We start from the raw sequence: 57,671 nt of genomic DNA on the forward strand, positions 1-57,671 counted from the left end.
ACTACACAATGGCGGCACCGCAAGGCGCGGTCGCGCCGGTCATTCTCGACATCCTGTGTCCCGCAGATCGGCTGCCCGCCTTGAACAATGGACACCTGGAGCCGGCTATCACCATCAATCTCGGTCCCGGCGATATCCACGGCCGCTGGGGCGAGGAGCACACCGAGGCGACCTGGCAGGTGATCAGATCCAATGCCGGAGCGGACAATTGGATCGTCGGCGACTCCTACGTCGAACCGTCGTACTGCCCGCACACCTACTCACTGGCCGGCGCCGCCCCGGCCCGCATCGTGTCGTATACCGGTCAGTCCTCGCTCGCCGGGTTGATGGAAGACGTCAACGACTGGTCGGACCCCGCCGCGCACGCGATGTTCGGCTGGCTCGAAGAAGGCCCGGCCCCGCAACAGGTCGCCACCCTGCTGCTGGATCGACGCGGGCACACCCTCGAGTCGGCCGCGGCCCTCCTCGGCGCAGGCGAAGCGGATCTCCTCGCGGCGCTCGACGAGGGCGGTATCGAGCTGCTGCGTGCGCTGGGGACGACGCTCGGCTTCGACTACCGGCTACTGATCCGGCCCGCGACCAGGCACGACGCTGTGGGTAAAACCTTCAAAGACATCGAAGAATGCCGCAGGGAGACAAGGGCTTTCAAGGGCTACCAGGTCACCTCGACCGCCTCTGCCCCACACCTGCCTGATCTCACCGGACTCTTCATGCTCGTGTCCGGGCACGGTGCAAATCTGAGCGAACCGGCCGAGTCCCACTATCTGGTGACCGCCGGCTCACCCACCCTGCATTGGACCGATGCCGATGGGCGCGAGGAACACGCGGACCTGAGCGCCGACGCCTCTGCCTGGGTCGCGCCGTTCGTCACGCACCACTGGTCCGGTGACGGCGCGGTGCTCAAGCTCGGTTCCGGACGACATCTCGGCTACCTCGATTTGTACGAACTGACCAATACCTACGCCGCGGTGTCCACCTTGCGGCGTGGCCGCCGCGACAACCGCGGCTGGGGTTACGACTCTTGAGCAGCACGGGAGAGAAGTTTGCGCGTCGTCTATACCGATCCCGCCTGGGCGCTGAACGACCTGGGACAGCCGGATCTCGCCAGGGCCGATATCGAACGCGCGGCCTTCGGCAGTGAGATCGACCTGCGACTCGGACTGTTCGACAGTCGATACCTGTTGCAGGGAACGGCTTTTCACGACCATGTGCGTGGTGCCGACGCCCTGGTGATCTATCGCTGCCAGGTGACCCCGGAGCTGCTGGAAGCGGTCGGGCCGACCTGCCGGGTGATCGCTCGCAGCGGTGTTGGTATCGATAACCTGAACGCCGCACTGCTCGCCGGCACCGGCATCGTTTCGTTCAACGTGCCCGACTACTGCGTCGACGAGGTCAGCACCCACACCCTCGCCCTGCTGCTCGCGCTGGAACGCAAGGTCTGTACGCAGGATCGCCTCGTCAAGAACAGCCAGTGGAGCATCCACGCGGGCGGGGTGCCGCGCCGGGTGTCGACGTGTACCGCGGGCATCATCGGATTCGGCCGCATCGGCCGGGCGACCGCGCGAAAACTACAGGCGTTCTACCAGAAAGTCATCGCCTACGACCCGTACGTCTCGGCCGACCTGATGGCAGGTTACGGCGTCACCGCCGCCACCGACCTAGCCGAATTGTTCAGCAGCGCAGACGCTGTGGTGATCCACGCGGCGCTGACCGGCGAGACCGACCGGCTCATCGATGCCCCCGCACTGGCCGCGGTCCGGCCGGGCGCGCTGCTCGTCAACACCGCCCGAGGCCGGCTGGTCGACCCGGCCGCCGTGCTCGACACCCTCGAGGCCGGTCGGCTCGGCGGCTTCGCCTCGGACGTGTTCACCCCCGAGGATCCCAACGACGATCCGACCGCGCGCAAGCTGCTGACCCGCGACGACGTGGTCGTGTCCGCGCACCGCGCGTTTCTCTCGATGGAGTCCGAGCGCAGTTGCCGGCGCCGGATCGCCGAGGGAGTCGCCACCGTTCTGGCCGGCGGGCCGCCGCCCGCCGAAGGCAGAGTGACCTGATCCGAGAGGCAGTACCCGTGATAGAGAACCTCCCCCTCCACCCAGCATCATCGGCCGGGGGTGCCGCCGGAGTGCGGTTGCGCAGGCTGCTCGCCGACCCTGCGCCGTCCTTCCTGATGGGAGCGCACGACGGCCTCAGCGCCCGCATCGCCGCCGAGGCCGGATTCGCCGGGATATGGGCTTCCGGGCTATGTATGTCGACCGTCCTCGGCGCTCGGGACAGCGACGAGGTGTCCTGGGGCGAACTGCTGGCCCTCGCCGCCAGGGTGGTCGAGTCCGGTGCCGTCCCCGTGCTCGTCGACGCAGACACCGGCTACGGCAATTTCAATACCGCCCGCCGGGTCGCGGCCCGGGCCGAGCAGATCGGGGCGGCGGGAATCTGCATGGAGGACAAGGTTTTTCCGAAGATGAACTCCTACTTCGGTGACAGCCATCCGCTGGCGCCGATCGGCGACATGTGCACCAAGATCGCGGCCTGCCGGGACAAGGTCGACCCCCAGTTCGTGCTGGTGGCCCGCACCGAGGCGTTGATCGCCGGTGCCGGATTGGCCGAGGCGCTCCGGCGGGCCGAGGCGTATCGCGAGGCCGGGGCCGACGCCATCTTCATTCACTCGCGGCAGCGAACCATCGATGAGATCGCCGAGTTCACCACGGAATGGGGGAATCGGCTGCCGCTGGTGATCGCGCCGACCACCTATCACGAGACACCGCAGGAGAGGTACGCCGAACTCGGTATCGCGGCGGTGATTTGGGCGAATCAGGCGATGCGCGCCACGGTGGTCGCGATGCGGCAGGTGTGCCGGTCGTTGCGGCTCGACGGTGCGGCGGCCGTGGAGCCGACCATCGCCGCGCTGGGGGAACTGTTCGCACTCATGGGTTATCAGGACCTGGAAACCGATGAGGAGCACTACACCGAACTGGCCAAGAAATGGGTGGATTCGTGATCGACGCCGACGATCTGCTCGGTGGGCTCATCGCCCGCGGCGTGGTCGATATCGCCGGTGTGCCGTGCTCTTATCTGACCCCGGTCATCAACAGGGTGGCGTCCGGTGTGGCCGCGGGGTATCTGCCCGTGACGCAGGAGGGTGAGGCGGTCGCGATCGCTGCGGGGTGTTGGCTGGCGGGTGCGACAGCGTGTGTGATGGCGCAGAACTCGGGGCTCGGCAATATGGTCAACCCGTTGACGTCGCTCACCCATCCCAGCCGTATTCCGGTTCCGTTGCTCATCAGTTGGCGCGGGGAACCGGGGTGTCCGGACGAGCCGCAACACGAGCTGATGGGGGCGATAACGCCCGGGTTGTTGGAGCTCATGCGGGTTGGGCATGCGGTGCTGCCGTCCGATGCCGCCGAGCTCGATGCTTGCCTGGATACCGGTTGGGCTGAAATGAACCGCGCGCAACAGCCTTTCGCGTTTGTACTGCGAAACGGTGTGCTGGCTGACCAGCAGCTCGCGGAGCCGCCGCTGGCTGCGTCGGTGGTACCGACGGTCGTCGGCTCCCCCAAAGCTCGCGATGCCCCTACCCGCATGGCGGCGTTGGAGTCCCTGATCGGATCTGTCGCCGATACGGCGGCCATCGTGTCCACCACCGGTAAAACCAGCCGTGAGCTCTACACGCTCGCGGACCGGCCACAGCACTTCTACCTGGTGGGCGCGATGGGGTCGGCCAGCGCGGTCGGGCTCGGCGTAGCGCGGCATACCCGCCGACCGGTGGTGGTGATCGACGGCGACGGTGCGGCACTCATGCGGCTGGGCACGCTGGCAACGGTCGGTGCGCACGCCGGTCCGAACCTTGTTCATGTATTGCTGGACAACGGGGTTCACGATTCGACGGGCGGGCAGCAGAGTCTGGCGGCACAGGTCGATTTTCCCGCTGTGGCGCGGGCCTGCGGCTATGCGCGCGTGTACGACTGCGCGGACCTGGCCGAATTCACCGACGCCATCAAGGTTGCCCAGGTCGAGCCGGGACCGACGTTCATCTACTTGATGATTCGGCCCGGGTCGATCGCGGATCTCGGCAGGCCCTCGGTCGGTCCGGCTGAAGTAGCAAGGCGGTTCAGGGCTTTCGTGACAGCATCCGGTGAGATCCCCGAAAGGCACGATCATGTTTCGTAACGGCGCACTGCAACCCGCTACCGACCAGAGCACCGTGCGTAACCCCTGGACCGGGGAGGACGTCGGCCTGGTCGCGCGCGACAGCGTTGCCCAGATGGACGAGGCGGTGCGGGAACTCCGGGCCGCTTGGCGACCGTTGCGACCGGATCGGCGGGCGGCGGTCCTGAGTGCCGCAGCACAGCTTGTCCGCGAAAGGTCCGGAGCCCTGGCCGAACTCATCTCCCAGGAATCCGGCGTGTGCATTGCCGAGACACGCAAGGAAACCGAGCGTGCCGCAACGAATCTCGTCGTCGCGGCGACCGAGGCCGAGCGGTTGCGCGGCGAAAGTATCCCGGTGCCCGGCCATGATCGATTGGCGCTCACCATCTTCGAGCCTGTCGGGGTGGTCGCGGCGATCACGCCGTTCAATCGGCCGCTCAATCAAGTGGTCGTGAAGGTGGCGCCCGCGGTGGCCGCCGGGTGTGCGGTCGTGCTGAAACCCTCGGAGCAGACACCACTTACCGCGCTGGCCTTCGCTGAGATCCTTCTGGAAGCCGGGTTGCCGCCCGAGCATCTGGTCGTCACCACCGGCGAGCCGGGCATGATCGGTCCGGCGTTGGCCGGTCATCCGGACATCGACATGGTGACCTTCACCGGCTCGGTGCGGACCGGGCGGGAGGTCGCCAGAGTTGCCGCGGGCAAGAAGCTCCTGCTGGAGTTGGGCGGCAATGATCCCTTGATCGTCCTGCCCGATGCCGATCTCGGGCTGGCCTCGGAATTGGCGGGCCAAGGTGCGTTCGCCACTGCCGGGCAATCCTGCCGCGGGATCAAGCGGGTGATCGCTGTGGGTGCGATCGCCGACGAGCTGGTTGCCGGGCTGGTCGAGGCGGCCCGCCGTAAGCGGGCTGGGGATCCTCTCGATCCGACGACCGATGTCGGGCCGCTCATCAGTGCCGAAGCCGCGATCCTCGTGGAACGCCGCATCTCGGACGCGGTTGCCGCGAACGCGAAGCTGCTGTACGGAGGCGATCGGCGTGAATCGCTCATCACGCCTGCTGTCCTCGATCATGTCCCCGCCGACGCCGAGTTGGTGGTCGAGGAGACATTCGGCCCGGTGGCGCCGGTGATCCGGGTGGCCGACACGGCGGAAGCGATCAAGGTGGCCAACGGGACCCGCTACGGGTTGCAGGCGGGGGTGGTCACCTCCGACGTGGCCGAGTTCTCCGAGATCGCCGCCGCACTGCGGGTCGGTGCCGTAAACCTCAATGCCGGACCGCATTTCGACTCGCCACACATTCCCTTCGGCGGCGTGAAGTCCAGCGGGCTCGGGCGTGAAGGGCTGTCCTATTCGATTCGGGAGATGAGCACCGTCAAGACGGTCACGCTGCCCTACCCGCTGTAACCCCTCGCCGCGCACGGCGACCGTTTGTGATGAACAAGTTAGGACGAAACCGATGACCGCGGAGCCCGAAGCCACTGTTCCAGTCGACTATCGATCACTGTTTCGACTCGACGGGAAACGTGCCCTCGTCGTCGGCGCGGGTAGCGGTATCGGTCGTGAATCCGCGCTCGCTCTCGCGGCCCTCGGCGCGGAGGTGGTGTGTGCGGATCTCGATCTCGCACGGGCGGAGGAAACCGCGACCTCGGCCGGTCATCCTGCCACGGCTCTTCAGTTGGATGCGAGGGATGCGGCTGCCGTCGAGGCAGCAGCCGGTGAGCTGGCCGAGCTGGACGTGTTCGTCTTCACCACGGGGCGGAATGTCCGTAAGCGACTATTCGACTATGCGACAGAGGAATTCGACGCCGTCCTCGACCTGAACCTGCGCGCCGCCTTCCACATGATTCGGGCGTTCGGGAAGGGCATGGTCGCCCGAGGGGGTGGCTCGATCGTGGGTATGTCATCGATCCGGGCACTCACCGTGGAACCGGGGCAGGCCGTTTACGCGGCGTCGAAGGCGGCGCTGGTGCAGCTGATCCGTGGGGCCGCTGCGGAATTCGGTCCGGCCGGAGTGCGGGTGAACGCGGTCGCGCCCGGGGTGGTGCGGACGCCGCTGACCGATCCGATCTTCGCGGTGCCGGAGTGGCAGCAGGCGTATGCGTCCAAGAGCGCGCTGGGCCGGTGGGCGCAGCCCAGTGAAATCGCTGGCGCGGTAGCGTTTTTGGCGTCCGACGCGGCCAGCTTCGTCACCGGCTCGATGCTGTGTGTCGATGGTGGCTGGACCGCCGTGGACGGTCGCTACGAGCCGCCGCGTTGAGTCAGCCCCAGCGCGTCCTCGACGAAGGTGCCCATGTCGGGTGCCTCGAACAGGAGATTCATCGGGACCGCGACGCCGAATTCCGCACGGAGCGCGGACATCAGCTCGCCGGCCAGGAGTGAGTCGCCGCCGAGTTCGTAGAAGTTCGCGGTCGGTTCGGTGTAGCCGGTGCCGCACACTCGGTCGACGACGGACCAGATTCGTTCCACGTCAGTCCTTTCGGCGCAGCTTGCCCGATGCTGTCCTGCGCACATCGTCCACGATCTCGATCGCTCGCGGTGTTTGGGCTCTGGTCAGTTCGTCGTGGCAGTTACGCAACAGCTCGGCCGAGATCTGAGTTGGGTCGCCGCCGTGCAGGCTGACCTCGGCATGGACGACCTCGCCGAGATCAGGATCGGGCATGGCGCGGACGCGGACGTCGCGTACTTCTTTGTGGCGTTCCAGGACCCGCTCGATGTCGCGCGGGAAGACCTTGATGCCACCGACGTTGATGGCGTCGTCCTTGCGGCCCACCAGCGTCACGTAGCCGTTGTCGTCCATCCACGCGAGATCGCCGACGCTGAAATGTCCATCTACTTCGGCTAGTTTCGGCCCGGTGCCGAGGTATCTGGGCTGTTCGGCGTTCTCGTCGGTCATGAACAGTTCGCCGGTTGTCCCGGCGGGGACTTCCCGATGGAACTCGTCCAAGATGCGGACCGAGCAGTGGATCGGACGCCCGACGGACCCGGGATGTTCGAGCCACTCGTCGCCGCGGATGCTGAGGACGCCGATCCGTTCGACGCTGCCGTACTCCTCGTACACCTTGGTCGGGTCGATCAGCTCCAGCCACCGGTGTTTCACCGTCTCCGGGCATCTCGCCGCGGTGTGCACGACCAGGCGCAGCGAGGAGAACCAGCGGCTGTCCAGACCGCTCGCTTGGATGAGCGTGGCCATCTGGGCGGGCACGGTCCTTACGATCTCCACCCCTTCGGATTCGAGCAGCTCCAGGAACAGCTTCGGGGAAGCATTGCCCGGGATGATGATGCGGTGCCCCAGCGCGAGGCCGTGGTACAGAGCGCCGAAACCCGCGTGGTAGAGCGGGAGTCCGATGATCTGGGTTTGGCCGTATGCCATGCCCCGCTCGCGTTCTTTGCTGCTGAGCGGGCCCTTTTCGTCGTATGCCCATGGGCGGTTTCTGATGACGAGCTTCGGGTCGCCGGTTGTTCCGCCGGAGAGCGATATCGATCTCGGTAGACCGTCTGCCAAGCCTCGGCTTGTTCTTCGGTGATAGGAGACCAAGCCGCTGTCCTCGACCACCCAGCCTCGTGGATATCTGTCGACGATGTTCGACTTCATGGTGTCCGACCATCGGTGGTCCACCGGGAGCACGGCGGCGCCGACTTCCCACAGCGCCAGAGTCGCTACAACGTGACCGATCCCGGGCGGCAGTGCGACAGCGGCTACATCGCCAGCACGTAAACCGTTCTGTCTGAACACCTCTCCTTGCTCGTGTGCTTTCGACACGAGTTCACGCCAGCTGATCTGCTCGCTGGCGCTGAAGCCGCGAACCTTGACGGCGCACTCGTGTGGCCGGTCCGCCGCTGTTTTCGCGATGAGCTCGCAGATCGAGACCTTGCCGGTCATGGCTGCCACTTATCCGCCGCTGACGACGTATTCATCGGCGATGCACAAGGTTTCGTCCAACAGGGCCATTCCTTCGCGGATCTCCGCTTCCTCGATGATCAGCGGCGGGCACACCAGGATGATGTTCCAGTGGGTGAGCAGATACAAGCCCTTGCGGAAGGCCGCGGCGGTCAGCCTCGTCATCGGTTCGGCGGCGGCGGCATCCGGATTGAACGGGACGAGCGGCTGTTTGCTCGCGCGGTCGGTGACCAGTTCGATTCCCCAGAAGCAGCCGCTGCCGCGAATGTCCCCGATCGACGGATGCCGATCGGCCAAGGCGCGCAGCTCTTTCTCGATCAGCGGGCCGAGCGACTCCGCGCGTTCGACGAGCCGTTCCTTCTGGTAGACGCCCAGCACGGCGACGGCGGCCGCGCAGCCGACGGGATGGGCGCTGTGGGTCAACCCGTACGGGAAGACCGAGTCCTGCAACCAGCTCGACAGCCGGTCGCTCACGGCGGCGGCCGCCAGCGGCACGTAACCGGCGGTCAATCCCTTTGCGCAGGTGATGATGTCGGGCACGACGCCCCATCGGTCGCAGGCGAACCAGCTTCCGGTGCGGCCGAAACCGGTCATCACCTCATCGAAGATCAGCAGGATGCCGTGCTCGGTACACACGTCACGGATCGACTGCAAGTAGCCGTCGGGCGGGACGATCACACCGTTGATCCCGGTGACCGGCTCGAGGATCACCGCTGCCACGTTCTCGGCGCCTTCGTACTGGAGCAGTTCCCGGAGGTGCGGTGCGCCCGAGCACACCGGGCAGGGCGTGGGATGGCCTGCGGGACAACGATAGGTGTACGGGTCCAGCATGCGGACGACGCCGGGCATGCCCGGTTCGCCGACCCACCGGCGCGGCTCACCGGTCAGCGTGAGCGCGCCCGCCGTGCTGCCGTGGTACGAGCGGTAGCGGGCGATGACCTTGCTCCGGCCGGTATACGCCCGCGCCAGCCGGATCGCGGCCTCGTTCGCCTCGGTTCCGCTGCACGCGAAGAAGAATGAGTTGAGGTCACCCGGCGTGACCTCGGCGAGGCGATCCGCCAGCTCGCCGACGATCTCTACGTCCCAGGGGCGGCCGAGGGTGGCCATGGTGGCCACTTGTTTCTGGACCGCTTCCTGGACCTCCGTGCGGCTGTGCCCCAGGTTCGCGTTGACGAGCTGGGAGCCGAAGTCGAGGTAGGACCGTCCGGCGGCGTCGAAGAACCGGCACCCGTCGCCGCCGACGATCCGCGGCGGCGGATCCCCACCCTGCCTCGACCACGACTGGATGACCCGGCCTTTTGCTGTCGCGGAATCTCCCATTGTGTTGCACACCTTTCGATTACGGCACTGCGGCGGTTTCCCGCTGTCAGCGAATAGCGACGCGACGCTGGCTGCCCGGATCGAACGCAAAGGTCGCGATGATCGATAGGACGCAGGCCCAGCCGACGAGCACGAGCAGGTTGGGCCCGATGCTCACCAATCCCCCGTGTTGGGCGAGGACCCGCTGCATGCCGTCCACCGCCCAGTACTGCGGGGTCAGCGGGGCGAGCGGGCGGTCCCAGGCGGGCATCAGCCGGACCGGTACGACGGCTCCGCCCATCGCGCCCATGCCGAGAACTACGAGCTGGCAAAGGTTTTGCATGGCGGACACGTTCCGGGTGAGCGAAATCAGCACCAAGCCGAGGGCAATGGCCGCCCAGGCGATGGTCAGGATCAGGACGGCCAAGGCGAGCAGTGAGCCGTTGACCGTCGCGCCGAACAGCCACCAGCCGGTGAGGATCAACAGCGCCATCTGCGCCGAGGAGAGCACGAAATACGGGATGGCCAGTTGGATCGCCATCGTCGCCCTGGACAGACCGCTGGCCTTGACCAAACTCCAAGCGCCGGAAGCATGTTCGCGGTAGTGGGACGTGCCCATGAACATCATCACGTAGAAGCCGAACATCACCGTGAAGCCGGGGACGGTCTGGTTGGCCCCGGTGCCGCCGATGATGCCGGAGAAGGCGTCGCTGAGCAAGGCCTGCATCAACAGTGGTGCGGCGAAGAGGAAGACGAACAGAGTGGGGTCCTGGCGCCAGGTGGCCAGTTCTTTTCGGACGAAGGCCCAGGTGATCGTCATCGCGCCGCCGATTCCGGCCGCTGCTCGATGATCTGCAGAAAGGCGTTCTCCAGCGAAACAGGCACCGAGCGCACATCTTTGACGGGCAGATCGCTCTCGTCGAGCACTCGGACGAGGGTCGGCAGGATCTCCGGTTGGTGCGCCGCCACCCGGATTCGCCTGCCGTGCACCGTTATCGCGGTGTCGGGCAGCACGTCGTGCAGCAGGGTCGTCACGGCTGCCGCCTGCTCGCTGATGATCTCGCAGTACGGGCTGGCGTATTCCGCCACAAAGCTTTTCACGTCGGTCGTGACGATGAGCGTGCCCTCATCGAGCACACCGATTCGGTCGCAGAGGATTTCGGCTTCCTCCAAGTGGTGGGTGGTGTAGAGGATCGTCGAGCCTTCGCCACGCAGTTCTCTGAGGACGCTGTGAATCGCTTGGCGGGAATCGATATCGACGCCGGTGCTCGGTTCGTCCAAGACCATCAGCGGGGGTGAATGCACGATGCCCATGCCGATCGACAGCCTGCGGCGCTCACCGCCCGAGAGTTGTGCGCCGCCACGGTCCGCTATTCGGCTGAGGCCGAGCCGCTCCATCACCTCGGCGGCCCTGCGGTGCGCGGCGGGGCGTGGCATGCCGCGGACGATGGCGGCAAAGCGCAGGTTCTGCCACACCGTCATGGCCAGATACACCGTGTTGTCCTGGGGGACATAGCCGATGCGTCTACGTAGCCGTCGGCCGTGTCTGCGCACGTCGGTGCCGAAGACCTCTACCCGTCCGGCGGTCGGTTTGACGAGTCCACAGATGATGTCGAGCGCGGTGGACTTTCCGGCGCCGTTGCGGCCCAACAGTCCGAAGATTTCGCCGCGGCCGACGGACAGGCCTACTCCATCCAGGGCGACGACCGAGCCGTAGGTTTTGCGCAGGCCGTCTACCAGGACAACCGGCTCGTCGGCTACATCCATGACGTGGCCTGGTGGCTTGCCACGATCGAGCGGACCTGATCCCGGTAGTCGACCGCTCGTCCGTAGCATTGGGTCATCAGGACCGCGCCTGCGCCGGTGGAAGTGTTGCGGACGAAGCAGCTCGCGGCGCGGCCCAGCCAACCGGTGGTGTTCGCTTGCGGCGCTGTCCAGGCCGGGGCGCTACTCGGTACGTGTAGGCCGTAGGAGAAGCCGTAGCCCTTTCCCGGGATGTAGTCGGGGCCGCTGCCTGCCAGGTTTCCGATCTGGTCTATGAACAGTTCTCTGGTGATGGGGCCCAGTGCGGGGATTGAAAGGTGGCCGTCACTGTCCGGGGTGATCGCGCACAACAGTTTCGTGAAATCGAGGGTGGTGGAGTAGCCTCCTGAACCGGCCGACAACCAGGCTGGTCTTTCTTTATGTGCGACAAGGTTTTTAGGTGTCGTCGGCGCATCTTCTTGCGGTTGAGCCACGCGCTCCACGTCCGTTGGCCGGACGTGGAAGCCGGTGTCGCGCAATCCGAGTGGGCGGCAGACTCGGTGCTCGATGACCTCGTCGAGTGGACGGTTGTCCGCGAGTTCGAGAATGCGGCCGAGGACATCCATGGCGACGCCGTATTCCCACCTGGTGCCCGGGTCTGCGGCCAGCGGCAAAGTCGCTATCTTCTGGACGATCTCGTCCAAGGTCGGTGTGCCGGTGCGGTGTTCGTACTTCTGCAGCTGCGCTCGCTCGTAGTACGGCTTGATGTTCGCCGAGGTGTGGTGTCCACCGCCGATGCCCGCGGTCTGCCGCATCAGGTCGTGCAGCACCAGTGGTCGACGCGGTGGGCGCAGCGCACCGCCCTCCTCGACGCGGATATCGGCGAAACAGGGCAGCCACTCGGCGACCGGGTCCGTCAGCCTGACACGGCCTTCGGCCACCATCGTCAACGTCGCCAGCGCGGTCAGGACCTTCGTCATGGAGTAGATCCGGAAGATGGCGTCCTCGCGCATCGGTAGCCCGCCGTTCGGGTCGAGGTCACCAACGGCCCGCAGATCCACCAGCGACCCACCGTCAGTCACCGCGACCACCGCTCCCGGTAATCGGCGCGCAGCCACCTCCGCCGATACGGCATCCAGCAGCTCCGTCATCATGTCCATTCGTCGCCCTCCGCGCCCCCATGTGCATCCATACTTCAGCGCCGAGTACGCCGACGGTTAAATCTCCGTGTTATCGATCAGACGGGTACTTCCGAGCCAGACGGCCGCGACAAGGCGATTACTTTTGGTGGCGTCACGGACCGGGTCCAGAGTCTCCCGATCGACCAGCTCCAAGTACTCGACGCGGTCCATGCCCGCCTCGATCAGTGCCCGCCGCCCCTCGCCGAGCACATCGGTGACCGAGCCCGGTTCCGCCCGCAACTTCTCGGCGAGCTCTGTCAAGATCCGGAACAGCGATGCGGCCGTGCGCCGTTCGCCGACACCCAGGTAAGCGTTCCTGGACGAAAGCGCCAGCCCGTCCGGCTCGCGCACCGTGGGCACCGACCGCACCTCGATCGGCAACCCCAGATCGCGGATGACAGCCCGCATCACCACCAACTGCTGAAAGTCCTTCTCCCCCAGGTACACCGCCGTCGGCGCGAGCAGCAACAGAATCTTCGACATCTCGGTCGTGACGCCAGCGAAGTGCGTCGGCCTACCCACCCCACACAACACCGACGACAGGCGAGGCACCGCGACCGTCAGCCCGAACCCCGGCGGAAACAACTCATCCGCCGACGGCAGCCAAGCAACATCCGCCTCCGCCTTCTCACAAAGCGCCAGATCCCTGTCCTCATCACGCGGATACGAATCGAAATCCTCACCCGGCCCGAACTGCAACGGATTGACAAAAACCGAAGCCACCACCACATCATCCCGCGCCCTGGCCGCCCGAACGAGCGCAAGATGCCCGTCATGCAGCGCCCCCATAGTGGGCACGTACCCGATGCTCTCCCCCCGACCACGAGGCTCCGCCAAGGCCTGCCGCACTTCCGCGACACTCCGAACAACGATCATCACGCAATTCCCTCAGCGATACGACGCACAGCCACCGCGGACGTGTGAATTCCCCCACGCGCGCTGCACACGGCGAATCTTAACAAGGAGTTCGCCCCCCGTTCCCGAATCCGCCGTACTCCGAACAGGTTTCACGCCCCCAACCGTTGCTTAGTCTCGCTACCAGCCCGACTCAGAGATGCTGATCGATGAACGCCATCACCTGCTCCCTAACTCCGCACCCCAGGCTTCTGCGCCACCCACACTCCCGATCGAACAGCACCAACGTCGGAATCGCCCGAACCCGCACTTGCCGCAGTATCAGCATGCTCATCAGCACTGATCCGACTCCATCAACCTTGCCCCCATGTTGAGCGAAGGCGAAGAGATCAGCGTCGGCGTTCCCGCTTGCTCAGATAGGCAGCCCCTCGTCGACACCTGTACGCCCATCTCGGCTTCTAGTCGACCCAGTTCGTTGAGCTCGTCGTCGTACTCCTCGGGGTGCCGTCACGACTGCTCAACACGAAGGCCACCGGGCCGCACCGCGTACCGGCATCGATAACCGCACGGACTCTCGAGGCTTCTCGCACCAGCCAAGGATCTACGTTGCGAGTCACCAAGTGGGTCACGAGAGGTGCACGGCCGGAGGTACCGAGCCCGAGCGTCCGCTACTCCGCCTGACGTATGAAGTTGAAGTCCCACGCAGCGTTCCACGCCTTGTCCGCGATCTCGTCCGGTGCCTCCGCACCACTGATTTTCAACATCTTTCGGGCCGCCCCGGTTCGGTCTCCACTCCCGAGGAATAGATCCATTGCTAGCGCAATCTCGTAGTGCATACTGCCCCAAAGTCGTTGACGGCTCAGGACGGCCAGCTCACGAATCGGCCACATCCGACCGCGGGATCGCCATGGACTGCGGGTGCGGTCCATGTGACAGGCAAACCTCAGAGTGCCGAAACTGCCGAGCAGAAGGTTGAGAGGATACGTCGTTTCAGCCGATGGGTCAGGCAATGGCACCCCGCGACGCCATGCCTTTGTCACGTCGTTCCGGTGGATATCGATGCCCGAATGCGGCTTCCGTGTCCGCCACGGTCCACTCGCGAAAACCCGATCAAGTGCGTGACCCAGCGCCCGCGTACCGGTGGCGTTGAACGTGCCGTCACGCTTCCATGCAGCCTCGCAAATCGCGCAGCCGTACTGGATGTCCGCGGTTTCGGACCAGGACTCATGCATCGGGAAGGCGAGCAGTAAAGCCTCGAGATCTGCTCGATGGCTTAGGTCTCGCAGGCACCGAAGTAGAATCTCTCGATATCGAGGGCCACATTCGTGTCGATCAGTATACAACCAGGCTGGACTTCCGAACCGACCGCTCTGATAATGCGATAGCGGCCCACCCGACCCGACCACGCGGTCTTGTTCATAGCTCGGCACCCTTTACTTGCGAATGAGTCTGCAGCCCAACGTATCCCCCATACAATTTCTACGGGTGACCCTCACATCGTCGACTTAATTTTCATTGAGGCGGGCGAAGTGAGCTGCTTTACCGCTGCTGGATGCAACACGATCAGACGCGGACAACCGACCGGCCTGGGTCATACAACGCCCGATGCCATTTAACTACGGAACATTCCGCAGAGGCGACCGAAGTGAGTGCAGCAAGGCAACGCTGCGCAACCTCTGCACGCACCAAAGGATCGTCAGCGAGGCTATAAGGCTCACCGCAACGAGGACAGCCGCCGCTCAGTACGACGCTGCCGTGCGCTGCCGCACCACGTCTGGTCCTTATCGTGGCTGCCACTTCCGAGGCAGTCCGCGATTCGTCGAGGAGATGCTTAGCCAGTTTCCAAGCGCTAGCGGTGGTCGCCAGAACCAGGAAGTGGAAGGCCTCGTAATCGCTGGGAAGCGGATTGATTCCAGCTACGAACGTCGCCTCCTCGCCGCATGAGGTGCACGTACGGCGAACACCAAAGGCACGCAACCATATCCGGCCGACGGCGTTGCGCGGAGGCTTGTCGATCGGAACGGGTGGCGGAGGATGCTCGGTGTGGTACTGAAAGCCCGTCCTCCGGGCCATGTCTTCGCAGCGCCCACAGGTCACCGTCCATGCGCCCGGTCCGCCGCCGAGCAGGCCCCGTTCGTCGGCCACCATTACGAAACACATGATGCACCTCTTGCCCCAGCGCGCCCGCCTGGTGGTCGCCATAGGTCGTTACCCCTCTGAATGACTTCCTGTGCTTCTAGTGTCTAACAGACGACCGACACGCCCACCGCCGTCCAGCCAGCGTTGCTGCCAGGTCCACCGCATCGACTGGACAAGCCCATGAAGGTACCGACACGCGCGCCGGCCGAATCGTCTCTGCAAATCGACGCGGCAGTTAGAAGTCGCCACGGCGGCGACCCATACACGCCACCGGAGTCACGGGTGTGGCCGGGATCAACCCACGCACGTTCAACCAGTCCGGCTACTCAACGATCGGCCTAGTCGATGGCCCCTGCTCGACGAGACCCAGCCTGTTGGTCGATACCTGGATGGAGATCGTCATCTCAGAGCCGCGGAACCAGGCACGCACAGCGCCGACCGCCCGTCCGGCCAGACCGATGAGTACCGCCAGGGCTAACGGCACAACTGACCAATGCGCGGCGTGCTGTACAGCTGGCCAGGACGTGGCCGCGTCTGCCAGGACGATGGCGGCCAGGGCTGGGCCGGTCAACTGGGAGCGACTCAGCGCGGGGCCGATCGGTGCTGCGGCGATCACGAGTTGCCGCCTCGCTGAGCGCAGGGAGTAGCTGCAGTAATGGCTGTTCCCAATTCGTTTCTTGAAAGGGTCGTGCTTCTGACTGGATGCGGCGAGGTTGCCGCCTGTAGTAGCGCGGGTTCGCCTGCAAATCCACAGGATTCGGCGGAAGTAGACACCGTGATGACGGCGAGGTCTATGCGTTGAGCCATGAGGTTCCTGACTGTTCCAAGGTCCGATCTGACGCTTGCCATTTCACCGATCCCCGAATGATTCTCGCCAGCGTCCTGCGCCGGTACTGTGGCGGAATGCGCTGCTCGGCAAGGGTGTTCCAGGGTTCCGACTCGATACCGACTCGGACAGTCTCGGGCGTTTCAGCGTGTGTCTCGACGGTGCCGTGAGCCAGGGCGCCCGCCACCCGCGTGCGGAGTTCAAACAGCAGCTCGGCGAGTTGTATCGGGATGCGGGAAGCCCCAGTTTCAAAGCGCTGGAGCGCAAGGCCGCGCTCAACCAACACCGCCTCAGCGATGCGACGCTGAGCGGGTGGATCAACGGCGGGAGCACCCCCCGGCAGTGGACCAGCAGTGTGGAGTGGCTGATCGACAGCTTGCTGCGGCAGACTCAAAGCAGCAACGGCAGATACCCCCGGTCGGTGCTGGAGTGGAAGCGGCAGTACTCCGGGTCATCTGGCAAAACCTCGAAACGACCCGATAGCGGGTCAGAACTCAGCCACTGGTGCGCCCGTGAGGAAGCCAGGCATCTCAGGTCATTAGCGCAACTTCCCTACCTCCCACTCAGCCGTGATCCGGTCGAGCTGGACGTTGGTGCGGTCACCCGCCTGCAAGTGCGACGCCGGTCCGAGTCCTCTGACGATGCGGACGAGACGTCGATCGGCCGCCACAGAACCACTGGTAGCGCCCTCAGCTATGCCGACCTGACATCGCTGCACAGAAAGGTAGTCCTACTCGGCGACCCTGGCATGGGAAAATCGTGGGTGCTCGCGACACATGCGATCCGATTGCTTCGTACAGCTCGGAAATTGTTGGAAGACAGGGCCTTCGATCCAGAACTCCTCGAACTCCCGATTCTCCTGCGCTGCGATGTCCTAGCCGTCGAATCCGAACGACCCGAGACACCGAACTTCGAAGCAGCCGCCGCGACGATCCTCACCCGCCGGGATACGGCGATGACACTGGCGTTGAGCCGATGGCTGCGCCACTACTGTCACACCAGTCAGCACGCGGTGTTTCTGCTCGACGCCCTCGATGAAACATCCGAAGAACAACGCTTCGCGGTCACCAGAACCGTGAATTCACTGAGCAATCTCGAGGCGCAAGTCGTTGTGGCATGCCGACGGTCCGGTTATCACACCGGTGTGCTTCCGTTCGCCGAACGGGTCGAGGCCGAGCTGTTGCCCCTCGACAACCTAGGCGCCTACATAGACGGCTGGAAACTCCCACCGGATCGGAGACGCCAGCTCGACGAGAGGTTGGGAAACCACGCCATCGGACAGATGGCTCGCGTCCCATTGCTACTGGCCTTCCTATGCCATCTCTCAGCTGACTTCAATGAATCACTCCCGGAAACACGCGCAGCCCTCTATGGTCGGATCCTTCGTAGATTCCTCCGCCAAGAACACCGTGTCGAAGGACCGCGTTTCCGAAGTTGCCTGTCGCATAATCCGATCGTTCGGGAGCAAGAGCTGTTATCCCTTCTCCGTCCGCTCGCATACGCAATCGCGACTGCCCCAGCGGGGTGGCACGACCGGATATCAGCGGACACCCTGGAGGTTCTCCTCGAGTCTTTGCCACGACTGGGCGGGCTCAGCGTCCCCGAAACGCTCCATATGCTGTCCGTCGAGAGTGGAATCTTGGTGCCGGATGGCGATATTCGATATGGTCGCACTCAACCGTATCTGTTCTTACATCGCACCTTCGCCGAATTCCTGGTTGCTCAGCACCTCGCCCGTGAGCCACACCTGATCAAGGACTGCCGTAGATCACATCTGCACCTTCGTCCGGAGTGGCATGAAACCTGGCTACTCACAGCCGGTCTCGTACCTGAACCTACATTGCGAGCGCTAACCGGGGGTGTATCCGATCCGATGCATATTGCGTTGTCCACAGCCGCTGCGGCAGTAGCGGAGTTGGAGCCCGAACAACGAGCTGACAACCGTCACCTCATTGGTGTGATCATTGATACCGCGTCGGCATTATTAGACGACCCGTCAGTCCATAGCCAAGTGCGCCGCCTGGCGGCGGAGGCACTGGGCCGAGTTGGTGATCCTGCCTCTGTAGATGTGTTGATTCGAGCCCTGGGACACTTCGATGAGGACTACGCGGTCAACAGCGCGGCAACTGAGGCGCTGGCACAGATCGGAGGTCCTGTAGTGCTGGCGTCCATGTCGAATGTGCTAGCAGACACTAATTTTGCGGTCCGCATCTCGGCTTGCGTAATACTCGGACGGATAGCTGACCCTGCGGCACTGCCTTTGCTCTACATCGCATTACAGGACACCGAGGCCATCGTACGCGAGAAGGCGATGGAGGCACTCGATGAGATCGGCGATCCGGGGGTGGATACAGTAATGGACGCCGCCATGACTGACCCCGATTGGGATGTTCGAGGATTCGCAACGAATCGGAATATCCGAGAAGGGCGTATTCCCCACACGATCCACGATCTGCAAAATATCGTGCGAGGAGATTTCGCCTACGCGAGCGCAGAGGCAGTGGGCTTGCTATTCGAGATCGGTGGTGCTGCGGCATTGAACAGCCTGCTCTCCGACACTGATATGGAAACGCGACGAACAGCCGTCATCGGACTTCGCAGTGTGACTGACCCGGCTGCGGTGGACATGTTGGACGCCGCAATGTCCGATCCCAGCATTGGCGTACGGGAAGCTGCCATGCACGCATTAAAGGAAATCGGCGGCGAACGGGCTATCTCGGTATTGGGGCGGGCAGTCCACGATCCAAACCCTAGAGTACGTGGCGAGGCATGGGTCTTGCTGGCATACGTCAAAGACACCGAAGTGGCGAGCTTGGTAAGTGGCGGACTTCCCGTGCTTATCGCGGCGCTTACCGGTCCGAATTTGAATGGGCGATGGGGTGCGTGCCGACTGCTGGGTACGGTCCGAGAGTCGGTCGCCATTGCGGCATTGACCATGGCCGTGACCGACCCTGATAGGGCAGTAGCCAAAGCTGCATGGGAAGGGTTAGGCAAAGTCGGCGGACCGACCATCATCGAGATGCTCAAAGACGCGGCGTGTAACGGCCCCGACAGCATTCAAATTGACGTGGGTCGTGCTCTCGGAATGGCCGGTGAGTACGCCGCAGCAGCTGCAGCTCTTCGACGGGTGGTGCCCGATGAGGACAATCTGCGCGAATACCTGTCCGATGCCGCATCTGTCGCACAACTTCTCGACACAAAGGCGATCGTCGATGTCATTGATCGATGGATCGCACAGGGGGTCGAGCCATTTATCGAAGCAGCGGCGGATCTGGCGTTCGAGCATTTCAACGGGATGACGGTTCAGGGCGATGATCGGCCTCAACTGCTCGAACTACTCGACAGAGTCACCCGAGCAGCCGATGGCCGACTGCTTGTGCCCGCTCCTAACGACGATCGGACACCTGACACGAAGGGATAGCTGCGCCAACACCATGCACTATCCGACTCCCCTGGAGCGGCCGATCGCGCGACGAGAAATCTGCCGACATCGGTATCATCGAAATACCAGAGACTTTGTGGCGCAAGTGAATCAGCCGATGCGAACCAACGCGTGGCGATCTGGCTGCCAGAGCCCCAGACGATCCGCCCAAGCAAATCGGCATCATGAGGCCGCCCAGCGATGGGGTGGTACGTGGCGAATCAGACCCTCCAGAGTCTTCGCTTCGCTTGTTCAGACAGTCCGGAGACCCGCTGTAACCCTTCGCCGTCCCGCACAACCGGCACATCCCAGCATTGCCGCGAACTGAGAACCCTGCACGGCCGCACTTACGGTTGGTCATGACGCTCCGCCCAATCGATATCGCCGCGGCTCCGCTGTAGTCCACAATCGTGGTGTAGTACCGGTCCACATCGAGAAGTACCCAGCAACCGGGGGTGTGGCTTGTTCTCGTCCGCCATCCCAACTTCGACGTCACCGACCATGCGGTGGGTCCCACGAACCTTGTGACGCCAGCGGACACTCCCCCGCCTCCTCATCGCCGAAGGATCCCGGCCGCAGTCTGAGCTTCTTCAGCGGCACCGCGTGACGTGGTGTTCGGTCTGCGGCAGATGGCGATGGTCGCGATGTTCCGGCCCGAGGCCTCAGAGTTGCGCTTGGCCACACCTTGGGCCACACACGCGGGAATCAGCCGTTCTAATCAAAGAGCCCCTGACCTTGAGAAGCAGGTCAGGGGCTCTTTTGATGGTGGTCCCAGCTGGTTTCGAACCAGCGACCTTCCGCGTGTGAGGCGGACGCTCTCCCGCTGAGCTATGGGACCTGAACTCATGCCACATGATGGCGGGCCGGGTGGTGCGCGCGCACCCTCCGAACGAGATGGAACATTAGCATGCGCCACCGGAGGTTCACCAAATCGCCACCCGGACGGGGGCGGAAGGTGGTGTGCGGCAGGCCGTCTCGACGGGGTGCCGGATGGGCTGCGCTCCCCTGTTCGGCGGGCCGGCAACCCGGCTGGAGCTCGGGTCGAACCTCCCCAACCACACCGGCCACCTCCGCCCCACTGGCAACCTCGCAGATTTCCCCCGTTCTACCAGCGGATTTGTAGCTTTCACCGGGCGTCCGCTAATGTTCTGTCTCGCACCACGGAGGCCACCACAGCCGCCGAGATGCAAAGAATGCGGATGTAGCGCAGTGGTAGCGCATCACCTTGCCAAGGTGAGGGTCGCGGGTTCGAATCCCGTCATCCGCTCGAAGAGGTAGGGCAAGGCAAACAAGTTTCGCCGTCCCCCTTCGCACGGTGGAGTGGCCGAGTGGTGAGGCAACGGCCTGCAAAGCCGTGCACACGGGTTCGATTCCCGTCTCCACCTCGCGCGATTAGCTCAGCGGGAGAGCGCTTCCCTGACACGGAAGAGGTCACTGGTTCAATCCCAGTATCGCGCACCACCGTAGTACCAGGTCAGGCCCCCTTTCGAGGGGGCCTTTCTTGTTTTCGGATGCTCGACCGGGCCGATCGCTACCGTTGACGCGTGGGGAACGTTCCTGTCAAGCGATGGCTGCGAGCAAGGCAGACGGAGGCTATCGGCCCACGCATCGCAGAGCTGGGAGCAGCGTTCTCCCGGACAATGCAACGCGTTTCGACGCAGCCGACCGTCTCCTCCTACACATGGGGCGGGCGGAGATCGCCACTTGCCTTCGTGGTCTTTCACGCCTTCTTCCTCGCCAGGCTGCTCTCGCCACTGCAATGGCTGAAGTTCCGAGTACGACAGCGGGTGCAGGCGAACCCGCCGACCACGAACATGCGGCCGGACTTCCCCGCCGCCTACACGGAGTGGTACTTCCTCGGCGTCCTGGTCGTCGCGCTGGTGGCGTACGTCATGCGCCACAACACGCCACTGCGACTACCCGACTTCATCGCCGGCGCGCTGCAGGTAGTCGGCTGGATTCTGCTAGCCGAGTGCGTGGTGTGGGTGCTGTATTACCTGATGCTGCGGGCATTCGTCGAGCGGTACTACACGATCTTCCATCCGGCGGAATACATGTTGATGTTTCCGTTGACGTTGGTAATCCAGACGTTCTTGCTGAGCGACGTCACCGGCTACGGAGTCAACTACATCCTGCAGACGTTCACCGGCAGCCCGGCGGTCGGCGGCGTCTTCGGAACTACGCTGGCTATATTCCGCTACCTCTATCTGGGAGCTGCTATCACCGTGGTCCTCAGCTCACACCCCGGAATTGCGACCCGCACTGCGCAGAACATCTCGGTGATCGGTGCGGGCGACGTGACCGTCAACCGCATTCTCCCCGCACTCAAGACGCTCGGCTACGAGCGCGACGAGATCTCCATCGCCTCGCTGGACGATCCGGAGGCTGCGGCGGCGCGGGCAGCGATCGGCGATGCCGCACGGTTCCAGATCACCGAACCGAGCAAGGTGCTGGAGATCGCGTTGCGCGAGCACGCCCCGACGATCATCGCCTCCCCCACCCTCGCGCACTTCACGCAACTGGTCACCCTGGCGACGGCAGGCATACCGTTCGCCGTCGAAAAACCGATCACCGAGCAGCGGGCGGAACGCGAAATTCTTCGCGCCCAAGGTGATTCGATCATGGCGTGCGGCTTCGCGCTCAGCTACTACAGCCTCGAGAAGGGGCTGCCGTTGACCTACTTCCTGAACCCGCTGCCGAACTACCTGCCGTTCCTGGCCGCGAGCGAACCCGGGCTGCTCGGCGGTCGAGCGCTGCACGCGCTGCGTGAAGAATTCGGCCCGGTTCGGTCCGCGCGAATCGAACTGCTGGAGGGCGCTTCGCGATCACCCTCCGGATTCGGACGGTTGTGGACGGAGGTGCCCGGCACGCTGCACACGTTCATCGAGACCACCATCCATCCCCTGCTGATGATGCGCCACATCACCGGGCCCGGTCCGGTGATGTGGCAGCAGTGCGCGCTGGGCCGGTACGCGCCGCGCGCCGCCCAAGTCGCGGCCGAATACGGGCAACAGATCGCGCCGACCTGGATCGAAGCGACCGGCACGCACGGCAACATCCAGCTCTCGTTGCTGGTCGCCAAACACGTACCGGACCAGCAGGCGCGTCGAGTCGCGGTCATCGAGTACGCCGGCGGCACCGCCACCTGCGACTTCGACGCCCGCCGAACTGAATTCAGCGATACCGCGGGCAACGACCGGGGCTGGATAGCCATCGACAACGACAAGTTCGGCGGACGCTACCGGCAAAACTATGCCGTTCAAATGGAGATGTTCATGAACTTCGCCATCAACGGCTGGGGCGCAGTGCGTTTCGACGATTTCTCCCGCCAACTCGACGCACTCGATGCATGGGACGATCTGTGTAATGCGGTAGCGCGCGCCGAGATCCCGGTCTCGGACTACGACACCACCACCATCACGTCGCAGCGTCCGCAGCTCAGCGCCGTCAACTGACCGGCCGCGCAATCGTCTCACCGGGCAGGAAAGACGGTGCAGGGGAGGTCGAGAGCTACCCGCTCCGGATGATCTGACGCTGATCGGGAACTGATCGGTGGGACCTGTCTGGTCAGTACGTTGGCGTGCGGGTCGGTTCTCGAATGGAGATGTACATGCATCACAAGTTGGGGTTCGGGGTGGGTGTTGCTGCCTTGGTCGTGAGCACGGTGGGTGTTTTGGCACCGCAGGCGGCTGCGCAGGAGTTGGCACCGGGGGTGTCGTGCGAGGGGTTCGTTTGTCGCAATGACACCGATGACACGTATCGGGTGGAGGGGGTGGCCTCGTGCTCGGATTGGTATGAGCGGCGGATGACGGGGCAGGTGCCGGTGCGGGAGCGGATTCGGCCGCATACGACGGTGACGATATCGGTGACGTGCGGGCGGCCGGGTGATGTCACGGAGGAGGTGTTGTGGATCGACTATCGCGGTGCGGTGGTCGACAACACTCCACGGACGGGTTCGGCCGGATAGTCGGTGGGCACGGCTCGGGAATTGTGCGACAGCTGTTCCCGCGGTCGGCGCGCTCGCACGGTGGCCGTGAGATCGAAGAGAATGAGGGGATGTCACGGCCTGAGCTGCATGCGAGACCCGAGTGGCGGTTCACGCGGAACGTCTACTTTCCGGTGGCCGCTTTGGTCGAGGATCAGTGGTGGGTGTTGCGGCTCAACAGCTTTCCGGACCACGCTTTATGGACGCTGTTCATCGATGGCGTAGTGCGGTTCGATATCGATGGCACGCCGCCGTCGTGGGGCCGGCCGCTCGATCGTTCCGCACCGTTGCTGGAACCGGAGACCGCCGAGGCGGTCTTGGCACCGGTACGGGACTTCGTCGCATACGGCAGCGAGGTCGGCGAGCCGTGTGACGATCCGTTCTGCTGCGGTTGAGTTCTCGAACGAACTAGTGAAAGAGGGTCAGGGCGCGATGAGTTCACCGGACGAGGCACGGTTCGACGATCCAGCACGGCAGTTGGGGGCGGATTTGCAAGCTTTCGGGGCGGCGTATCGGGATGCGGAGGTGAGCAGTCGGCCGGTGCTGTCGGTTTCGCACGCCGGGTGGCACCCGGGTGCACGCATCGGGCCCCGCACGGCTGGTGGCTCGCTGTTGGCCTACAACGATTCCGGTCATGCGGGCGAGTTGTTGTTCGATGAGAGCCCACAACCCATCGGCAATATCTGGGGCGATGGGTTCAGCGGTGATTTCACCCGGCGCCCGTTCTCGATCGCGAATGTGCGGCAGCACGGGGTGTCGGGTGAGATTGCCGAGGGTGCCGAAAAACTGGAGCTGATCAGCCAGGACGGGACGGTCTTCGATGCCGACATTGTTGCCCGAACATTCGGCGTGACAATCGATCTCGATCTGCCGTACGAGCGACGGATGGGCGAGCTGCGGGAAGCGGGCGCGTCGACCGACGAAATTCTGGACGTGCTGTTCGGCAGTGACACCGGCGAGCAGCAGCGTGCCGCGACGCGCCACCTCACGGTCCGGGTGTACGACGGCAACGGCACTGTGCTGCACGAAGGCCCGGTGTTCGAGGACGACTGACGCTCAAACGTCGAGAAAGCGGACGTCTTTGGCGTTGTGGGTGATGAAACTGCGGCGGGCTGCGACGTCTTCGCCCATCAGCACGCTGAAGAGCTCGTCGGCTGCGGCGGCGTCGTCCAGGGTCACCTGGCGTAGCACCCGGACCGACGGGTCCATGGTGGTCTCCCAGAGTTCTTTGGCGTTCATCTCACCGAGACCCTTGTAGCGCTGGACGCCGTCTTCCTTGTTGATCTTCTTGCCCGCCGCGAGGCCGGCCTCGAGCAGACCGTCGCGTTCGCGGTCGGAGTAGGCGAACTCCGGATCACTGCGCTGCCACTTGAGCTTGTACAGCGGCGGCTGCGCCAGATACACATGCCCCTGCTCGACCAGCGGACGCATGAACCGGAACAGCAACGTCAACAGCAACGTCGCGATGTGCTGACCGTCGACGTCGGCGTCGGCCATCAGCACGATCTTGTGATAACGCAGCTTGGCGATATCGAACTCATCGTGGATACCGGTACCGAACGCGGTGATGATCGACTGGACTTCGTTGTTCTTCAACACCCGATCGATACGGGCCTTCTCGACATTGATGATCTTTCCGCGCAACGGCAGGATCGCCTGATACATCGAGTCACGCCCGGACTTGGCCGAACCACCGGCGGAATCACCCTCGACGATGTAAATCTCGGACCTACTCGGATCCTTGGACCGGCAATCAGCAAGCTTGCCCGGCAGACCACCGAGATCATTGGCGCTCTTGCGACGGACGAGTTCGCGCGCCTTGCGGGCGGCCGTGCGCGCCTGGGCCGACGAGATAGCTTTGCTGACAATAGTTTTGGCGTCGGCGGGATTGGCTTCGAACCAGTAGGTGAGGTGCTCGTTGCAGGTGCGCTGGACGAAGGACTTCACCTCGGTGTTGCCGAGTTTCGTCTTCGTTTGCCCCTCGAACTGCGGCTCTGCGACCTTCAGACTCACGATGGCGGCCAGGCCCTCGCGGATGTCGTCACCGGTCAGGTTGGCGTCCTTCTCCTTGAGCAGCCGCTTGTCCCTGGCGTACTTGTTGACCACCGTCGTCAACGCCGCGCGGAAGCCCTCCTCGTGGGTGCCGCCCTCGTGCGTGTTGATGGTGTTGGCGAAGCTGTGTACCGACTCCGAATACCCTGCGTTCCACTGCATCGCGACCTCGAGCTCGTGGCCGGAGCCTTTGCCGAGGAAGCCGACGACCGAGTTGTGGATCGGCTGCTTGGTCCGGTTGAGGTGCCGGACGAAGTCTGCCAAACCACCCGGGTAGTGATAGGTCCGCGTTTTCGCCTGCTCGGCCGGCGCCTCCTCGGCACCCTTCGGCGCTTCGGCGATCTCGCTGTCCACCTCGTCGGCGGCGCTCGCCCGCTCGTCGGTCAGGACGATCGTCAGGCCCTGGTTGAGGAACGCCATCTCCTGCATGCGACGGGCGACCGTCTCGAAGTTGAACGCGGTGGTCTCGAAGATCTCGGGGTCCGGCCAGAACCTGGTGGTGTTGCCCGTGCGTTTGGTCGGCGCACCGCGCACCAGTTCCTCGGGTTTGGCGTGCAGGTAGTTCTGCGTCCAGTGGTAACCGTCGCGGTCGATCGCCAACTCGATCCGGGTGGACAGCGCGTTCACCACCGATAGGCCCACGCCGTGCAGGCCGCCGGAGACCGCGTAGGTCTCGGAGTCGAATTTGCCGCCCGCGTGCAGCTGGGTCATGACGACCTCGACGGTCGGTATCCCCTGCGCGTGCATCTCCACCGGGATACCGCGACCGTCGTCGGCCACCTCGACGCCGCCGTCGGCGAGCAGGGTGACTTCGACCCGGGTGGCGTAGCCGGCCATCGCCTCGTCCACGGAGTTGTCGACGATCTCGCGCACCAGCTGGTGCAGGCCGCGGTCACCGGTGTCGGCGATGTACATGCCCGGCCGCTTGCGAACCGCCTCGAGCCCCTCGAGGACCGTGATGGATGAGGCGCCGTAGTCCTTCTTGCGCGATTTCCCCCTGCGTGAGCCGCTTGCCGGGGCGTCTTTGGCAGCCACTGGTCGGTCGCCCTCCTTACTTGCCGAGCTCCGGCGCAGCGGCGTTCGCACACGGAAGGCCCAGGAGGGTGTCGCCGGGAGGTACGGGTCCTCGCGCGTGCTGCGCGCAACGCGCCGAAGGGTTCGCCGCTAGTTACTTCTCCATCCTAGCCATAGATGGACGAGACATGGGCATTTAACAAGTCTGTGGTCGCCGCAGATCCTCCACAACCCTTCCGGTCGATCCCCCCTATTTGCTGTCCACTACCAGACGCTCTGCGGGCACGCTAGACGCCAAACAAAGCAAAACGGCCGAACTGGCAAAAATGAGTCCTGCTTGCCGCGTCAACAACCTTGCTCGACGCACGGAAACTACGACAATTCGGACGCCATGAGCGGTCGCAACCCACCGGGCCGGGATAGTCGGCCCACACAAACCGACTGGTCGGTGATAACAGCCGTCAGCAACGAGCAGCGACTGGGCTCGAGCCCCTCAGCGCAGATCTAAATCATCGCCGCAGGAGTGGCAGACACCAGTCCCCCATCGATGAGCAGGTCGTGCCCGTTGATGTAAGCCCCTTCGTCCGATGCCAGGAACGCCACCGCGCCCGCAACCTCCTCGGACGTCCCGATGCGACCCGCGGCGACCGTGGCCCCGAGCGCAGCCTGCACGTCCGCCGACGCCTCGGCCTCGAACGCCGGAGTGGCGGTGTAGCCCGGACTCACCGAGTTGACCCGAATCCCCCTGGGCGCCAGCTCGGCTGCCAACGTGCGCGCCAGATTGTGCACGGCCGCTTTGGTCGCCGAGTACAGCGCCGCACCGGGGCTACCCCGATGCACCGCGAACGACGCGTTGATCACGATCGCACCGTGGTCGGCCAGCAGCGGAAGGGTCTTCTGGATGGTGAAGAACGCCGCTTTGAAGTTGATATCGACCACGCGGTAGAACTCCGCTTCGGTGACGTCGGCGATCTGCTGGAACGCGCCGATGCCCGCGTTGGCGAAGACCACGTCCAGCCGCCCGAACCGGTCCTGGACGGCGGCTGTCAGCGCGTCGAGGTCGGCGAGATTCGCGGCGTCGCCGGATACCGCGAGCACCCGGTCCGCCCCGCCCAATTCCTGGACGGCGGCATCGAGCCGAGCCTTGTCGCGACCGGTGATGACGACTCGCGCACCCTCGTCGAGCAGGCGACGCGCGGTCGCCAACCCCATGCCGCTGGTGCCGCCGGTGATGAGCGCGATCTTGTCGTCGAAGCGAGAACTACTAGCGGGCATGGGGCCGACCTTTCAATAGTTGAACTGTTCGAATACTTACGTACAGTTCGACTGTATGTCAACAGTCGAGATATCCTGTCTCCGTGATGACCGCACATCCCGAACGGGACCAGATCCAGTTGGCGAACGTGCTCTCCGCCGTAGGAAACCCGCTGCGGTTGTGCATCGTCCGGGTGCTGGCCGACGGCTGCGAGCACACCTGCGGGTCGATCGTGGACGGCGTACCCAAGTCGAACCTGACCCATCACTACCGAGTGCTGCGCGACGCGGGCATCATCTGGCAGCGCGTCTCCGGCCGGGAAACCCTGCAATCGTTGCGCCGCGAAGATCTCGATGCCCGGTTCCCCGGATTGCTGGACGCGGTGCTCGCCGCGGCACGCAGCGAAACCGTGGACCCGTTCGCCGAGATCGCGCGCTGAAAGATCGCTGCCCGCAGTCGCACTGGCGAGGATTCGCGGCTGTCAGTGACGGTATCGGCCGACTCGAAGAATAGGGTCGGCCGTCGTCAGTGACGGCGAGCGGAGAGGCTGCGAGGACAGCACCACGGCGACCACACCCCACCGCAGTCGGTGCGCCGGAATTGTCGGTGCCCGGCATTAGGCTGAGCCGCACATGAAACCGAGCCGAGGGGGTCCAGCGTGACGGCAAGCCGGGAGGTCGAGGCGCCCGCGGCGGCGGACGGGACGGACCCCGAACTACTCGATCTGCAGGACGATATCTCGTTCGAACTCGAGGAAGTCAACGAGCTGCTCGCCGAATTGATCGCGCTGCAGGCGGACCGCAAAGCCAAGGACGGTGAGATCCTGTCCTACCGGCTCGGGGTCACCGGCGAGCCGCCCGAGACGCTGGCCAAGATCGGCGCTCGTTACGACCTGTCCCGCGACCGGATTCGGCAGCTGCACACCAAGGCTGTCGGACAGCTGATCCGCAACGCCCAACTCAGCGGGCACCGAGCTGCGAACGTATTCGCCGAGCGCTATCCGATCGGCGCCCGCGACCAGCAGCTGATGCGCGCACTGCTGGTGGAGACCTACGCCACCGACACCGATATCGCAGCAAACGAGTTGTCGTACTTGAAGTTGCGGCTGGCCGGGCACGCCGCCGAGGACGCCAAACGGATCGCCGGCTTCGTGACGCAACGGATCGCGGCCTGGCAGAAGAAGACGAACCGGCGGCTGGCCAAACTGCGCGACGCCGAACCGCGCGCGACGAGCCAGCTGAATCCCTGGCTGAGCCAAGTGGATTGGCCGACCTCGGGAACGCCGGACGCGCTGCCGCTGACCTCGGCCCGCACCGTCGACAGCGACGACGACGGGCGCGGGCACTTCTACCTGGACAAGGTCGGCCGCGACGTGCCGTTCGACTCCGGGTTGGAGGCACGGCTGCTGTGGATCCTCAACGCCAGTGACCTCGTCGACTCGTTCCAGGAACAACCCGGCGCGATCACCTACGACGTGAACGGCACGGAACAGCTCTACTACCCGAGCATCGCGGCCCGGCTCACCGACGGCCGGACCGTGCTGATCGATGTCCAGCCGCTCGGACACGTTGCCTTCCACGTCAATCGAGCGAAGGCCGCCGTCGGACGCACTTACGCACACAGCAAGGGTTGGGGCTGGCTCATCTGGACCGGCAGTCTGCTCGGCATCCCCGATCTGCTCGCCCGGAAGGTCGACGCGGCCGCCGTGGCCGAGCTCACCGAACTGCTCGCGCACGGGCCGGTGCCGTGGTCGGCGATCCGGCAGGTGCGCGCCGAGACCGGCCTCGAGCTCCTCGATTTCGTCGCGCTGGTCCTGCGCAACGAATGGCGTTGGGACCGCGGCCCGTTCCAGCTCAGCGCACCACCATCGCGCCCGCCAGGAACGTGACGATCAGCATCATCGCGCAGCAGGTCATCAACTGCCAGTGATTGATGGTCTGCTGCAGGTTCTTGATGGTGGCCCGCAGTGAGGTGTCGAGCCGGTGGTGGTCGTCGAGTTTGCGGCGCGCCTGCGCGAGCGCCTCGGCGCGCTCCTGCGCCTCCTGCTCCGCGCGCTCCAACCGGGTGGTCAGCTTGATGAGGTTTTTCTGCTTGTCGCGCACGGTTTTCCGGGACAGCGCGAGTGTGGTGCGCTGATTGACCAGCTCCTGACGCTGCCGGGAGATGATCATTGCCTGCGTTTTCGTATGGTGCTCCCAGTCGGCCACGGTGGCCCAACCTCCTTTCGACACATCACGATATCCCCAGACGATGTCGCCGGTGACCCAGCCGTGGATGAACTCACGCAGCTCCAGCGGCTGTCGGCTCGGCGCGGCCACCGCACTGTGCGCGGTGTCCAGCACACCGGCCACCGCCTGGTAATCGCATGCGGGCGGGGCGAAATCGGCGATGCCGAGCGCATGCAGATGATCGACCCAGTAGCCGGGCGGGCACAACCACAGCACCTCCGTGATGCCCGCGGCACGCAACCGCTCCGTATGTTCCTGCGCGAGAGATCGTTCCAGCGATCCGCTGCGCACCTCGATGACGTACTCGCGGTCGCCCTTGCGCCAATAGATGTCCACCGGCAACCCAGCCACCCGCCGGTCCACCTCGGCCACGTCGGCGCCGTACGCCAGCAACCGGCCGCACACCCAATATTTCAACCGCCGCATATCCCATTGCGCGGCGTCACATTCCGGACACTTACAGCCATACCCGCCGGACTGTCTGCGGGCTCGGCCCGGACCGTCCGTAATACCCAACTCGGCGAGCATCGCCCGGCGCCCGCAGGCGATCTCCGCCCGCTGCTTCGTTCTCACGCGACCACTCCCCTGCCCAAACCACCGCAGGTCTGGCGACCTACGCCATAGATCAAGAGTGCGTCAGACTCGCGAACCTCGCCAGTCCCCTTTACCCCGCGCCCGGGTGCGCCTCATCGACAGATTTCCGGTCCAAGGCCTGGTGTAGGCTGTGGCACAAGTAATTTCGGCGCAGCGGGCGGCCACAACGACACGGATATGTCGGTGAATTGACAGTTGGCGCCATCCTGCGATTTCGTTGCGCCACGCGCCGATGTGCGCCGTCGCCGATCTTCGGGCTGCCGCCGGAGCCGGAAACCGCATAGGCTACGACCGGGGTGCGCCCGGCTGGTCGCCGATTGGTAAGCAGATCTGTTCCGGACAAACCGGATCGCGCCGACCTCCGCCTGCAACGGCGCAGGACGGCCCGCCTACGCTGCTTCGATCAGAGCCAAGGAGGACCGGTACCGAGCCGGTCTTCGACAACGAGCGCCAGCGAGTGAACCGACAACACGGCGCCCCATGGCGAACGACGGAGCCGAGCGTCAGCGAGGCAGTCGCGAACCACGTATTTCCAACTGGGCGGATAGAATCGTCCGGCCGAGTGCGAGCTGGGCCGATACGGGGAAGTGGGTACTGGATGGAGCACGGTCAAGAGGCCGGCGAGTCGATCGGCGCGATGCTGTCGAGCATCGCGGCGGTTCTCCGAGAGGTCAGCGACAAACTGGACGCCGTGGCGGCTCGGGTCGACGGCGTCGACATCGCCACCGTCGTGCCTGCCGACCGCAGCGTCGAGGCGCGGCTGGCGAAGCTCGAGGCATGGGCTTTCCGTGCCGGACAGGACATTTCGGGCATCGACGGACGGCTGGAGAAGGTCGAAGCAGGCGGTGGCCCGTCGCATGCCGCTCCGGACGGCGAGCGCGCCGAGCGTCCGTTACCGCGCGCGGCGTCGCGCCGGAGCGCCGCGGCCGCCGAGCCGAACGCCCCGGCGCAGCGCGAATCCCTCGCCACCGTGGCCACTCCCACCATCAGGGAGAGCATCGGCACCTCGCACGAGCTCGCCCAGCCGATCCGCGACAGCACCCTCGCTGCGCGCGAGAACGCCACCGCGACCAGGGAGAGCGTCTCCCGGCGGTACGAGGGCTCCCCGACCGCCCGCGACACCCCGCCCGCGCGGGATTCGGCGGCGCACGAGGCGAATTCCGTGCCGCAACGCAGTTTCAGCGCACCTCGCGAACCGGCGTTCGAGCCGAGTTCCAGCTCCGCGCAGAACTTCACCACCCCCACGCCGCGGGAGCCGAGCCCGGCACCCGCCCAGAACTTCACCGCGCCGACGCCGCGCGAGCCGCTGCCCGTCCGTCAGTCCAGCTTCACCGCGCCGCGCGAACCGGCCGCCTCCTCGTCGTATCAGAACTTCACCACGCCGCAGGAGAATCCGTACGAGAGCATGGTTCCCTCCGCGCCGGACAGCGGCGACTACAGCCGCCCTACGAACGGCTCCGCGCCGGAGGCGAACGGCACCGCGCTCACCGGTGCGCACCGCGCCGACGACGACCTGATCCCGGTCGACAACACCCACGTCGACAAACTGCAGGCGATGCTGGACGAGCTGAAGAAGACCGCGGCGGCCCCGCTGGGACGCTCCGACGTCTTCGGTCCGCCAGCGGGCGATCTCAACTCGACCAGTTATCAACCCGCCGGCAGCGAAACCCGCAGCACCGACACACCACGCGATTACCGACTGTCGAGCCCGCCGCCGGTTTCCTGATCGTTGGATTCCGAGTTGGTGAGGATCGCGGCGATCAGGTCGCGCAGCCAGCGATGCCCGCTGTCGGCGGTATTGCGCGGATGCCAGGCCATGCCGATCGCGACCTCGGGCAGCGGCAACGGAATCTCGAACGCGCACAACCCCAGTGCGGGCAACGCCGACCTGCTCAGCAACGCCGGTGCCGGGCAGATCAGATCGCTGCCGTGCACTGCGAACAACGCAGTGGTCAGATTCGGCACGGTGGCGACCACACGGCGGGTGCGACCATGCAAGGCCAACCGGTCATCGATCGGCCCGCGCGGGTGACCATTTCGCGAAATGCTCAGATGTGCCGCGGCCGCGAACCTGGCCACCGTCACCCGCTCGGTGACCAGCGGATGATCGGCGGCGGCGATCCCGATGATGCGATCGCCGAGCACGCGACGCACCGTCGACTCCGGATCGCTGTGGTCGATCACGCCGACCTCGATGTCGACCCGGCCGTCGCGCAACGCCGCGGTGCCCTCGACGGTGTCGGGTAGGAAACGCAACGTCACCGCGGGTGCCCGCGCGCGCACGGCGGCCAGCAGCGGGGCGGCCAGCTCGGTGAGCACCGTGTCGTCGGCCTGCACCGCGAAGTTCCGTTTCAGCGCGGTCGGATCGATCGCGCCCCGCGGTGCCAGCAGCGCCCGTCCCTGCTCGACCAGAGTGCTGACCTCGTAACGCAATTCCAGCGCACGCGGCGTCGGCACCAAGCGGCGACCGGCCCGCACCAGCAGCGGATCATCGAGCACCCGCCGCAACCTGGCCAGCGTCCGGCTCATCGCGGGCGCGGAAGTGTGCAGCCGTTCAGCCGCCCGCGTGACACTGCTCGTCTCCAGCAGCGCGTCGAGCGCCACCAGCAAGTTCATGTCCAGGGGCTGCACTCCTGGATTATCACCAGTGGAATCGTCGATCACCAACATTGCGCTGGTGATAAGCCACGGCGAGTCGCGGTCTGCCAACAAATCTCGACAACGCCACCACAGCCAGATGACCACGCTGGAACCTTCACGCCGCGTGAGCGACTGCGGAGGTAAGCCGGGTACGGCAAGGTTCCAGCCTGCGGACTTGCTGTGGTCCGGTCGAGGGAGCTCCGAGAAAGAGCAGAGTCAAATGGTGGTTCTCGTGAAACCAGCAGAGTCGAATGGTGGTTGGTGAAGATCGTTCAGCGACCATATGACTCTGCTCGATTGTCGGCTCGGCGGAGTAGGGGGTGCTGACCTCGGGGCATCGGCGCGATCTTGGACTCGCAACGGTTTCGTCGGCCATCTGCCGTTCGGAACCGGCAGCGTGGTGAGCACCGAGCTGTGCTCGTCCTGAGCCCGCCGGAATACGGGCGCGCCGGAGTTCCGGCGTACGGACTGGCTGTGGTGCTGTTTCGAGATTTCCGCGGTGACCCTGTTGGCTGGTTAGACGGGTCGAAGTAGAGCGGGTTGGACAGCCAAGCTGCACACCCTTTTGCTAAGCCGCACACCCGGTATAGCAGGTGTGCGGCTTAGCAAAAGGGTGTGCGCCCGGCAGCCCTACAGTCGGGGCGATGCTTCGGTCCCCGGTTTCGCACGCTCGGGGCACGGGCCGCTTGCGGGCTCCCGGGCGCGCCCGGCCTCGCCTGCATCCCGGCGGGCCGAGCCGTGCTTACTTGCCCTGCGAACCGTGCAAGAGGTCTGTGGGCACGCCGGTGCTCAGGTTGTGTGCCCCATGCACTCCGACGTTCGGGTCGTACGGTCCCGGCGCTCCAGCGTTCGGTGTGTGCGCTCAGGCACTGGTGTGGGCCGGATTGCGGACTTCCGGGCGCGCACAGCCTCGCCTACCTTCCGGCGGGTCGGACTTTGTGCCTACTTGCCTTGCGAACCATGCAAGAGGTCTGTGGGCACGCCGGTGCTCAGGTTGTGTGCCCCAGGCATTCCGGAGTTCGGGTCGTACGGCCCGGGCGCTCCGGCGTTCGGGTCGTGCGCCCCTGGCGCCCCGGCGCTGAGACCGTGCGACCTAGGCGCGCCCACGTTCGGGTCATGCGCCCCGGGCACCGCTGCGTTCGCGTTGTGCGCGCCAGGCACACCGACACTCAGGTCGTGTCCACCCGGCCCGCTGAAGTTCGGGTCGTGCGCTCGACCTGGGTCCTGCGCCGCGATGTCGGCGTGCTCGGCCACCGAGTATGCGGGTGGCACACTCTCCGAAGCGGATTCGTGCCTGGTGTTCAGACCGCGGTAGGACTCCGGGCGGATGGTGCGGAACCATTGCGCCGCGCGGGTGCGTAGGGGGAGGCGGAACTTCAGGTCGGCGAGCATTTCGTCGACGTTGCGGATGGAGAAGGGGGTGATGGCGGTGCCGTGGGCGTGGTGGCCGCGGGTGCGTTCTTCCATCCAGCGCAGGCGGGCGTCGATCTGTTCGCTCACCACTTCACGGTCGGGCAGGTTCAGCTGACCGGCTAGTAGTGCGGCGGTCCAGTGTGCGCCGACCTCGGCGTTGAGGGTGCTGATGACCGACGAGTTGTAGCCGGCGAAGGTGAGATTGGGGACGTCGAGGGGCAGGATCTGACGGTACAGCCGGAAGTTGCCGTGCTCGTCGGTGAGCCTGCGCTGGACGTACGGGGTCAGGAACGGCACCCGCTGCTGGAATCCGGTCGCGCAGACCACAATATCGGCGGGGACGAGGTGCCCGTTCGACAGTTGGACCGCGGGCACCTCGCCGCCACCGCCGCGCATCTCGGTGATGGTGGTGTCGCGCTGCACGACGATCCGGCCGTTCGCAACCTGCTCGTAGAAGTTCTCGGTGGCGAGGCTGACGGTGCTCTCGGCGATCTCCTCGAAACGGCCCTCCGGCAGCAGCCCGAGTTCGCGCAGGTTCATGTGCTTGGTCGCGAGTTCCTGGATCAGGTCGAGATTGCTGATCCGGAACGACACACCCGGCCCGTCCAGGAAGCGGTCCATCCGGCCGGGTTCCAGGTGGTGGAAGTGCGCCTCGCCCAAGCGAGTCAGCATCATCCGCTCGTAGTCGAGCACGCGGGCCATCTTGCGCGGCATCTTCCACAGCAGCCTGCGTGCCACCACGGTGGTCGAGCCGGCGACGTCGCTCACCGCTTCGGCGATGTCACACGCCGACTTGCCGTAGCCGACCACAACGACGGACTTGCCGCGCACCGCTTCGACATCCAGGAACTCCGACACGTGGCCGAGCTGGCCACCTGCGGCGCGGAACAGCTCGATGCCGCGGAAGTCCGGGACGGCGGGCTCGCTGAACACCCCGTTGGCGATTACCAGATGGTCGCAGGAGCTCCGATGTATCCCGCTCTGATCCTTGACCTCGAGCAGCCAACCACTGTCCACCGGATCGGCGGCGACGACCTCGGTGTTGAGCCGCAGGTGCTCGCGCAGACCGAAGTGGTCCGCGTAAGCCTCCAGATACGCCTGCATCTGCGCACCGTCGAGCACCTTCGGGTAGTCCGAGGGCATCGGGAAGTCGGAGAAGTGATAGGTGTTCTTGGAATTCTGGGTTCGCAGCCCCGGGTACCTGCGGGTCACACTCCACACGCCACCGACATCGGGCGCACGGTCGAAGATCTCGACCGGAAAACCCTTCTGGATCAGCACTTTCGCGCAGGCAAGACCTGCGATACCCGCACCAACGATCGCGATGCGGTTTCCGCTCGTCATGCGCAGGAGATTACGTCTCTTATGGCGCACAGCAAAGTCGGTTGGCCCAATCGGGTGATTCAACGCCGTGCGGGGGCGCCTGTCGAATCCACCGGGGCACCGACCGGATGCACCGGCAGGTCGAGCAATCCGCGGAGCAGAATGCTCTCGCGCCAGCGTAAGTCGCCCTCATCGACGGCCAGGCGCAGCTCAGGCAAGCGCCGGACGAGCCGGGTCAGCGCGATGCGGGCCTCCATCCTGGCCAGGCCCGCGCCGAGGCAGTAGTGGATGCCGTGGCCGAAGGCGATGTGGTTACTCGGCCGGTCCGGGTCGAAGGCCGCGGGATCGGCGAAATGACGTTCGTCACGGTTGGCGGAGGCGAGTGCCACCAGGACGAGTTCGCCCGTGGGGATCTCGGTGCCGCCGAGCGTGATCGGGGCGGCGGTGTAGCGCAGGGTCGCGACGTTCACCGGGCCGTCGTAGCGCAGCATCTCCTCGACCAGGGGCGCGACGGCGCTGAGGTCGTGGTGCAACGCGCGGTAGCGCGGTGGGTCGGCGAGCAGGGTGAGCACGGTGTTGCCGATCAGGTTGACCGTGGTCTCGTGCCCGGCGATCAGGATGAGGAACGCCATCGAGATGAGTTCGTCGTGGCTGAGCCGGTCGCCGTCGTCGGTGGCGGTGAGCAGCTGCGAGATCAGGTCGTCACCGAGACCATGTTTCCGGCGCGCGGCCACCGAGCGGTCGAAGTAGTCGACGATGGCGTCGGTCGCGCTGCGCATCCCCGCCGGCGTGGACATCGGCGTATCGACCACGGCGGCGGACCAGTCGCGGAACTGCGCGCGGTCCTCGACCGGCACGCCGAGCAGCTCACAGATCACCGTGATGGGCAACGGAAAGGCGAACTCCTCCACCAGGTCCACCGGCCCGGCGGCCTGGTCGATGCGGTCGAGGAGTTCGTCCGCGATGGCCGTGACCCGGGGTGCGAGCGCCTCCATCCGGGCGGGCGCGAACGCCGGGGTGACCAACTTGCGCAGCCGCGAATGCTGTGGCGGATCGGCGTTGAGCAGATGATGGCTCAACCGTTGATTGGCCGCGGTGACTCCGCTGTTGCCCGCGGCGGCTTGCCTGGCCTGCGCGCCGGTTGCCGAGTGGGGGTCCTTGCGGATGTCGGGGTGGCGCAGCACCTCTTTGGCGGCGTCGTAATCGACGACCAGCCAGGCACGGACGCCGGTGCGCAGCCGGATCTGGTGCACGGGCCCCTCCGCACGCAGTTGCCGGTAGAAGGCATACGGCGTACGAAAGAAGTCCGCTGGCAGCTGTCTCATCTACGCTGGCCTCCACGTTTCGCGAGTGTCGTTGCGGCGCTTCGATGGTCGCACTCGCGACCGATCGCAGGCGGCATGGTTTGCCACGCTCATCCGGCCGATCGCGATTGTCGATCGAAGCGGCACGCAGTCGATTCATTCACCGCACGTCACCCCGATCCCCTCGCTACCCTGCGCAGATGAGTTCGATCGCGCCTGTCCTGCGGGGCGCCCGGATCGCGAACTCGTTCGCGTTCGGTATGCAGGGGTTCTTCTTCGCCGTGGTGCTGACCCAATTGCCACAGCAGAAGGACAGATTCGACCTGACAGACGGGCTGATCGTCGGGTCGGTGGTGCTGGTTTCGCTGCTCGCGGGGGCCGGCAGCGTGGCGGCGGAGCGGCTGGCGTTGCGCTGGTCGAGCCAGGTCACGTTGCGCATCGGCCTGGTGCTGGTCGCGCTCACCGGCACAGGGATCGCATTCGCGCCGAACACGGCGGGGCTGTTGATCGCGCTGGGCTGCTACGGGATCGCGGTCGGCATCGTCGACGCGAGCACCAATATGCAGGCGGTGTTCATTCAGCACGGGTACGGGAAATTCATCCTGTCGTCGTTCTATGCCGCGTGGAGTGCGGGGTCGATCATCGGCGCGCTGTACGTGTCGGCGTGTGAGGCCCTGGCGGTGACGCTGCGCGAATCGCTGCTCGGGGCGGCGGGCATCGTGCTCGTCGTCGGGCTGGTGCTCGGGCCTCGCCTGCTGGGCCCGCGGGAGGCCGAAGCAGGCCCGGCCGAAGAGGTCGTCGACCCGCCACCGATTGCCTTGCGGTTGTATCTGCCGTTCGGCATCGCGATGGCGCTGGTGTTCGCCATCGACCTGGCCGTCGGCAACTGGTCGGCGCTGTATCTGTCCGACGACCTGCTGGCCAGTTCGTCGACGGCGGCGCTGGCGCTGGCTGCGTACCAGGGCACGTCACTGATCGCGCGGCTGACCGGCGACCTGTTCGTCCGGCGGTTCGGGCCGCGGCGCGTGGTGCGGACCGCGGCGGCCATCGGCGTGGTCGGACTGGCGACCGTGATCGCCGCGCCCAGCCCGGTCGTCGCGATCCTCGGATTCCTGATCGCCGGTATCGGCATGCCGGTGATCGCGCCACTGTGCTTCGGCGAGGCCGGGCAGTTGACCAGTGGTCGCGGTCTGGACGCCCTCATCGCGCGACTCAATTTGTTCAATTACGCGGGCACTTTGGTCGGCGGTGGGGTGGTCGGGGCGCTGGCGGCCGGCTTCGGGCATCGGATCAGCTTCGTGATCCCGCTGGTGTTCGCGGCTGTGCTGATCGCCCTGGCCCAGGTGTTCCACAACCGGCCGGGCGGGGGTAAACATCCCACCTCTTCGGGTGATCGTGCTCTACTGGATCAATGAGCAACATCCCAGTCATCGTCGACCGGGCCGGTCTGTGGGACGCCGAAGAACTCAGTGACGTTGCGGCGGCGACTTTTCCGCTCGCCTGCCCACCCAACGCCACCTCCGACGATATCGACATCTTCATCACCGAGGTGCTCTCCGGCGAACGGTTCGGGGAGTATCTGAGCGATCCGGCGAAGACCGTGCTCAAGGCCGTCGCGGGCGACGATATCGTCGGCTACGCGATGCTGATCGCGGGCGATCCGGCGGATCCGGCGGTCGCCGCGGCGGTGGGTCTGCGGCCGGTCGTGGAGATCAACAAGATGTATGTGGTGCCCGGACACCACGGCAGCGGGGTGTCGACGGCGCTGATGCTGGCCTGTCTGGAGCGCGCCCGCGAGGGTGGGTTCGCCGGGATATGGCTCGGTGTCAACCAGGAGAATGTGAAAGCGCAGCGCTTCTACGGCAAGCACGGGTTCACCTCGGTCGGCACCAAGACCAATACCGTCGGCAGCCAGCAGCACGATGACTTCGTGCTGCGGCTGGTTTTCTAGCTCTTCGCGAAGTCCACCAGCGCCGAGTGGAAGTCCGGCGCGATGACGGCCATCAGATGGTCGCCGGGCACCACGTGCAGCTTTCCGTTGGGCAGTGCGTCGGCGAGGCGTTCGGGTTCCGCGGCGAACGGATCGTTGTCGCCCGCGAGCACCAGGGTGGGCACGGTGATATCGGCGAGTCCGTCGATCGGCCGGGAGTCCAGGCCCGTCGCGACCGCCTGAATGGCCTGCCGGTCGGCGTGCACCGCGTCCGCGAGAATCCGGAACATCATGGCGGTCGGTGGCGCGCCCTCGTTGTGCTCGCTCATCGCGGTCTGCAGGTCGGTCAGCTCGACCACCCGGCGGTCGACGCCACCGCAGTCGAGCACCCCGGAGCCGACGCCGCCGATGGCCAGCCGCTCGACCCGCTCGTCGGCGGCCGTGACCAGCAGCGAGATGATCGCGCCCATCGAATAGCCCACCTGCACAACCCGATCGACGCCGAGTTCGTCGTAGAGCGCCCGCACGTCACGCGCCATGAACTCCCACGAATACTGCGCCGGGTCGTGCGGTTTCGCCGAACGCCCGTGCCCGCGCGCGTCGAGTGACACCACGGTGCGGCCGGCCGCCTGCAGGGCGCCGACCACGCCGGTGCTCATCCAGTTCGCGTTGGTGTCGGCGACCACCCCGTGTTGCAGCACGACGGGAACGCCCTCGCCCTCCCACACTCGATAGTTGAGCTCCAGGCCGTCCCACGTCTTGAACTTCGTCATGACCGGATGGTAGCCCAAGCGACGGTTGACAGTTCTGCGTGTTCAGTCTTTACTGAACACATAGTTCCTTACAGAACACTCAGCACTCAGGAGCAGTCATGACCGCCGCGATCCGCACCGAGGGATTGACCAAGCACTACGGCACACACGTTGCCATCACCGGCCTCGACCTGGAGGTGCAGCCGGGCGAGGTGTTCGGCTTCCTCGGCCCCAACGGGGCGGGCAAGTCCACCACCATCCGCATCCTGCTCGACCTGATCCGGCCGACCGCGGGTCACGTCGAGGTGCTCGGCATCGATCCCCGGGCAGGCGGCGCGGAGCTACGCAGGCGAATTGGTTATCTGCCTGGCGAATTGGCGATCGAAGGCCGCAATACCGCGCGTGAGCTGCTCGGTTTCCTCGCCGATCAGCACGGCACCGTGTCGGCGCGCCGGATCATCGAGCTCGCCGACCTGCTCGACCTCGACCTGTCCAGGAAGGTCGGCGCCATGTCCAAGGGCAACAAGCAGAAGGTCGGCCTCGTCGCCGCCTTCATGCACCGGCCCGATCTGCTGATCCTGGACGAGCCCACCTCGGGCCTGGATCCGCTACTGCAACAACGGTTTCTGGATCTGGTGTCCGAGGCCAAGGCCAACGGGCAGACCGTGTTCATGTCCTCGCACGTCCTCAGCGAGGTGCAGCAGACCGCCGATCGGGCCGTCATCATGCGCGCCGGACAGCTACTCGGCACGGAGAACGTGGACGAACTGCGCAGGCGCGCACCGCGTTCGGTCGAGCTGGTGTTCGGCGCGGAGGTGTTCGCCGACGACTTCGCCCGGTTGCCCGGGGTGCGCGAGCTGAGCGTCGAGGGAAAGACGTTGCGCTGCACCACCGAAGGCGAAGTCGACGAGCTGTTCAAGACCGCGGCCAAGTACCGGCTGGTGAGCGTGTTGTCCACCGAGCCGGACCTCGAGCAGATCTTCTTCAGCCTGTACGGGCGCTGAACCTACCTATCACACAGGAGAACTCGATATGACTCGCTCGATCTTCACCCAGACACTGAAGGAGCAGCGCCGCGGACTCGTCGGCTGGTCGATCGGCATGGCCATCGTTCCGCTGCTGTATCTGCCGTCCTACCAGTCGTTGAAGGAGCAGGGCTCCCTCGATATCAAGCAGAACAGGATGTATGAAGCCATGGGCCTGAGCGACTTCGCCAGTGCCACCGGCTATCTCAACGCGACGGTCTTCTCGCTGATGGGCCTGTTGTTGCTACTGATCTTCGCGGTCACCTTCGCGAGCAGGTCGGCGACCCAGGAGGAGAACGGGATGCTGGATCTGCTGCTGGCCCAGCCCATCGGCCGAACAAACCTGCTCGCGCAACGATGTGCCGCGCTGGCGGTGCAGACCACTGCGGTCACCTCCGTGCTCACATTGAGCGTTCTTGCCGGGGCGAGCGCGGGCACGTTGAACATTCCCGCCGGACACATACTGGCCGCCAGCACCGGGGTGGGGCTGCTTGCCCTCGCGATCGGCATGATCACCCTGCTGATAGGCGCGGTCACCGGAAAACGTTCGTTGACACTGGGGCTCGCGTCGCTGATCGCGGTCGCCGGCTACCTCGCCAACAACCTCGGCGGCATGTTCGACGGCACCGAATGGCTGCGCAAGGTGTCGCCCTTCTACTACGCGAACGGCGGTTCGCCGCTGGTAAACGGTTGGAACGGCGCCCATCTGACAGTCCTGATCGCGCTCGCCGCAGTAGCCCTCGGGCTCGCACTGCGCGCCTTCGAACGCCGCGATCTCGCGGTGTGACCGATTCGAACGGGGCGAGCCGACACGGCCCGCCCCGTTTACCCCTATCCGCACTATCGAAGGGATACTCGACCGATGAGCGAGGACAACCCCACCCCGGAACAGCTGGCCTTCGTGGAGGACTTCGCTCTCGTCCTGGAGCGCATGGGTCTGGTCCGAATGGTTGGCCGAGCAGCCGGTTGGCTGCTGATCTCCGATCCGCCGGAGCAGACGTTCGGCCAGATCGCCGACGCACTGCAAGCCTCCAAAGGCTCCATCTCCAGCGCGCTCAAAACCCTCGTCACCATGCGCTGGGTCGACAAGATGTCCAAGCCGGGCGACCGCAAGGACTACTACGCCATCCGCCCCGGCATCCTGCCCGAACTGACCCGCCAGCAGAGCGGCATGTACACCGACCTGACCACCATGACCTCCCGCGGCCTCGCCCTCTTCGACGACCCCGACGGCGACCAGGCCGCCCGCGTCCGCGACATGCACGAGTTCTTCGTCTGGATGGGCAAGGAACTGCCCGCCCTGATCGACCGCTGGTACGCCGAGCACCGCTCCTGAATCAGGCGAGCAGTTTGGCCTTCAATGCGGCGAGGTCGGTGTCGGTGAGCTGCAACCCTGCGCGCAGGTAGTTGTCGAAGCTGCCGTAGGTCTGGTTCACCTGGTCGAAAGCGGCGTCGAGCCACGGCTGTTGGACGCCGTTGATCGGGTCGGCGGGGGTGGCGTTGCGGTACTGGTTGGACAGCAGGTAGTCCTGGTTGACGGTGTCGCGGTCGACGCCGAGGAGGGTGAGCAGGACGGCGGCGGTCCAGCCGGTGCGGTCCTTGCCCGCAGTGCAGTGGAACAGCACCGCGCCGTCGGTGGCGATGATGTCGTGCAGCACCGCGGCGAAGGCCTGGTTCGCGCCGGGGGCGGTGATGAAGGCGCGGTAGAGGCTGTCGCCGCCGGTCAGCGTGCTGATCAGCACCTCGGGCGGGGCCTGGCCGATGACGTCGTCCCAGTTGGCGCTCGCGCCGGCGGGCACCTTGTCCGGACCGATCGCGCGCTCGTAGACCGTGCGCAGATCGTCCACGACGCGGACCTGACGGCCGGTCAGCTCGGCGAGGTCGGCCGGGGTCGCGTTGTTCAGCTGGCCGGTGCGGTAGACGAGGCCGGTGCGGACCGTCTGGCCGGTGCCGGTCCGGTATCCGCCGAGGTCGCGGGCATTCTGCACACCTTGCAGGTTCAGCGACCGGTCGAACGCGACCGCTGATGCGGCGGGCGGTTCGGCGAGCGCGGCACCGGTCACCGGGCCGAAGGCGACGGCAAGTCCGGCGGCCAGCGCAATGGGGGTACGAAGCGAGCGGGTCATGCGGGTGCTCCTAATCATCGGTTCCCCCGACGCCCCAGCAAACCAACTGAAACATCCGTTGGTCAAACTGGGCCGATTTACGCCGCGACCTCGAACCGCGACAGCGCGAGCAGCCGCGAAATCGCCCGCAGATACTTCTTGCGGTAGCCGCCGTCGAGCATCTCCTGCGAGAAGATCTGATCGAGCTTGGCCCCGGAAACGGTGACCGGAATGCTCGCGTCGTAGAGCCGGTCGGCCAGCACCACCACGCGCAACGCCACGGCCTGATCGGCGACCGGATGCACGTTCGCGATGAACACCGACGACACCCCGGCGATCAGCGCGCCGAACTTCGACGGGTGCAGCGTGCTCAGATGCTTCAGCAGCGCGTCGAAGTCGTCGAGCGTGGAACCCGGTGTGGCAGCGGCTCGTTCGGTCAGCACCGCCGACGACGTCGGCTCCGGCGCGGGCGGCAGATCGCGGTGCCGGTAGTCCGGTCCGTCGACGCGCACCGGCTCGAAGATCGAACCCAGCTTCTTGATCTCACGCAGGAAATCCTGTGCGGCGAAACGACCTTCGCCCAGCTGACCCGGCAGCGTATTGGAGGTCGCCGCGATCGAGACGCCCTTGGCGGACAGCTCGGTCAGCAGCCGCGAGACCAGCATGGTGTCGCCGGGGTCGTCGAGCTCGAATTCGTCAATGCACAGCACACTGTTCGCCGACAACCGCTCCACCGCACTGCTGAAGCCAAGGGCGCCAACGAGATTGGTCACCTCACCGAAGGTGCCGAACGACTTCGGCGCAGGCGCGCTGTGGAAGATGGAGGCGAGCAGGTGGGTCTTGCCGACGCCGAAGCCGCCGTCGAGGTACAGCCCCGCGCCGGACACCTGCTTCTTCTTGCCGAACAGGCTCTTCTTGTTCGCGGCCTTGTGGATCTTGGCGACCTCGCCTGCGAACTCCTCGGCCTTGCGCACCGCCGCCGCCTGGCTCGGCTCCTTGGGGTCGGGAATGTAGGACCCGAAGCTGACCTCGTCGAACATCGGTGGGGGCACCATCTGGGCGACGAGCTGGTCGGCCGGAACCTCAGGGTGGCGGTCGACGAGGCGTTCTTGCATGTGCGAAGCCTAATGACGTGGTGAGATCTATGTTCATGCAGCGTATCCACAATGCGATCCAGCTCACAGACCTGAGACCGGACGACCTAGCCCAGCTGTACGCGTACCCGGCCGAGCTCCGCGAGCCCTACGTCCGCGCGAACTTCGTGTCCAGCATCGACGGCGCCGCGACCAGCGACGGGCAGTCCGCCGGCCTGGGCACACCGGCCGACAAAACCGTGTTCCTGATGCTCCGCGAACTGGCCGACGTGGTCCTCGTTGGCGCGGGCACGGTCCGCGCCGAGAACTACGGTGGCGCCAGGACCGATCCGCAGCGCCGGCGGGCGATGCACGAGCGCGGCATCGGCGGCCATCCGGACGGTACGGCGCCGCCGATCGCGGTGGTCACCGCGAGTGCGGCGATCGATGTGGGCGCCCGGTTGCTCACCGATACGACGGTCCCGCCGTTGATCATCACCACGACCACCGCTCCCGCGGACCGCAAACAGCAACTGGCCGACGCGGGCGCGGACGTCGTCGAGGCGGGCGATCTCGCGGTGACCCCCAAAGCGCTGCTGCGGGTGCTCGCCGAGCGCGGACTACATCGCGTGCTGTGTGAGGGCGGCCCGCATTTGTTCGGCGAGCTGCTGGCCGCCGACGCCGTCGACGAGCTGTGCCTGACTACCGCACCCCTGCTGGTCGGTGGCACCGCGCGGCGAATTTCGCTGTCCGCGCACGAGTTCGACCGCCCCATGTCCCGCGCGCACATTCTGCTCGACGACGACGGCACGATGCTGACCCGATGGGCCCGTGCATGAAACAACGGCCCGAACCTGGCAGGCTATAGCGCATGCGCTGGACTCGGGCCGTCGTGCTGGCCGCGACACTCTCGATCATGATCGCCGGATGCGGGGCGGGACCCTCCGACCGTCCCGGTGTCGCCGTCGAGCGCGATCGGGTCGGCGGCACTGCCACCACCTCGGCCGCCCCGGCCCCGCCGCCCAGTGCCGACGTGCCCAAGACCGACCTGCCGTGGAAGGACTGCACCACGCCGACGCTGGACCTGCTCGGCCTCGGCCCCGCTCCGGCGGGCCTGGTGCTGGAATGCGCGGAATACACCACCCCGATCGACGCGGGCGGCAGCGTGCTCGGCAACTTCCGCGCCGCCGCGATGCGCGCCCGGCTGCCGCAGACTCCCGCGGACGCCGCCCCGCTGGTCCTCACCTCGGGCGCGGACCGCTCCTCCACGGCCACCCTCGCCGGACTCGCCGTCGGACCCGCGAGCGCCGTGCTGGCCGCACGCCCGATCGTCGCGGTGGACCGGCGCGGCATCGGCAGCTCGCAGCCGCTGGACTGCCTGCCGCCCGAAGTGCGTAAAGGCCTCGCCGACAACGCCCAATTCGGTCCCGGCGCAACCGATCCCGTCGAAACGATGGTCTCCTTGAGCCAGGACGGCACCATCGCCTGCCGCGACTTCCTGCAGCCCTACGAGGGCACCTTCGACGCACCGCACGCCGCCGACGACCTCGAACAGCTGCGCAGGCAATGGCAGGTCGAGCGCATCGCGCTGCTCGGCACCGGCAACGGCGCGAAGGTCGCGCTCAGCTACGCCCGCAAGTACGGCGATCACCTGGCCCGGCTCGTACTCGACTCCCCCGAGGCCGTCGGCGCGGACGCCGTCACCAGGGCCGAACAGCAGCTCGAAGGCGCGGAGGCCGCGTTGACCGCCTTCGCGCAGCGCTGCACCGGGGCCAGCTGTTCGCTCGGCCCGGACCCGCGCGCCGCGATCACCGATCTGGTGAACCGGGCCGGATCCGGTGGGCTGGGCGACATCTCGGCCAACGCGCTGCTCACCGCGGTCTCCGGTTTCCTCGGCAGCCCGCGCGCCGACCAGGCCAACCGGGTCCGCGAACTCGCCGACGCGCTGTCCGCGGCCGGGCGCGGCGACCGTGCTGCGCTCGGCACGCTGATCCAGCGCGAATCGGCGGCCATCGGCGGCGACGGTCAATTCGTCAACCGCTGCACCGACACTCAGCAACCGCCGACGCCGACCAAGGCCAAGGAACTGATGGGCACCTGGGGTGCGAAGTACCCGGTGTTCGGCAAGAACATGGCCGTCGGGTTGATGGAATGTGCGGCCTGGCCGGTGTCGGCCGCGCCCGGAATGCCGGAGAAACTCAGCATTCCGGTGCTGGTGCTCGGCGGGATCGCCGATCCGGTGGTGGGCAATGCCGGGCAGGCGTCGGTCTCCGGCGCGCTCGGCGCGGCCGGGGCGCGGCACGCGGGAGTCACCTGGCAGGGCTGGGGCCACCCGGTGTCCACCCACTCGAGTTGCGCGCAGCGCACCATGGTCGAGTACCTCAAGGACGCGAAGCTGCCCGCCGACGGCACCGCCTGCCCCGCCTGATCCGCCGCCGCGAACAGCCCTTCTAGCGGCGCGTCGAACAGGTCCGGACAACCGTCGCAACCTGATCCGGTGTACCGTGCCCCAGTGTTACTTCGACAGCTCGAGCCCCGCACTGCTCGCACCACCGCCGAGGTGATCAAGTTCGCACTCTGGCCCATCGCGGTCATGACTGTGCTGAACCGGGTTTTCATCAAGGCTGTCAATGGTTTCATCACCGACGACTTCCGGCCGGTCTACCAGGCCTCGCTCGACTTTCTCAACGGGCGGCCGGTGTACACGGCCAACTTCGATTCGGTCGATCCGCACTACCTCTACTACCCGAGCGGCACGCTGCTCATCGCGCCGGTGGCGTGGGTGCACGACTACGAGAAGGCCCGCTGGCTGTTCATCCTCCTGAACGCCGCCGCGATCATCCTCGCCTGGTATCTGCTGCTGCGGCTGTTCCGGTTCACGGTGAATTCCGTTGTCGCGCCGGTGTTGCTGCTGGCGATGTTCATGTCGGAGACGGTGACCAACACGCTGGTGTTCACCAACGTCAACGGGTGCATCCTGCTGGCCGAGCTGCTGTTCCTGCATCTGCTGCTCAAACGACGTGATCTGTGGGCTGGTCTCGCACTCGGATTGAGTCTCGCGGTGAAACCGACGCTGGCGCCGTTGCTACTGATCGCACTGGTCCGCGGGCAGTGGAAGGTGTTCATCACCGCGCTGGGTGTGCCGATCGTGCTGACCGCGATCGCCTGGCCGATGTCGAAGGACCCGGAGAAGTTCCTCAGCCACACCGCGCCGTACCTGTTCGAGACCCGCGACTACTTCAACAGTTCCATCCCCGGCAACGGCGAGTACTACGGGCTGCCGCCGTGGCTGGTCTGGGGCATCCGGGTCGGCATGGGCATCCTGGTCGCCCTCTCGCTGTGGCTGCTGTACCGCTACTACCGCGACGATGAGCTGTTCTTCGTGTGCACCGCGTCCGGTGTGCTGCTCGCCGGGTCGTTCCTGCTGCTGTCGCTGGGGCAGATGTACTACTCGATGATGCTGTTCCCGTTCCTGATGACGGTGGTGCTGCGCAATTCGGTAATGCGCAACTGGCCCGCGTGGTTGGCGGTGTTCGGGTTCATGAGTTACGACAAGTGGCTGTCCGAGCGACCCGGCTGGCAGCACTGGGGTCGCGACCTCGAGTATCTGCGCATCACCTTCGGATGGGGTTTGCTGCTGATCGTGATCTTCTGCGTGCTCGGTGAGCGGTACCTGGCCGCGAAGCGCGAAGGGCGTCTGGCGTTCGGCATCGACCCCACCTGGTTCAAGCCGTTGCCGAGCGGTGCGCACGCCACCACGACCGATTCGCCCAGCTCAGCCAATGGCTCCGCGACGACGGTGGCGAAACCTATTAGCGTGGAGTGATGAGTTCCGAAGCCGATACGTCCCTGCCCGCGCCGCGGATCCAGCTGACGCCGCAGGAATGGCGCGCCAAGCTGAACCCCGAGGAATACGCGGTGCTGCGCGAGGCCGCCACCGAACGTCCCTTCGTCGGTGAATACACCGATACCAAGACCGACGGTGTCTACGAGTGCCGCGCCTGCGGTGCCGAATTGTTCCGCAGCACAGAGAAATTCGACTCACACTGCGGATGGCCGTCGTTCTTCGACCCGGCGAAATCCGAAGCCGTGATCCTGAAATCGGACGACACCCTCGGCATGCACCGGGTCGAAGTGCTGTGCGCGAATTGCCACAGCCACCTCGGCCACGTGTTCGAGGGCGAGGGGTACAACACGCCCACCGACAAGCGCTACTGCATCAACTCCATCTCCCTGCGACTGCACCCCTCGGACAGCGCAGCGGAGTAATCCGCAGCCAGCACTGGACCGAAGGGTACGTTTCCCAGCCCCGACCCGCACGCCCCGAAAACCCGGGGCTTGCCGGTCGTTAGCTCAGGGCAGGGCGTTGATCAGTTTGTCGATCTCTACGCGGGGGCCGGTGAAGAAGGGGACTTCTTCGCGGACGTGCAGGCGGGCCTCGGTGGCGCGCAGGTCGCGCATCAGGTCGACGATGCGGTGCAGTTCGGGGGCCTCGAAGGCGAGGATCCATTCGTAGTCGCCGAGGGCGAACGAGCTGACCGTGTTGGCGCGCACGTCGGGGTAGCCGCGGGCGGCCTTGCCGTGGTCGGCGAGCATCTTGCGCCGCTCGTCGTCGGGCAGCAGGTACCACTCGTAGGAACGGACGAACGGGTACACGCAGATGTAGTTGCCCGGGTCCTCGCCGGCCAGGAACGCTGGCACGTGACTCTTGTTGAACTCCGCGGGACGGTGCAGCGCCACATTGCTCCACACCGGGGCGCTCGCCCGGCCCAATTCGGTCGTACGCCGGAAGTCGGCGTAGGCGGCCTGCAAATCTTCGACGCGCTCGGCATGCGTCCAGATCATGAAGTCGGCGTCGGCGCGCATCCCCGCCACGTCATAAACACCGCGTACCACCACGTCACGATCGGCGAGACCCTCGAAGAACGCCCGCGCCTCCTTGATCGCGGCAGCCCGGTCGTCGCCGAGCACACCCGGCTGCACCTGGAACACCGAGAACATCAGGTAGCGAATGGTCGAGTTGAGTTCCTGATAATCGAGTCGCGCCATACCCCCATCGTGCCACCCGCAGGATTGACTCTGCCCTGCGGTCCTGGTCACGTTCCGCCGGTGGGTGCAGGCGAGTCAACGCGCCACTTGTACCCAGCATCCGCTGCTGAAATGGCTACCGCGCAGCCCCGCCCGTAGACAGCTCGCGACGGCGGTGGACTCACCTCGAATCGCCAGTCGCGCTTCGCTCGCGATAGCAGTGCGGTAATGCTCGAGGTGACGCTGGCGAGGCCTACCGACACGTGCGCTGGACAGCCTCGGGGACGAGATAACTTGCGGGCGCACAGATACGATGCGCAGCGGCGTGGCCCGAGCGACGCAAGCGGGCTACTAACGCCGCACATCGCCAGTGGCGAGGACGAATCAACTTGCCGCAGTGGCGATACGGCAGGGCAGCAGCATCGCCCGATGCGACGCAGGCAGCGATACAGGCGGCGTGGGTGATACGGGCCGGGCGGCCGGCACCGTGCCGATGGTGACGCAGGCGGGACGCCCGTGCCGTGTGGGTGACAGCCGCGAGCACGAGTCAGCTTGCGGCAGTTGCGATGCGGCGCGCGGCGGCGTTGCCTGCGGCGACGCAGGCGGGGACGCCGACTCCGTGCAGGTAGGCGCCGGCGAGGGCCAGGCCGTCGAGGGAGGCGACGGACTGTTCGATGGCGGCGATGCGGTCGATGTGGCCTGGGGCGTATTGGGGCAGGCCGATGCGCCAGCGTTGGACGACGGCGGATAGTGGGTTGATGGGGACGCCGGTGACGGTGGCCAGGTCTTCGGCGGCGGCGGTGATCAGGTCGGCGTCGGACCAGGACAGGGTCGAGTCGTCGCCGAATTTGCCGAATGAGGCGCGGACCAAGGCTGTTTCGCGTTGGGCGAGGTGGGTCCATTTGCGGCTGGACAGCGTGAACGCTTTGGCGCGCAACGGTTCTCCGGTGGCGATCAGGATGCCCGAGTTCTGTGGGAGGGCGGTTTCGCGCGGGAGGGCAAGTGCGACAACGACAGACGAGGACAGTTCGATGCCCGCGAGGGCGGCGGCGGCGTCCGGTGCGACGGTGCCGAGCAGGCGGGCGGTGATCGGTGCGGGGGTGGCGAGCACGACGCCGTCGACCGCGCCGATCGGGTCGACCACCCAGCCGCGCAACCCGCGGGCGAGCCGAGTGGCCGGTGTCGCGGTGACGAATTTCGCACCGGATCGCGCAGCCAGTGCCTCCAGTAGTACTTGGTAACCGTCACGCAGCCCACCGAACACCGGGGCATCCGACGGCGGCGGCAGTGCGACGGACACCGCGTGGGTGAGGCTGGGCGCACCGTCGTCCAACGCGGCGGCCAAGGTCGGTAGCGCGGCGCGCACGCCGATGGAGCGGGAACTCCCCGCGTACACCCCGCCGAGCAGCGGATCCACGCTACGCTTCACGACCTGCACACCGAATCGGTCGGCGATCAAGCGATACACGTCGACGTCCGCGCCCGGCTCCCAGGCCAGCGGCCGTTGCGGTTCGCCGGCGATCTGCTCGATCGTCGCCGCGTCGACAAGTCCTCGCATCGATTCGGCCGACGCCGGTATCCCCATCAGCGTCCGCTCGGGCAACGCATGCGTCACCCCGCCCGACCACACCAGTGGCCGCAATCCCGCGGGCGTCACCAGCTGCGTCTCCAGCCCGACCTCGCGCAGCAACTCCGGCACCTCCGGCCGCCGCCCGACGAACGCCTCCGCCCCGAGATCCAAAGGCCCCCCGGCTAGTTCACCGGTGTAGAGAATCCCGCCCACCCGTTCGGCCCGATCCAGCACCAGGATGTCCGCCGCAGGTCCGAGCAGCATCCGCAAACGATATGCAGCGGACAGCCCGCTGATCCCACCGCCGACCACAGCGATCCTCATAACCTGACGGTATCCCTCCCCCACCCGTCGCCCGCGACCGGTCCACCATCGCTGCGACGACTGCCACACCCGAATTCACCGCACCCCCGGGCGCTCTAGTGGGCGCCGGCCACGCACAGCAACACCCGCACCGGTTCACGCCCGCCGCACCACGGCGCGGGTTCGGTGTTACGCAAGTCGATCGAGCCTGCGCGCCGGGCCAGCGAGCGGCACCGCGAGGGCGACCTCGCGCCGAACCGAAGTACCGGCACCTTTGAGTAGCGGCGACACCCCTAGCCGGTGCGGACCCGAAACAAACAAGTGCGAATCACGCGCACAGCATCAGTCGGACTGTTCCCCGAGTCCGCCGGAGACGAAGGAATTGACGTCGGTGAATTCGGTGATGAATCGGACGATGCCATTGGCGCCGAGCACGGTGAGCCCGCCGGCGACGAGCGGCAGTGCGGCGGCGACCAATCCGCCGAAGATGAAGAACAGCAGCACCGCCACCGCCCCCGCTGGGCGTACCTAGCGGGGCGCGAACCCCAACAAACAGTGCGGATCACGCGAGAGCAACAGCCGCACCGACTCTCGGGATCCGCACTACCTCTGGGTGCCTCTAGCCGGTGCGGATCCCGAGAATGGGTGCGGCGTCTTTGGATCAGTTGAGGTCGGCAACAACGGCGGAACACGTGGGTGGGTTACGTGCCGCTCACGATGATGTCCACGTGCGCGCGGGTGTTGTCGGCGGCGAAATGGTTGTCTTCGTCGGCCATCCAGTGTTCCCACAGCGGGAGCGCGGCATCCCCGTCACGTTCGAGACCGCGCGCCAACCGCAGAGCAGGCGGGGTGTCGACCCAGATGGCCAGCGACAGCCGCGCTCGAACGGCGGCGCGGGCAGACGACACTCCCTCCAGCACCACCACACCGCCCGGCGCGACCTCATGCCATTCGGCCAGCGCCCGTTGCCCCCAGTCGTAGCGCTGGTAGCGACCCGGCTCGTCGCGGCCGAGCGGTCCGAGCACCTGGCCCTCCAACCGCGGCCACCAGTCCAGTGTGTTGTCCCACGACGCGAAGCTGTCGGTCGGCACCACGGGTGCGTCGCATGCGCGCGCGAGTTGAGCAGCCAGCGTTGACTTTCCAGCTCCACCCGGGCCGTCGATCGCGACCAACCTGGTCGAACCGAGGCGCGGCCCGCTCGCCTGCACCCGCGCCACGATCTGCGCGAGCACTACAGCTCGTGCACCAACTCGACGAGCGCCGTCAGCACACCGGGATCGGTATCGGGCAGCACGCCGTGGCCGAGGTTGAAGATGTGTCCCGTGGCGCCCAACGTGATCGCCTCGTCGGCTTCGGCGGCGATGCGTCGCGCTTCGGTTTCCACCGCGGCCGAGCCGGCGAAGAGCACGGCGGGGTCGAGGTTGCCCTGCAACGCTTTTCCGGGTCCGACCCGGCGCACCGCGTCGGTGAGCGGCACCCGCCAGTCGACGCCGACCACGTCGGCCCCGGCCTCCCCCATCGCGCCGAGCAGTTCGCCGGTGCCGACACCGAAGTGGATGCGCGGCACGCCCGCGTCGGCGACCTCGGCGAAGACGCGTTCGGAGTGCGGGAGCACGAAGCGCCGGTAGTCGGCGAGCGAGAGCGCGCCGGCCCAGGAGTCGAACAGCTGCACGGCGTCGACACCGGCCGCCAACTGAGCCTGCAGGAAGGCGATGGTGATGTCGGTGAGCGCACCGAGCAGCGCGTGCCAGGTCTGCGGGTCGGCGTACATCATCGACTTGGTGCGCTCGTGGTTCTTGCTCGGCCCACCCTCGACCAGGTACGACGCCAGCGTGAACGGCGCCCCCGCGAACCCGATCAACGGTGTCGCACCGAGCGCGTCGACCAGCAGCCGCACCCCGTCGGTGACCGCGCCGACCTCTTCCGGCCGCAGCCGCGGCAGCGCACGCACATCGTCGGCGGTGCGCACCGGCGACGCGATGACCGGCCCGACGCCGGGCACGATATCGAGGTCGATCCCCGCGGCCTTCAGCGGAACGACGATGTCGGAGAACAGAATCGCCGCGTCCACGCCGTGCCTGCGGATCGGCTGCATCGTGATCTCGCACACCAGCTCCGGATCGAAGCACGACTCGAGCATGCCGACACCCTTGCGCAGCTCGCGATACTCGGGCAACGACCGGCCTGCTTGCCGCATGAACCACACCGGACGCCGGCTCGGCGTCGCCCCGGTGGCGGCGGCCAAGAACGGAGCATCGGTCAGGCGGCGGCGGGTATGAGTACTCATCGTTGCCCATCGTAAAGGGCCGCCATCCTGCTCCCGCCTGCCCCGCCGCAGGGGTGCGATGGCCGAAGCCGACCAAGCACCCGTGCCCGCCGCAGGGGTGAGATAGCCGAAGCCGACCAAGCACCCGTGCCCGCCGCGGGCGTGCGGGTAGACAGACACAGACCACGCACCCGTGCCCCGCTGCGAGCGTCCGGTAGACAGACACAGACCACGCACCCGTGGCCGCAGCAGGTGTAAAACGGCCGACGCCGACCAGACTCCTCGCCAGGCCGAGAGGGACACCAACCAGCCCCTGTCGGATTGCTCATACCCAGACCGCCTTTTGCCCCGCCGCAGGGGTGCAGTCGCCGACACAGACCACCCCCCGCGCCCGCCAGCACGTGTGAATGGTCGACGCCGACTAGAACACCTCGCGAAGCCTGAAGGGAACCAACCAGGCCCACGACGGACAGCGCCCACAGAACCGGCACGTTTCGCATCGCCAGTTGCCCCAACCGCCACGCCCAACCCTCCACGCCTGACCACTGGACCGAACAACCACGCCGAGGACCGCCACACTCGACAACGCGCACGCTCAGGCGCAATCGCAAACCATCACATTCCGCAGCAAGCGATGACAACCGCGGCATCCACACCACTCAGCGCGGCCCTTCATCCGGCCGCGCAAAACCATCCGGACGAACCGCGTCCGCACCCCTCGCACCACCCCAATTAACGCGACACGCCGACGATCGCGGCGCGCGGAACCACGAAATGGCCCACGGACGCGGCACCGATACAGCGGCGCGCCTCCGACTGTGCCGGGTGCACTAGGTCTACCGTCCCCTTCGTGACACCGCTCGACTTCCGCGACGGCGCCGCAGCGACCGAGGGACCACATGGCGAGCCAGCTCAATTTCGCGCAGCGGTCGAGGCGATGGGCACCGCAACCGTGCATCCCCGGATCGAGCTGGCGCCGATCCGCCCGCCGCAACGTCTGGCGCCCTATTCGTACGCACTCGGTGCCGAGGTAAAACATCCGGAATCCACTGTGGTGCCGGTCGATTCGGAAGGAGACGCGTTCGGCAGGCTGATCCTGCTGCACGATCCGGACGGTGACGACGCCTGGCACGGCACGCTGCGGCTGGTCGCCTACATCCAGGCCGACATCGACGCCGCGCTGGCCACCGACCCGCTGCTGCCCGAGGTGGCGTGGAGCTGGCTGGTGGACGCGCTGGAGTCGCGATCGGAACCGTTCACCGCGCTCGGTGGCACCGTGACCTCGACGAGTTCGGTGCGCTACGGCGATATCGCGGGCCCGCCGCGGGCCCATCAGCTGGAGCTGCGGGCCTCCTGGACCGCGATCACCGACGACATGCGCCCGCACGTGGAAGGTTTCTGCGAGGTACTCGCCTACGCGGCCGGACTCCCCCCGGCCGGCATCACCGAGTTGCAGATGCGTTCGGACCTCTCGAAGGACCAGCGGTAGTCATCGGGGAAGACCAGCGGGCGATCCGGCGTTGAAACCCACGAAAGCATCCATCGATTCCGTTGTTGTTCGCCCGCCCGACACACGGAAGCCCGATAGGACGACAACCGCCGCGGCACTGCACGTAAAGTTCAACAACATGTCCGTACCCGACGAATCCGAACCCACCGGCGCGCCACCCCTGCTCGCGCCCGTGGATGGCGTGCCTCCGGTACTGGACACCGCCGCTGAAATCGCCGCGGCCGCCGCGCGTCTCGCCGCGGGCACCGGCCCGCTCGCCGTCGATGCCGAACGTGCCTCGGGTTTCCGGTATTCGGCGCGCGCCTACCTGATTCAGCTGCGCCGCGAGGGTGCGGGCACGTTCCTCATCGATCCGATTCCGGTCGCCGACTCGCTCGCGCCGCTGGCCGACGCGATCAACGACCTCGAGTGGGTATTGCACTCGGCGGACCAGGATCTGCCCGGTCTCGCCGAACTCGGCCTGCGCCCGCAGCGGCTGTTCGATACCGAATTGGGCGGTCGGCTCGCCGGTTTCGAACGCGTCGGCCTAGCCGCGATGGTGGAGAACCTGCTCGGTCACGCGCTGCGCAAGGGGCACGGCGCGGCCGACTGGTCGACCAGGCCGCTGCCCGCCGAATGGCTGAACTATGCGGCGTTGGATGTCGAACTGCTGCTGGAGTTGCGCGACGCGGTCGCCGCGGAGCTGGATGCGCAAGGCAAAACCGATTGGGCAGCACAGGAATTCGAGCACGTCAGGACCACCGAACCGGCCCCGCCGAAAGCGGACCGGTGGCGGCGCACCTCGGGCATCCACAACCTGCGCCGGACCAGACAGCTCGCCGTGGTGCGCGAGCTATGGACCACCCGGGACGCACTCGCCCGCGGCCGCGACGTCGCGCCTGCCCGGATCCTGCCGGATGCCGCGATCATCGCGGCCGTCACCGCCGACCCCAAAACCATCGCGCAACTGCGCGCATTGCCGGTGTTCGGCGGTCCGCGCCAGCGGCGCTACTCCCGCGAGTGGCTGGCCGCCATCGACCGCGGCCGGACCATGCCGGACAGCGACCTACCGCCGCTGACCCAGCCGTTCGACGGCCCGCCCCCGGTCAACCGCTGGGAACGCCGCGACCCGGCCGCCGCCGCCCGGTTGACCCGCGCGCGCACCGCGATGGGTGAGCTGTCCACCGAGCACGCGATCCCGGTGGAGAACCTGCTCTCCCCCGACCTCGTCCGCCGCCTCTGCTGGGACGGACTGCCCGATTACGACCACATCCCGGACTCGCCCGACGACCTGGCCAGCGCCATCGACGGCTTCCTCAAGTCCGGCGGAGCCAGGCCCTGGCAGCGCGAACTGGCCGTCCCCGGCCTGACCGAGGCGCTGACGCCGAAGCCCGACGAGCAGGTCACACCGCCGCCTCCTGCGTCTGCTTGAAGACGCGCAGACCTTCGTCCATCCCCGGGCTGAAGGCGTCCGCGAGTTCCGCGGGCAGCACGTCGTGCCGCCAGACGAACCGGGTGTGCGCGTCGCCGTGCGGGAAGACCTGCATGGACGCGTTGTTGTGCGCCGGTGTCACGCTGCCGCCGATGATCGAGTACACGAAGCGCCGCTCGTCCTCGTCGAGGGTGATGAGTCGTTCCCGCAGCGTCGACCCGTTGGCGAATTCGACCACGCGGACGTCCTGACCGTCGAGCTTGCTGTCGGTGGCGAACCCCGGTGCCATGCGCACCGGCCCGGCGACGAAATCGCGAATGATCGCCCAGATCTGCTCGGCGGGGGCTTCGATGATGAGTTCTTTCTTGACCGATGCCATGGGGCTCCTTGGGACTTGGCTAACTGGTGTCAGCTGAACGCTAGTTAGCTAACTATCTACCGTCAATAGGTAGTTAAGATGGTTGGGTGCCAAGTGAAATCGAAGCCGTGGCCGGGCTCGCGCCGGTGGACCGGATCGTGGAGTTCGTCAACACCCGTCGCGCGGACGGTGACGGGTTCGACACGCCGGAGCAGTTGACGAGCTGGTTGCACACGCACGAACTGCTTCCCACTTCCGCGGTGGCCGACGCCGACGATCGCGAGCGCGCCGTCTGGCTGCGGGAAGGTCTGCGCGCGCTACTCGCCGAGAACAATGCCGAACCCGTCACCAGCCCGCGCCCCGACGGCTTGGACCCCACGGCGCGAACCCAACTCGCAACGCTGACCGCCGCGCTACCGCTACGCCTGGACGTGACCAGCGCGCCGCCGCGTCTGGTCGCCCAACCCCGCGAACCGGTCGACCACGCACTCGCCACCCTGCTCGCCGACGTCGCAACCGCCGTCGCCGCAGGCACCTGGCCGCGCCTCAAAGCCTGCCGGGAACCGAGCTGCCGCTGGGCGTTCTACGACCACTCGCGCAACCACGGTCGCACCTGGTGCTCGATGAATGTTTGCGGCAACCGCGTCAAGGTGCGGGCCTCGCAGCGGCGGCGTGCCGGGGTTGAGCACTAGGCGGTGAGCGATGGGTAGCCGATGGGACATGAGGACGGCCCCTCTCGCACTTCCGCGCCACCATGTCCCGTTGATCATGAAGTGCCGTACTGGTTGGCTGGGTAGGTGACTGAGTACGACGTACTGCGCGTCTTCTGCGACCCCGACGGCGGACACGGCAACGAACTCGGCGTCGTCCGCGATGGGTCCGCTGTTCCCGAAGCGGCTGAGCGCCAAGCTTTCGCCAGGAAGCTGGGTTTCAGCGAGACCGTATTCGTCGACGACCCGGTGCGTGGCGCCATCGACATCTACACGCCGACCGCGCGGCTCCCCTTCGCCGGGCATCCGTGCGTGG

General features: G+C 66.1%; 49 protein-coding genes and 4 tRNA genes (2 of these 53 running past the window's edge). 30 read left to right on the forward strand and 23 right to left on the reverse strand.

Annotation, left to right across the window (positions count from 1 at the left end; genetic code table 11):
* The 6 genes from IBX18_RS24000 to IBX18_RS24025 all read left to right on the forward strand — a co-directional run.
* Window positions 1–1,025 carry the 3' portion of a histidine kinase gene (locus IBX18_RS24000; RefSeq protein WP_194835788.1) on the forward strand. Its footprint begins 286 nt before the window's first position, so 1,025 of the gene's 1,311 nt are visible here — the last part of the coding sequence; the start codon falls outside the window, past its left edge; the stop codon is at window positions 1,023–1,025.
* Between the two features lie 18 nt (window positions 1,026–1,043).
* The gene (locus IBX18_RS24005) at window positions 1,044–2,054 is read left to right on the forward strand and encodes a C-terminal binding protein (RefSeq protein ID WP_194835789.1); all 1,011 of its coding nucleotides are present in this window, start codon (window positions 1,044–1,046) and stop codon (window positions 2,052–2,054) included.
* A gap of 71 nt (window positions 2,055–2,125) precedes the next feature.
* Window positions 2,126–2,998 carry an isocitrate lyase/phosphoenolpyruvate mutase family protein gene (locus tag IBX18_RS24010; protein ID WP_306796379.1) on the forward strand — a complete coding sequence of 291 codons (873 nt, stop codon included), beginning with the start codon at window positions 2,126–2,128 and terminating at the stop codon, window positions 2,996–2,998.
* Window positions 2,995–4,167, forward strand: coding sequence for a phosphonopyruvate decarboxylase (gene aepY / locus IBX18_RS24015; protein ID WP_194835790.1), 1,173 nt, complete (start codon window positions 2,995–2,997; stop codon window positions 4,165–4,167). Before IBX18_RS24010 ends, aepY begins: the two co-directional genes overlap by 4 nt.
* The gene (locus tag IBX18_RS24020; RefSeq protein ID WP_194835791.1) at window positions 4,157–5,548 is read left to right on the forward strand and encodes an aldehyde dehydrogenase family protein; all 1,392 of its coding nucleotides are present in this window, start codon (window positions 4,157–4,159) and stop codon (window positions 5,546–5,548) included. The genes aepY and IBX18_RS24020 overlap by 11 nt, the downstream gene beginning before the upstream one ends.
* Before the next feature lie 52 nt (window positions 5,549–5,600).
* A complete protein-coding gene (locus IBX18_RS24025; protein WP_194835792.1) occupies window positions 5,601–6,401 on the forward strand; it encodes an SDR family NAD(P)-dependent oxidoreductase in 801 nt (266 codons plus the stop codon).
* On the opposite strand, the gene IBX18_RS24030 is transcribed toward IBX18_RS24025, so the two are convergent.
* From IBX18_RS24030 to panC, 7 genes are read right to left on the reverse strand one after another with little or no spacing between them, the layout of a single operon-like run.
* The gene (locus IBX18_RS24030; protein ID WP_194835793.1) at window positions 6,383–6,610 is read right to left on the reverse strand and encodes an acyl carrier protein; all 228 of its coding nucleotides are present in this window, start codon (window positions 6,608–6,610) and stop codon (window positions 6,383–6,385) included. The two genes, IBX18_RS24025 and IBX18_RS24030, sit on opposite strands and share 19 nt — an antisense overlap.
* 1 nt (window position 6,611) lies before the next feature.
* Window positions 6,612–8,024, reverse strand: coding sequence for a class I adenylate-forming enzyme family protein (locus tag IBX18_RS24035; protein ID WP_194835794.1), 1,413 nt, complete (start codon window positions 8,022–8,024; stop codon window positions 6,612–6,614).
* A gap of 9 nt (window positions 8,025–8,033) precedes the next feature.
* Complete coding sequence (locus IBX18_RS24040; RefSeq protein ID WP_194835795.1) at window positions 8,034–9,362, reverse strand: aminotransferase class III-fold pyridoxal phosphate-dependent enzyme; 1,329 nt, start codon at window positions 9,360–9,362, stop codon at window positions 8,034–8,036.
* Between the two features lie 46 nt (window positions 9,363–9,408).
* Window positions 9,409–10,161 (reverse strand): ABC transporter permease, encoded by a 753-nt coding sequence (locus tag IBX18_RS24045; protein ID WP_194835796.1) that lies wholly within the window; start codon window positions 10,159–10,161, stop codon window positions 9,409–9,411.
* Window positions 10,158–11,108, reverse strand: coding sequence for an ABC transporter ATP-binding protein (locus IBX18_RS24050; RefSeq protein ID WP_194835797.1), 951 nt, complete (start codon window positions 11,106–11,108; stop codon window positions 10,158–10,160). The genes IBX18_RS24045 and IBX18_RS24050 overlap by 4 nt, the downstream gene beginning before the upstream one ends.
* Window positions 11,099–12,244 carry a serine hydrolase gene (locus IBX18_RS24055; protein ID WP_194835798.1) on the reverse strand — a complete coding sequence of 382 codons (1,146 nt, stop codon included), beginning with the start codon at window positions 12,242–12,244 and terminating at the stop codon, window positions 11,099–11,101. The genes IBX18_RS24050 and IBX18_RS24055 overlap by 10 nt, the downstream gene beginning before the upstream one ends.
* 57 nt (window positions 12,245–12,301) lie before the next feature.
* On the reverse strand, window positions 12,302–13,141 hold the full coding sequence (gene panC / locus IBX18_RS24060) for a pantoate--beta-alanine ligase (protein ID WP_194835996.1): 840 nt from the start codon (window positions 13,139–13,141) through the stop codon (window positions 12,302–12,304).
* 3,110 nt (window positions 13,142–16,251) lie between these two features.
* Between panC and IBX18_RS43155 the strand changes: the two genes are divergently transcribed.
* A complete protein-coding gene (locus tag IBX18_RS43155) occupies window positions 16,252–19,506 on the forward strand; it encodes a HEAT repeat domain-containing protein (protein WP_194835799.1) in 3,255 nt (1,084 codons plus the stop codon).
* A gap of 763 nt (window positions 19,507–20,269) precedes the next feature.
* Here IBX18_RS43155 and IBX18_RS24070 read toward each other — a convergent pair.
* Window positions 20,270–20,344: transfer RNA gene (locus IBX18_RS24070), tRNA-Val, on the reverse strand.
* A 357-nt stretch (window positions 20,345–20,701) separates the two neighbouring features.
* Between IBX18_RS24070 and IBX18_RS24075 the strand changes: the two genes are divergently transcribed.
* The 7 genes from IBX18_RS24075 to IBX18_RS24105 all read left to right on the forward strand — a co-directional run bounded on the left by IBX18_RS24075 (window position 20,702) and on the right by IBX18_RS24105 (window position 24,544).
* Window positions 20,702–20,773 (forward strand) — tRNA-Gly (locus IBX18_RS24075).
* Window positions 20,774–20,820: 47 nt separating this feature from the next.
* Window positions 20,821–20,891: transfer RNA gene (locus IBX18_RS24080), tRNA-Cys, on the forward strand.
* A gap of 1 nt (window position 20,892) precedes the next feature.
* A tRNA-Val gene (locus tag IBX18_RS24085) sits at window positions 20,893–20,967 on the forward strand.
* A 251-nt stretch (window positions 20,968–21,218) separates the two neighbouring features.
* Window positions 21,219–22,961 (forward strand): hypothetical protein, encoded by a 1,743-nt coding sequence (locus IBX18_RS24090; RefSeq protein WP_194835800.1) that lies wholly within the window; start codon window positions 21,219–21,221, stop codon window positions 22,959–22,961.
* A 155-nt stretch (window positions 22,962–23,116) separates the two neighbouring features.
* A complete protein-coding gene (locus tag IBX18_RS24095) occupies window positions 23,117–23,473 on the forward strand; it encodes a hypothetical protein (protein ID WP_194835801.1) in 357 nt (118 codons plus the stop codon).
* 89 nt (window positions 23,474–23,562) lie between these two features.
* Window positions 23,563–23,886, forward strand: coding sequence for a hypothetical protein (locus IBX18_RS24100; RefSeq protein ID WP_194835802.1), 324 nt, complete (start codon window positions 23,563–23,565; stop codon window positions 23,884–23,886).
* A 37-nt stretch (window positions 23,887–23,923) separates the two neighbouring features.
* Entirely contained in the window at window positions 23,924–24,544 is a 621-nt protein-coding gene (locus IBX18_RS24105) for a hypothetical protein (RefSeq protein ID WP_194835803.1), read from the forward strand.
* Window positions 24,545–24,547: 3 nt separating this feature from the next.
* Here IBX18_RS24105 and gyrB read toward each other — a convergent pair whose 3' ends face one another.
* Together gyrB and IBX18_RS24115 are read right to left on the reverse strand one after the other, a co-directional pair.
* Window positions 24,548–26,578, reverse strand: coding sequence for a DNA topoisomerase (ATP-hydrolyzing) subunit B (gene gyrB / locus IBX18_RS24110; RefSeq protein ID WP_194835804.1), 2,031 nt, complete (start codon window positions 26,576–26,578; stop codon window positions 24,548–24,550).
* A 483-nt stretch (window positions 26,579–27,061) separates the two neighbouring features.
* Complete coding sequence (locus IBX18_RS24115; protein WP_194835805.1) at window positions 27,062–27,832, reverse strand: glucose 1-dehydrogenase; 771 nt, start codon at window positions 27,830–27,832, stop codon at window positions 27,062–27,064.
* An 86-nt stretch (window positions 27,833–27,918) separates the two neighbouring features.
* On the opposite strand from IBX18_RS24115, the gene IBX18_RS24120 reads away from it, so the two are divergent.
* Both IBX18_RS24120 and IBX18_RS24125 read left to right on the forward strand, forming a co-directional pair.
* A complete protein-coding gene (locus IBX18_RS24120) occupies window positions 27,919–28,251 on the forward strand; it encodes a helix-turn-helix transcriptional regulator (protein WP_228541725.1) in 333 nt (110 codons plus the stop codon).
* 219 nt (window positions 28,252–28,470) lie between these two features.
* Window positions 28,471–29,700 (forward strand): sigma factor-like helix-turn-helix DNA-binding protein, encoded by a 1,230-nt coding sequence (locus tag IBX18_RS24125; RefSeq protein WP_194835807.1) that lies wholly within the window; start codon window positions 28,471–28,473, stop codon window positions 29,698–29,700.
* On the opposite strand, the gene IBX18_RS24130 is transcribed toward IBX18_RS24125, so the two are convergent.
* Window positions 29,666–30,613: a hypothetical protein gene (locus tag IBX18_RS24130; protein WP_306796380.1), complete on the reverse strand. Its 948-nt coding sequence runs from the start codon at window positions 30,611–30,613 to the stop codon at window positions 29,666–29,668. The two genes, IBX18_RS24125 and IBX18_RS24130, sit on opposite strands and share 35 nt — an antisense overlap.
* A gap of 619 nt (window positions 30,614–31,232) precedes the next feature.
* Between IBX18_RS24130 and IBX18_RS24135 the strand changes: the two genes are divergently transcribed.
* The gene (locus tag IBX18_RS24135) at window positions 31,233–32,360 is read left to right on the forward strand and encodes a hypothetical protein (protein ID WP_194835808.1); all 1,128 of its coding nucleotides are present in this window, start codon (window positions 31,233–31,235) and stop codon (window positions 32,358–32,360) included.
* On the opposite strand, the gene IBX18_RS24140 is transcribed toward IBX18_RS24135, so the two are convergent.
* From IBX18_RS24140 to IBX18_RS24150, 3 genes are all read right to left on the reverse strand, one after another.
* Window positions 32,327–33,250 carry a LysR family transcriptional regulator gene (locus tag IBX18_RS24140; RefSeq protein WP_228541634.1) on the reverse strand — a complete coding sequence of 308 codons (924 nt, stop codon included), beginning with the start codon at window positions 33,248–33,250 and terminating at the stop codon, window positions 32,327–32,329. The two genes, IBX18_RS24135 and IBX18_RS24140, sit on opposite strands and share 34 nt — an antisense overlap.
* Window positions 33,251–34,216: 966 nt before the next feature.
* Window positions 34,217–36,031 carry an NAD(P)/FAD-dependent oxidoreductase gene (locus IBX18_RS24145; protein ID WP_228541635.1) on the reverse strand — a complete coding sequence of 605 codons (1,815 nt, stop codon included), beginning with the start codon at window positions 36,029–36,031 and terminating at the stop codon, window positions 34,217–34,219.
* 59 nt (window positions 36,032–36,090) lie between these two features.
* A complete protein-coding gene (locus IBX18_RS24150) occupies window positions 36,091–37,335 on the reverse strand; it encodes a cytochrome P450 (RefSeq protein ID WP_194835810.1) in 1,245 nt (414 codons plus the stop codon).
* A gap of 179 nt (window positions 37,336–37,514) precedes the next feature.
* Here IBX18_RS24150 and IBX18_RS24155 point away from each other — a divergent pair, with 179 nt between their 5' ends.
* Together IBX18_RS24155 and IBX18_RS24160 are read left to right on the forward strand one after the other, a co-directional pair.
* On the forward strand, window positions 37,515–38,729 hold the full coding sequence (locus tag IBX18_RS24155; RefSeq protein ID WP_194835811.1) for an MFS transporter: 1,215 nt from the start codon (window positions 37,515–37,517) through the stop codon (window positions 38,727–38,729).
* On the forward strand, window positions 38,726–39,265 hold the full coding sequence (locus IBX18_RS24160; protein WP_228541636.1) for a GNAT family N-acetyltransferase: 540 nt from the start codon (window positions 38,726–38,728) through the stop codon (window positions 39,263–39,265). The genes IBX18_RS24155 and IBX18_RS24160 overlap by 4 nt, the downstream gene beginning before the upstream one ends.
* Here IBX18_RS24160 and IBX18_RS24165 read toward each other — a convergent pair.
* The gene (locus IBX18_RS24165; protein ID WP_194835812.1) at window positions 39,262–40,017 is read right to left on the reverse strand and encodes an alpha/beta fold hydrolase; all 756 of its coding nucleotides are present in this window, start codon (window positions 40,015–40,017) and stop codon (window positions 39,262–39,264) included. The two genes, IBX18_RS24160 and IBX18_RS24165, sit on opposite strands and share 4 nt — an antisense overlap.
* 98 nt (window positions 40,018–40,115) lie before the next feature.
* Here IBX18_RS24165 and IBX18_RS24170 point away from each other — a divergent pair, with 98 nt between their 5' ends.
* The 3 genes from IBX18_RS24170 (at window position 40,116) to IBX18_RS24180 (ending at window position 42,357) form a co-directional block, all read left to right on the forward strand.
* Window positions 40,116–41,000 carry an ABC transporter ATP-binding protein gene (locus IBX18_RS24170; RefSeq protein ID WP_194835813.1) on the forward strand — a complete coding sequence of 295 codons (885 nt, stop codon included), beginning with the start codon at window positions 40,116–40,118 and terminating at the stop codon, window positions 40,998–41,000.
* A gap of 28 nt (window positions 41,001–41,028) precedes the next feature.
* Window positions 41,029–41,808, forward strand: a complete 780-nt coding sequence (locus tag IBX18_RS24175; RefSeq protein ID WP_194835814.1) for an ABC transporter permease subunit — start codon at window positions 41,029–41,031, stop codon at window positions 41,806–41,808.
* Between the two features lie 75 nt (window positions 41,809–41,883).
* Window positions 41,884–42,357 carry a GbsR/MarR family transcriptional regulator gene (locus tag IBX18_RS24180; RefSeq protein WP_194835815.1) on the forward strand — a complete coding sequence of 158 codons (474 nt, stop codon included), beginning with the start codon at window positions 41,884–41,886 and terminating at the stop codon, window positions 42,355–42,357.
* A 1-nt stretch (window position 42,358) separates the two neighbouring features.
* Here IBX18_RS24180 and IBX18_RS24185 read toward each other — a convergent pair whose 3' ends face one another.
* Entirely contained in the window at window positions 42,359–43,147 is a 789-nt protein-coding gene (locus IBX18_RS24185; RefSeq protein WP_194835816.1) for a tyrosine-protein phosphatase, read from the reverse strand.
* Between the two features lie 77 nt (window positions 43,148–43,224).
* Window positions 43,225–44,241: a cell division protein ZapE gene (zapE, locus tag IBX18_RS24190; protein ID WP_194835817.1), complete on the reverse strand. Its 1,017-nt coding sequence runs from the start codon at window positions 44,239–44,241 to the stop codon at window positions 43,225–43,227.
* A gap of 35 nt (window positions 44,242–44,276) precedes the next feature.
* Between zapE and IBX18_RS24195 the strand changes: the two genes are divergently transcribed.
* From IBX18_RS24195 to msrB, 4 genes are all read left to right on the forward strand, one after another.
* On the forward strand, window positions 44,277–45,038 hold the full coding sequence (locus IBX18_RS24195) for a pyrimidine reductase family protein (RefSeq protein ID WP_194835999.1): 762 nt from the start codon (window positions 44,277–44,279) through the stop codon (window positions 45,036–45,038).
* 32 nt (window positions 45,039–45,070) lie between these two features.
* Window positions 45,071–46,627 (forward strand): alpha/beta hydrolase, encoded by a 1,557-nt coding sequence (locus tag IBX18_RS24200; protein WP_194835818.1) that lies wholly within the window; start codon window positions 45,071–45,073, stop codon window positions 46,625–46,627.
* A gap of 84 nt (window positions 46,628–46,711) precedes the next feature.
* Window positions 46,712–48,025, forward strand: a complete 1,314-nt coding sequence (locus IBX18_RS24205) for a glycosyltransferase family 87 protein (protein ID WP_194835819.1) — start codon at window positions 46,712–46,714, stop codon at window positions 48,023–48,025.
* Window positions 48,025–48,468 (forward strand): peptide-methionine (R)-S-oxide reductase MsrB, encoded by a 444-nt coding sequence (gene msrB, locus IBX18_RS24210; protein ID WP_107658092.1) that lies wholly within the window; start codon window positions 48,025–48,027, stop codon window positions 48,466–48,468. Before IBX18_RS24205 ends, msrB begins: the two co-directional genes overlap by 1 nt.
* An 84-nt stretch (window positions 48,469–48,552) precedes the next feature.
* Here the strand turns inward: msrB and hemQ are convergent, their stop codons facing one another.
* The 5 genes from hemQ to hemE all read right to left on the reverse strand — a co-directional run bounded on the left by hemQ (window position 48,553) and on the right by hemE (window position 53,387).
* Window positions 48,553–49,248 (reverse strand): hydrogen peroxide-dependent heme synthase, encoded by a 696-nt coding sequence (gene hemQ / locus IBX18_RS24215; RefSeq protein ID WP_147141248.1) that lies wholly within the window; start codon window positions 49,246–49,248, stop codon window positions 48,553–48,555.
* Between the two features lie 526 nt (window positions 49,249–49,774).
* Window positions 49,775–51,121, reverse strand: a complete 1,347-nt coding sequence (locus IBX18_RS24220; protein WP_194835820.1) for a protoporphyrinogen oxidase — start codon at window positions 51,119–51,121, stop codon at window positions 49,775–49,777.
* A gap of 321 nt (window positions 51,122–51,442) precedes the next feature.
* On the reverse strand, window positions 51,443–51,610 hold the full coding sequence (locus IBX18_RS24225) for a hypothetical protein (protein WP_194835821.1): 168 nt from the start codon (window positions 51,608–51,610) through the stop codon (window positions 51,443–51,445).
* A gap of 191 nt (window positions 51,611–51,801) precedes the next feature.
* Window positions 51,802–52,332 carry a uridine kinase gene (locus IBX18_RS24230; protein ID WP_194835822.1) on the reverse strand — a complete coding sequence of 177 codons (531 nt, stop codon included), beginning with the start codon at window positions 52,330–52,332 and terminating at the stop codon, window positions 51,802–51,804.
* A complete protein-coding gene (gene hemE / locus IBX18_RS24235; protein ID WP_194835823.1) occupies window positions 52,332–53,387 on the reverse strand; it encodes a uroporphyrinogen decarboxylase in 1,056 nt (351 codons plus the stop codon). The genes IBX18_RS24230 and hemE overlap by 1 nt, the downstream gene beginning before the upstream one ends.
* 829 nt (window positions 53,388–54,216) lie before the next feature.
* Between hemE and IBX18_RS24240 the strand changes: the two genes are divergently transcribed.
* Both IBX18_RS24240 and IBX18_RS24245 read left to right on the forward strand, forming a co-directional pair.
* The gene (locus IBX18_RS24240) at window positions 54,217–54,855 is read left to right on the forward strand and encodes a DUF3000 domain-containing protein (protein ID WP_147141257.1); all 639 of its coding nucleotides are present in this window, start codon (window positions 54,217–54,219) and stop codon (window positions 54,853–54,855) included.
* A gap of 139 nt (window positions 54,856–54,994) precedes the next feature.
* Window positions 54,995–56,287 (forward strand): ribonuclease D, encoded by a 1,293-nt coding sequence (locus IBX18_RS24245; protein WP_194835824.1) that lies wholly within the window; start codon window positions 54,995–54,997, stop codon window positions 56,285–56,287.
* On the opposite strand, the gene IBX18_RS24250 is transcribed toward IBX18_RS24245, so the two are convergent.
* Entirely contained in the window at window positions 56,259–56,666 is a 408-nt protein-coding gene (locus IBX18_RS24250) for an SRPBCC family protein (protein WP_147141262.1), read from the reverse strand. The genes IBX18_RS24245 and IBX18_RS24250 overlap by 29 nt on opposite strands.
* 86 nt (window positions 56,667–56,752) lie before the next feature.
* Here IBX18_RS24250 and IBX18_RS43160 point away from each other — a divergent pair, with 86 nt between their 5' ends.
* Together IBX18_RS43160 and IBX18_RS24260 are read left to right on the forward strand one after the other, a co-directional pair.
* A complete protein-coding gene (locus tag IBX18_RS43160) occupies window positions 56,753–57,337 on the forward strand; it encodes a CGNR zinc finger domain-containing protein (RefSeq protein ID WP_306796381.1) in 585 nt (194 codons plus the stop codon).
* A gap of 105 nt (window positions 57,338–57,442) precedes the next feature.
* A protein-coding gene (locus tag IBX18_RS24260; RefSeq protein WP_194835825.1) for a PhzF family phenazine biosynthesis protein crosses the window boundary here: on the forward strand, window positions 57,443–57,671 show its beginning. 425 nt of this gene lie beyond the right edge of the window; only the first 229 of its 654 coding nucleotides appear in the window; its start codon is at window positions 57,443–57,445; the stop codon falls past the right edge of the window.

Source organism: Nocardia sp. XZ_19_369 (assembly GCF_015355715.1).
In the GTDB taxonomy this organism is placed as follows: Bacteria; Actinomycetota; Actinomycetes; order Mycobacteriales; family Mycobacteriaceae; genus Nocardia.

What these genes read in the sequence shown, in the direction of transcription:
- hemQ (WP_147141248.1), bottom strand. Translation starts at nt 49,248, where the DNA reads ATGGCGCGACTCGATTATCAGGAACTCAACTCGACCATTCGCTACCTG.
- IBX18_RS24220 (WP_194835820.1), bottom strand. Translation starts at nt 51,121, where the DNA reads ATGAGGATCGCTGTGGTCGGCGGTGGGATCAGCGGGCTGTCCGCTGCA.
- IBX18_RS24120 (WP_228541725.1), top strand. Translation starts at nt 27,919, where the DNA reads ATGACCGCACATCCCGAACGGGACCAGATCCAGTTGGCGAACGTGCTC.
- IBX18_RS24025 (WP_194835792.1), top strand. Translation starts at nt 5,601, where the DNA reads ATGACCGCGGAGCCCGAAGCCACTGTTCCAGTCGACTATCGATCACTG.
- IBX18_RS24150 (WP_194835810.1), bottom strand. Translation starts at nt 37,335, where the DNA reads ATGAGACAGCTGCCAGCGGACTTCTTTCGTACGCCGTATGCCTTCTAC.
- hemE (WP_194835823.1), bottom strand. Translation starts at nt 53,387, where the DNA reads ATGAGTACTCATACCCGCCGCCGCCTGACCGATGCTCCGTTCTTGGCC.
- IBX18_RS24105 (WP_194835803.1), top strand. Translation starts at nt 23,924, where the DNA reads ATGAGTTCACCGGACGAGGCACGGTTCGACGATCCAGCACGGCAGTTG.
- IBX18_RS24100 (WP_194835802.1), top strand. Translation starts at nt 23,563, where the DNA reads ATGTCACGGCCTGAGCTGCATGCGAGACCCGAGTGGCGGTTCACGCGG.
- IBX18_RS24185 (WP_194835816.1), bottom strand. Translation starts at nt 43,147, where the DNA reads ATGACCCGCTCGCTTCGTACCCCCATTGCGCTGGCCGCCGGACTTGCC.
- IBX18_RS24035 (WP_194835794.1), bottom strand. Translation starts at nt 8,024, where the DNA reads ATGACCGGCAAGGTCTCGATCTGCGAGCTCATCGCGAAAACAGCGGCG.
- IBX18_RS24140 (WP_228541634.1), bottom strand. Translation starts at nt 33,250, where the DNA reads ATGAACTTGCTGGTGGCGCTCGACGCGCTGCTGGAGACGAGCAGTGTC.
- IBX18_RS24055 (WP_194835798.1), bottom strand. Translation starts at nt 12,244, where the DNA reads ATGGACATGATGACGGAGCTGCTGGATGCCGTATCGGCGGAGGTGGCT.
- panC (WP_194835996.1), bottom strand. Translation starts at nt 13,141, where the DNA reads ATGATCGTTGTTCGGAGTGTCGCGGAAGTGCGGCAGGCCTTGGCGGAG.
- IBX18_RS24160 (WP_228541636.1), top strand. Translation starts at nt 38,726, where the DNA reads ATGAGCAACATCCCAGTCATCGTCGACCGGGCCGGTCTGTGGGACGCC.
- IBX18_RS24245 (WP_194835824.1), top strand. Translation starts at nt 54,995, where the DNA reads ATGTCCGTACCCGACGAATCCGAACCCACCGGCGCGCCACCCCTGCTC.
- msrB (WP_107658092.1), top strand. Translation starts at nt 48,025, where the DNA reads ATGAGTTCCGAAGCCGATACGTCCCTGCCCGCGCCGCGGATCCAGCTG.
- IBX18_RS24095 (WP_194835801.1), top strand. Translation starts at nt 23,117, where the DNA reads ATGCATCACAAGTTGGGGTTCGGGGTGGGTGTTGCTGCCTTGGTCGTG.
- IBX18_RS24175 (WP_194835814.1), top strand. Translation starts at nt 41,029, where the DNA reads ATGACTCGCTCGATCTTCACCCAGACACTGAAGGAGCAGCGCCGCGGA.
- IBX18_RS24040 (WP_194835795.1), bottom strand. Translation starts at nt 9,362, where the DNA reads ATGGGAGATTCCGCGACAGCAAAAGGCCGGGTCATCCAGTCGTGGTCG.
- IBX18_RS24165 (WP_194835812.1), bottom strand. Translation starts at nt 40,017, where the DNA reads ATGACGAAGTTCAAGACGTGGGACGGCCTGGAGCTCAACTATCGAGTG.
- IBX18_RS24200 (WP_194835818.1), top strand. Translation starts at nt 45,071, where the DNA reads ATGCGCTGGACTCGGGCCGTCGTGCTGGCCGCGACACTCTCGATCATG.
- IBX18_RS24195 (WP_194835999.1), top strand. Translation starts at nt 44,277, where the DNA reads ATGCAGCGTATCCACAATGCGATCCAGCTCACAGACCTGAGACCGGAC.
- IBX18_RS24250 (WP_147141262.1), bottom strand. Translation starts at nt 56,666, where the DNA reads ATGGCATCGGTCAAGAAAGAACTCATCATCGAAGCCCCCGCCGAGCAG.
- IBX18_RS24045 (WP_194835796.1), bottom strand. Translation starts at nt 10,161, where the DNA reads ATGACGATCACCTGGGCCTTCGTCCGAAAAGAACTGGCCACCTGGCGC.
- IBX18_RS24115 (WP_194835805.1), bottom strand. Translation starts at nt 27,832, where the DNA reads ATGCCCGCTAGTAGTTCTCGCTTCGACGACAAGATCGCGCTCATCACC.
- IBX18_RS24170 (WP_194835813.1), top strand. Translation starts at nt 40,116, where the DNA reads ATGACCGCCGCGATCCGCACCGAGGGATTGACCAAGCACTACGGCACA.
- IBX18_RS24050 (WP_194835797.1), bottom strand. Translation starts at nt 11,108, where the DNA reads ATGGATGTAGCCGACGAGCCGGTTGTCCTGGTAGACGGCCTGCGCAAA.
- IBX18_RS24145 (WP_228541635.1), bottom strand. Translation starts at nt 36,031, where the DNA reads ATGACGAGCGGAAACCGCATCGCGATCGTTGGTGCGGGTATCGCAGGT.
- zapE (WP_194835817.1), bottom strand. Translation starts at nt 44,241, where the DNA reads ATGCAAGAACGCCTCGTCGACCGCCACCCTGAGGTTCCGGCCGACCAG.
- IBX18_RS24155 (WP_194835811.1), top strand. Translation starts at nt 37,515, where the DNA reads ATGAGTTCGATCGCGCCTGTCCTGCGGGGCGCCCGGATCGCGAACTCG.
- IBX18_RS24020 (WP_194835791.1), top strand. Translation starts at nt 4,157, where the DNA reads ATGTTTCGTAACGGCGCACTGCAACCCGCTACCGACCAGAGCACCGTG.
- IBX18_RS24135 (WP_194835808.1), top strand. Translation starts at nt 31,233, where the DNA reads ATGGAGCACGGTCAAGAGGCCGGCGAGTCGATCGGCGCGATGCTGTCG.
- IBX18_RS24180 (WP_194835815.1), top strand. Translation starts at nt 41,884, where the DNA reads ATGAGCGAGGACAACCCCACCCCGGAACAGCTGGCCTTCGTGGAGGAC.